Source organism: Mesorhizobium sp. M0317 (genome assembly GCF_040321555.1).
Lineage (GTDB): Bacteria > Pseudomonadota > Alphaproteobacteria > Rhizobiales > Rhizobiaceae > Mesorhizobium.
The window spans coordinates 57,043-114,713 of record NZ_JAMYRV010000004.1 but is presented as its reverse complement, the minus strand read 5'-3'; the positions used below and the strand labels follow the sequence as shown (position 1 = coordinate 114,713).

The 57,671-nt window shown below is 63.3% G+C and carries 51 protein-coding genes and 1 tRNA gene (2 of these 52 only partly in view); 27 read left to right on the top strand and 25 right to left on the bottom strand.

Annotated features, from left to right (window positions below):
* The 4 genes in view from NKI88_RS05855 to NKI88_RS05840 are tightly spaced (at most 19 nt apart) and all read left to right on the top strand, a layout consistent with a single transcriptional unit that may run on beyond the window.
* Positions 1-44, top strand: partial view of a microcin C ABC transporter permease YejB gene (locus NKI88_RS05855; protein WP_023688770.1) — the final stretch only. Its footprint begins 1,054 nt before the window's first position; the window shows 44 of its 1,098 coding nt (coding positions 1,055-1,098); its start codon lies beyond the left edge, outside the window; its stop codon occupies positions 42-44.
* Complete coding sequence (locus NKI88_RS05850; RefSeq protein ID WP_023682037.1) at positions 44-1,183, top strand: ABC transporter permease; 1,140 nt, start codon at positions 44-46, stop codon at positions 1,181-1,183. Before NKI88_RS05855 ends, NKI88_RS05850 begins: the two co-directional genes overlap by 1 nt.
* Positions 1,180-2,808, top strand: coding sequence for an ABC transporter ATP-binding protein (locus NKI88_RS05845; RefSeq protein WP_023708188.1), 1,629 nt, complete (start codon positions 1,180-1,182; stop codon positions 2,806-2,808). Before NKI88_RS05850 ends, NKI88_RS05845 begins: the two co-directional genes overlap by 4 nt.
* 19 nt (positions 2,809-2,827) lie before the next feature.
* Entirely contained in the window at positions 2,828-3,769 is a 942-nt protein-coding gene (locus tag NKI88_RS05840; protein WP_023682039.1) for a 2-hydroxyacid dehydrogenase, read from the top strand.
* A 12-nt stretch (positions 3,770-3,781) separates the two neighbouring features.
* On the opposite strand, the gene NKI88_RS05835 is transcribed toward NKI88_RS05840, so the two are convergent.
* Positions 3,782-4,141, bottom strand: coding sequence for a hypothetical protein (locus tag NKI88_RS05835; RefSeq protein WP_352654168.1), 360 nt, complete (start codon positions 4,139-4,141; stop codon positions 3,782-3,784).
* Positions 4,142-4,245: 104 nt separating this feature from the next.
* Positions 4,246-5,178, bottom strand: a complete 933-nt coding sequence (locus NKI88_RS05830) for a class I SAM-dependent DNA methyltransferase (RefSeq protein ID WP_352654166.1) — start codon at positions 5,176-5,178, stop codon at positions 4,246-4,248.
* A 105-nt stretch (positions 5,179-5,283) separates the two neighbouring features.
* Between NKI88_RS05830 and NKI88_RS05825 the strand changes: the two genes are divergently transcribed.
* Positions 5,284-6,294: a ligase-associated DNA damage response exonuclease gene (locus tag NKI88_RS05825; protein WP_352654248.1), complete on the top strand. Its 1,011-nt coding sequence runs from the start codon at positions 5,284-5,286 to the stop codon at positions 6,292-6,294.
* A gap of 245 nt (positions 6,295-6,539) precedes the next feature.
* Complete coding sequence (locus NKI88_RS05820) at positions 6,540-8,138, top strand: cisplatin damage response ATP-dependent DNA ligase (RefSeq protein WP_352654164.1); 1,599 nt, start codon at positions 6,540-6,542, stop codon at positions 8,136-8,138.
* A 7-nt stretch (positions 8,139-8,145) separates the two neighbouring features.
* Here the strand turns inward: NKI88_RS05820 and NKI88_RS05815 are convergent, their stop codons facing one another.
* Positions 8,146-9,387: a hypothetical protein gene (locus NKI88_RS05815; RefSeq protein WP_352654162.1), complete on the bottom strand. Its 1,242-nt coding sequence runs from the start codon at positions 9,385-9,387 to the stop codon at positions 8,146-8,148.
* Between the two features lie 352 nt (positions 9,388-9,739).
* On the opposite strand from NKI88_RS05815, the gene NKI88_RS05810 reads away from it, so the two are divergent.
* From NKI88_RS05810 to NKI88_RS05785, 6 genes are all read left to right on the top strand, one after another.
* A tRNA-Thr gene (locus tag NKI88_RS05810) sits at positions 9,740-9,815 on the top strand.
* A gap of 492 nt (positions 9,816-10,307) precedes the next feature.
* Positions 10,308-10,496 (top strand): hypothetical protein, encoded by a 189-nt coding sequence (locus tag NKI88_RS05805; protein WP_023682045.1) that lies wholly within the window; start codon positions 10,308-10,310, stop codon positions 10,494-10,496.
* Positions 10,496-11,677, top strand: coding sequence for an acyltransferase family protein (locus NKI88_RS05800; RefSeq protein WP_352654160.1), 1,182 nt, complete (start codon positions 10,496-10,498; stop codon positions 11,675-11,677). Before NKI88_RS05805 ends, NKI88_RS05800 begins: the two co-directional genes overlap by 1 nt.
* Positions 11,674-12,786 carry a glycosyltransferase family 2 protein gene (locus NKI88_RS05795; protein ID WP_352543455.1) on the top strand — a complete coding sequence of 371 codons (1,113 nt, stop codon included), beginning with the start codon at positions 11,674-11,676 and terminating at the stop codon, positions 12,784-12,786. Before NKI88_RS05800 ends, NKI88_RS05795 begins: the two co-directional genes overlap by 4 nt.
* Positions 12,783-13,829, top strand: a complete 1,047-nt coding sequence (locus tag NKI88_RS05790; RefSeq protein WP_023712595.1) for a glycosyltransferase family 2 protein — start codon at positions 12,783-12,785, stop codon at positions 13,827-13,829. Before NKI88_RS05795 ends, NKI88_RS05790 begins: the two co-directional genes overlap by 4 nt.
* Positions 13,829-15,625 (top strand): ABC transporter ATP-binding protein, encoded by a 1,797-nt coding sequence (locus tag NKI88_RS05785; protein WP_027049321.1) that lies wholly within the window; start codon positions 13,829-13,831, stop codon positions 15,623-15,625. The genes NKI88_RS05790 and NKI88_RS05785 overlap by 1 nt, the downstream gene beginning before the upstream one ends.
* 123 nt (positions 15,626-15,748) lie before the next feature.
* Here the strand turns inward: NKI88_RS05785 and NKI88_RS05780 are convergent, their stop codons facing one another.
* The 5 genes from NKI88_RS05780 to NKI88_RS05760 are packed head-to-tail and all read right to left on the bottom strand — an operon-like array spanning position 15,749 to position 20,988.
* Positions 15,749-16,579, bottom strand: a complete 831-nt coding sequence (locus NKI88_RS05780) for a dipeptide ABC transporter ATP-binding protein (RefSeq protein WP_023682050.1) — start codon at positions 16,577-16,579, stop codon at positions 15,749-15,751.
* A complete protein-coding gene (locus tag NKI88_RS05775) occupies positions 16,579-17,424 on the bottom strand; it encodes an ABC transporter ATP-binding protein (RefSeq protein ID WP_081839785.1) in 846 nt (281 codons plus the stop codon). Before NKI88_RS05775 ends, NKI88_RS05780 begins: the two co-directional genes overlap by 1 nt.
* The gene (locus tag NKI88_RS05770) at positions 17,424-18,308 is read right to left on the bottom strand and encodes an ABC transporter permease subunit (RefSeq protein ID WP_050485757.1); all 885 of its coding nucleotides are present in this window, start codon (positions 18,306-18,308) and stop codon (positions 17,424-17,426) included. Before NKI88_RS05770 ends, NKI88_RS05775 begins: the two co-directional genes overlap by 1 nt.
* A 26-nt stretch (positions 18,309-18,334) precedes the next feature.
* On the bottom strand, positions 18,335-19,342 hold the full coding sequence (locus NKI88_RS05765) for an ABC transporter permease subunit (RefSeq protein ID WP_352654157.1): 1,008 nt from the start codon (positions 19,340-19,342) through the stop codon (positions 18,335-18,337).
* Between the two features lie 47 nt (positions 19,343-19,389).
* Positions 19,390-20,988 carry an ABC transporter substrate-binding protein gene (locus tag NKI88_RS05760; RefSeq protein WP_023669491.1) on the bottom strand — a complete coding sequence of 533 codons (1,599 nt, stop codon included), beginning with the start codon at positions 20,986-20,988 and terminating at the stop codon, positions 19,390-19,392.
* A 475-nt stretch (positions 20,989-21,463) separates the two neighbouring features.
* On the opposite strand from NKI88_RS05760, the gene NKI88_RS05755 reads away from it, so the two are divergent.
* Together NKI88_RS05755 and NKI88_RS05750 are read left to right on the top strand one after the other, a co-directional pair.
* Positions 21,464-23,455, top strand: a complete 1,992-nt coding sequence (locus NKI88_RS05755; protein ID WP_352654155.1) for a long-chain fatty acid--CoA ligase — start codon at positions 21,464-21,466, stop codon at positions 23,453-23,455.
* 61 nt (positions 23,456-23,516) lie between these two features.
* Positions 23,517-24,191, top strand: a complete 675-nt coding sequence (locus tag NKI88_RS05750; RefSeq protein WP_352654153.1) for a class I SAM-dependent methyltransferase — start codon at positions 23,517-23,519, stop codon at positions 24,189-24,191.
* Positions 24,192-24,275: 84 nt separating this feature from the next.
* Here NKI88_RS05750 and NKI88_RS05745 read toward each other — a convergent pair whose 3' ends face one another.
* From NKI88_RS05745 to pgi, 3 genes are all read right to left on the bottom strand, one after another.
* Positions 24,276-24,497 carry a hypothetical protein gene (locus NKI88_RS05745; RefSeq protein ID WP_352654151.1) on the bottom strand — a complete coding sequence of 74 codons (222 nt, stop codon included), beginning with the start codon at positions 24,495-24,497 and terminating at the stop codon, positions 24,276-24,278.
* A gap of 70 nt (positions 24,498-24,567) precedes the next feature.
* On the bottom strand, positions 24,568-25,299 hold the full coding sequence (locus NKI88_RS05740) for an HAD family hydrolase (protein ID WP_352654149.1): 732 nt from the start codon (positions 25,297-25,299) through the stop codon (positions 24,568-24,570).
* Positions 25,296-26,939 carry a glucose-6-phosphate isomerase gene (pgi, locus tag NKI88_RS05735; RefSeq protein WP_502909431.1) on the bottom strand — a complete coding sequence of 548 codons (1,644 nt, stop codon included), beginning with the start codon at positions 26,937-26,939 and terminating at the stop codon, positions 25,296-25,298. The genes NKI88_RS05740 and pgi overlap by 4 nt, the downstream gene beginning before the upstream one ends.
* A 428-nt stretch (positions 26,940-27,367) precedes the next feature.
* On the opposite strand from pgi, the gene pdxR reads away from it, so the two are divergent.
* The gene (gene pdxR, locus NKI88_RS05730) at positions 27,368-28,861 is read left to right on the top strand and encodes a MocR-like pyridoxine biosynthesis transcription factor PdxR (protein ID WP_352654147.1); all 1,494 of its coding nucleotides are present in this window, start codon (positions 27,368-27,370) and stop codon (positions 28,859-28,861) included.
* A 207-nt stretch (positions 28,862-29,068) separates the two neighbouring features.
* On the top strand, positions 29,069-30,673 hold the full coding sequence (locus tag NKI88_RS05725) for a trimethylamine methyltransferase family protein (RefSeq protein WP_023731380.1): 1,605 nt from the start codon (positions 29,069-29,071) through the stop codon (positions 30,671-30,673).
* Positions 30,674-30,690: 17 nt separating this feature from the next.
* On the opposite strand, the gene NKI88_RS05720 is transcribed toward NKI88_RS05725, so the two are convergent.
* From NKI88_RS05720 to NKI88_RS05710, 3 genes are all read right to left on the bottom strand, one after another.
* Positions 30,691-31,089, bottom strand: coding sequence for a hypothetical protein (locus NKI88_RS05720; protein WP_023725813.1), 399 nt, complete (start codon positions 31,087-31,089; stop codon positions 30,691-30,693).
* Between the two features lie 74 nt (positions 31,090-31,163).
* Positions 31,164-32,645, bottom strand: coding sequence for a flavin monoamine oxidase family protein (locus NKI88_RS05715; protein WP_352654144.1), 1,482 nt, complete (start codon positions 32,643-32,645; stop codon positions 31,164-31,166).
* Between the two features lie 332 nt (positions 32,646-32,977).
* Positions 32,978-34,783, bottom strand: coding sequence for an IlvD/Edd family dehydratase (locus NKI88_RS05710; RefSeq protein WP_023688786.1), 1,806 nt, complete (start codon positions 34,781-34,783; stop codon positions 32,978-32,980).
* 143 nt (positions 34,784-34,926) lie between these two features.
* Here NKI88_RS05710 and NKI88_RS05705 point away from each other — a divergent pair, with 143 nt between their 5' ends.
* Positions 34,927-35,385 (top strand): SRPBCC family protein, encoded by a 459-nt coding sequence (locus NKI88_RS05705; protein WP_023826843.1) that lies wholly within the window; start codon positions 34,927-34,929, stop codon positions 35,383-35,385.
* 160 nt (positions 35,386-35,545) lie between these two features.
* Here the strand turns inward: NKI88_RS05705 and NKI88_RS05700 are convergent, their stop codons facing one another.
* The 3 genes from NKI88_RS05700 to NKI88_RS05690 all read right to left on the bottom strand — a co-directional run bounded on the left by NKI88_RS05700 (position 35,546) and on the right by NKI88_RS05690 (position 38,463).
* Complete coding sequence (locus NKI88_RS05700) at positions 35,546-36,736, bottom strand: Mrp/NBP35 family ATP-binding protein (protein WP_023692624.1); 1,191 nt, start codon at positions 36,734-36,736, stop codon at positions 35,546-35,548.
* Positions 36,737-36,813: 77 nt separating this feature from the next.
* Positions 36,814-37,818 carry an inorganic phosphate transporter gene (locus NKI88_RS05695; RefSeq protein WP_352654142.1) on the bottom strand — a complete coding sequence of 335 codons (1,005 nt, stop codon included), beginning with the start codon at positions 37,816-37,818 and terminating at the stop codon, positions 36,814-36,816.
* A gap of 3 nt (positions 37,819-37,821) precedes the next feature.
* Positions 37,822-38,463: a DUF47 family protein gene (locus tag NKI88_RS05690; RefSeq protein ID WP_352654140.1), complete on the bottom strand. Its 642-nt coding sequence runs from the start codon at positions 38,461-38,463 to the stop codon at positions 37,822-37,824.
* A 158-nt stretch (positions 38,464-38,621) separates the two neighbouring features.
* Between NKI88_RS05690 and NKI88_RS05685 the strand changes: the two genes are divergently transcribed.
* The 10 genes from NKI88_RS05685 to NKI88_RS05640 all read left to right on the top strand — a co-directional run bounded on the left by NKI88_RS05685 (position 38,622) and on the right by NKI88_RS05640 (position 49,239).
* Positions 38,622-39,521: a LysR family transcriptional regulator gene (locus NKI88_RS05685; protein ID WP_023673428.1), complete on the top strand. Its 900-nt coding sequence runs from the start codon at positions 38,622-38,624 to the stop codon at positions 39,519-39,521.
* 194 nt (positions 39,522-39,715) lie between these two features.
* Entirely contained in the window at positions 39,716-40,195 is a 480-nt protein-coding gene (locus tag NKI88_RS05680; RefSeq protein WP_023688791.1) for a formate dehydrogenase subunit gamma, read from the top strand.
* The gene (locus NKI88_RS05675; protein WP_352654137.1) at positions 40,192-41,748 is read left to right on the top strand and encodes a formate dehydrogenase beta subunit; all 1,557 of its coding nucleotides are present in this window, start codon (positions 40,192-40,194) and stop codon (positions 41,746-41,748) included. The genes NKI88_RS05680 and NKI88_RS05675 overlap by 4 nt, the downstream gene beginning before the upstream one ends.
* 10 nt (positions 41,749-41,758) lie before the next feature.
* A complete protein-coding gene (gene fdhF / locus NKI88_RS05670) occupies positions 41,759-44,671 on the top strand; it encodes a formate dehydrogenase subunit alpha (protein WP_352654135.1) in 2,913 nt (970 codons plus the stop codon).
* Positions 44,672-45,017: 346 nt separating this feature from the next.
* Entirely contained in the window at positions 45,018-45,848 is an 831-nt protein-coding gene (fdhD, locus tag NKI88_RS05665) for a formate dehydrogenase accessory sulfurtransferase FdhD (RefSeq protein ID WP_023749988.1), read from the top strand.
* Positions 45,838-46,152: a formate dehydrogenase subunit delta gene (locus tag NKI88_RS05660; RefSeq protein ID WP_023703522.1), complete on the top strand. Its 315-nt coding sequence runs from the start codon at positions 45,838-45,840 to the stop codon at positions 46,150-46,152. The genes fdhD and NKI88_RS05660 overlap by 11 nt, the downstream gene beginning before the upstream one ends.
* Positions 46,153-46,288: 136 nt before the next feature.
* Positions 46,289-47,842, top strand: coding sequence for an alpha/beta fold hydrolase (locus NKI88_RS05655; RefSeq protein WP_352654133.1), 1,554 nt, complete (start codon positions 46,289-46,291; stop codon positions 47,840-47,842).
* Between the two features lie 108 nt (positions 47,843-47,950).
* On the top strand, positions 47,951-48,430 hold the full coding sequence (locus NKI88_RS05650; protein WP_352654131.1) for a carboxymuconolactone decarboxylase family protein: 480 nt from the start codon (positions 47,951-47,953) through the stop codon (positions 48,428-48,430).
* Between the two features lie 76 nt (positions 48,431-48,506).
* Complete coding sequence (locus tag NKI88_RS05645; protein WP_023688799.1) at positions 48,507-48,869, top strand: nuclear transport factor 2 family protein; 363 nt, start codon at positions 48,507-48,509, stop codon at positions 48,867-48,869.
* Positions 48,870-48,924: 55 nt separating this feature from the next.
* Positions 48,925-49,239, top strand: a complete 315-nt coding sequence (locus NKI88_RS05640; RefSeq protein ID WP_286489065.1) for a hypothetical protein — start codon at positions 48,925-48,927, stop codon at positions 49,237-49,239.
* Between the two features lie 28 nt (positions 49,240-49,267).
* Here the strand turns inward: NKI88_RS05640 and NKI88_RS05635 are convergent, their stop codons facing one another.
* The 8 genes from NKI88_RS05635 to NKI88_RS05600 form a co-directional block, all read right to left on the bottom strand.
* Positions 49,268-49,966: a DUF3592 domain-containing protein gene (locus NKI88_RS05635; RefSeq protein WP_023819543.1), complete on the bottom strand. Its 699-nt coding sequence runs from the start codon at positions 49,964-49,966 to the stop codon at positions 49,268-49,270.
* A gap of 153 nt (positions 49,967-50,119) precedes the next feature.
* Positions 50,120-51,547, bottom strand: coding sequence for a gamma-aminobutyraldehyde dehydrogenase (locus NKI88_RS05630; protein WP_352654129.1), 1,428 nt, complete (start codon positions 51,545-51,547; stop codon positions 50,120-50,122).
* Positions 51,548-51,652: 105 nt separating this feature from the next.
* Positions 51,653-52,468, bottom strand: coding sequence for an ABC transporter permease (locus NKI88_RS05625; RefSeq protein WP_023673416.1), 816 nt, complete (start codon positions 52,466-52,468; stop codon positions 51,653-51,655).
* A complete protein-coding gene (locus NKI88_RS05620) occupies positions 52,458-53,423 on the bottom strand; it encodes an ABC transporter permease (protein WP_023685099.1) in 966 nt (321 codons plus the stop codon). Before NKI88_RS05620 ends, NKI88_RS05625 begins: the two co-directional genes overlap by 11 nt.
* A 220-nt stretch (positions 53,424-53,643) precedes the next feature.
* Entirely contained in the window at positions 53,644-54,642 is a 999-nt protein-coding gene (locus tag NKI88_RS05615) for an ABC transporter ATP-binding protein (RefSeq protein WP_023732490.1), read from the bottom strand.
* 206 nt (positions 54,643-54,848) lie between these two features.
* Entirely contained in the window at positions 54,849-56,003 is a 1,155-nt protein-coding gene (locus NKI88_RS05610; protein ID WP_352654126.1) for an ABC transporter substrate-binding protein, read from the bottom strand.
* A 210-nt stretch (positions 56,004-56,213) separates the two neighbouring features.
* Positions 56,214-57,125, bottom strand: a complete 912-nt coding sequence (locus NKI88_RS05605) for a LysR family transcriptional regulator (RefSeq protein WP_023673412.1) — start codon at positions 57,123-57,125, stop codon at positions 56,214-56,216.
* Positions 57,126-57,205: 80 nt separating this feature from the next.
* Positions 57,206-57,671, bottom strand: the 3' portion of a protein-coding gene (locus tag NKI88_RS05600) for a DedA family protein (RefSeq protein ID WP_023692634.1). 146 nt of this gene lie beyond the right edge of the window; only the last 466 of its 612 coding nucleotides appear in the window; its start codon lies beyond the right edge, outside the window; its stop codon occupies positions 57,206-57,208.

Here is a 57,671-nt window from a genome sequence, read left to right as displayed (position 1 = left end):
CATGGGTCGATCCGCGCATCGATTTCGAGCGGAGAGACGTCTGATGACGCAGGCTGCAGCCGAGATCACACCGACAAGGATCGCCCGCCCCTGGCTGTCGCCGCTCAACAAGCGGCGCTGGCAGAACTTCAAGGCCAACCGGCGCGGCTACTGGTCGTTGTGGATATTCCTCGCTCTGTTCGTGCTGTCGCTGTTTGCCGAACTGATCGCCAACGACAGGCCGATCGTCGCCTACTACAAAGGCGAGATCCTGTTCCCGGTGGCGGTCGCCTACCCCGAGGAAAAATTCGGCGGCTTCTACGCCGTCACCGACTATCGCGACCCGGTCATCCGCGACGAGATCAACGCCAATGGCTGGATGATCTGGCCGCCAATCCGCTATTCCTACCGCACCGTCAACAATGCGATCCCCGACGCCGCTCCCGCAAAACCGTCATGGGAATACGACGCGCAGAGGCGATGCAGCCAATATCCGCAAGGCGCTGCCGATCCTGACTGCATTGTCGGCAACTGGAACTGGCTGGGTACCGATGACCAGGCGCGCGACGTGCTGGCGCGCATCATCTACGGGTTTAGGATTTCCGTGCTGTTCGGGTTGATCCTGACTGCGGGTTCGTCGGTTATCGGCGTCGCCGCCGGCGCGCTGCAAGGGTATTTCGGCGGCTGGACCGACCTTCTCTTTCAACGCTTCATAGAAATCTGGTCGGCGATACCGCTGCTGTATCTGCTGCTGATCGTCGCCGCCATCCTGCCGCCGGGCTTCTTCATCCTGCTCGGGCTGATGCTGCTGTTCTCCTGGACGTCGCTTGTCAGCGTGGTGCGCGCCGAATTCCTGCGCGCACGCAACTTCGAATATGTCAACGCGGCCCGCGCGCTTGGTGTGTCCAACCGCACCATCATGCTGCGCCATCTTCTGCCTAATGCCATGGTGGCGACGCTGACCTTCATGCCTTTCCTGGTCAGCGCCTCGATCTCGACACTGACCTCGCTCGACTATCTCGGCTTCGGCCTGCCGCCCGGCACCGCGTCGCTCGGTGAACTGCTAAAACAGGCGCAGAGTAACCTCAATGCCCCCTGGCTCGGTATATCGGGCTTCATCGTCATCTCGCTGATGCTGTCGCTGTTGGTGTTCATCGGTGAAGCAACGCGCGATGCCTTCGACCCGCGCAAGGCGTTCCGATGAGCGAACTCCTGCTCTCCGTCCGCGATCTCAGCGTTGCCTTCACCCAAGGCGGCAACGAGTCGACCGCCGTCGACCACATCTCCTTCGACCTCGCCAAGGGCGAGACGGTGGCGCTTGTGGGCGAATCCGGTTCCGGCAAATCGGTCTCGGCGCTGTCGGTGCTGAAGCTTCTGCCCTACCCGACGGCCAGCCATCCCTCGGGCAAGATCCTGTTCCAGGGCGCCGACCTTTTGGCGATGAACGAAAAGCAGTTGCGCAGCGTGCGCGGCAACAAGATCACCATGATCTTCCAGGAGCCGATGACCTCGCTCAATCCGCTGCACACGATCGAGCAGCAGATCGTCGAGATCCTGGCGCTGCACCAGGGCATGGGCGACCGCCAGGCCAAGGCGCGCACGCTGGCGCTGCTCAACGAGGTCGGCATACGCGAACCGGAGAAGCGGCTCGACGCCTATCCGCACCAGCTGTCCGGCGGCCAACGCCAGCGCGTCATGATCGCCATGGCGCTGGCCAACGAGCCTGAACTGCTGATCGCCGACGAACCGACGACGGCGCTCGACGTCACTGTCCAGGCGCAGATCCTCGAATTGCTGGCGGGGCTGAAGAGCCGCAAGGGCATGTCAATGCTGTTCATCACCCATGATCTCGGCATTGTCAGAAAGATCGCCGACCGCGTCTGCGTGATGACCAAAGGCAAGATCGTCGAGACCGGGCCGACCAGGGACATCTTCGCCAACCCGCAGCACGCTTATACCAAGCACCTGCTCGCCGCCGAGCCGAAGGGCAAGCCGCCGGCCACCAACGACGCCGCCAAACCGGTTATGACCGGCAAGGACATCAAGGTTTGGTTCCCGATCAAAAAGGGTTTCTTTCGCACCACCGTCGACAATGTGAAGGCTGTTGACGGAATCGACGTCACCGTACGCGCCGGCCAGACGCTAGGCGTCGTCGGCGAATCCGGCTCCGGCAAGACGACGCTCGGGCTGGCGCTGGCGCGGATGATCTCATCGACCGGCACCATCCAGTTCAATGGCAGCGACATCAACCAGCTTTCCTTCAACGCCATGCGGCCGCTGCGCCGCGAGTTGCAGATCGTTTTCCAGGACCCATTCGGCTCGCTCAGCCCGCGCATGTCGGTCTCGGAGATCATCGAGGAAGGCTTGAAGATCCACGAGCCGAAGCTGTCGCCCGACCAACGCGACGACAAGGTCGTCGCCGTGCTGAAGGAGGTCGGGCTCGATCCGGCGACCAGGAACCGCTATCCGCATGAATTCTCCGGCGGCCAGCGCCAGCGCGTCGCCATTGCGCGCGCCATGGTGCTCAATCCACGCTTCGTCATGCTGGACGAACCGACCTCGGCGCTCGACATGAGCGTGCAGGCGCAAGTGGTCGACCTCTTACGCAATCTGCAGGCCAGGCACGACCTTGCCTATCTGTTCATCAGCCACGATCTGAAAGTCATTCGCGCCCTTGCCAATGACGTCATCGTCATGCGCAATGGCAAGATCGTCGAAGCCGGCCCTTCCGAACAGATTTTCGAGCGGCCGCAGACCGACTATACGAAGGCGCTGATCTCGGCCGCGTTCAAGATCGAGACGGCGCCGGTCGGTATCGTCAGCGAATAACAGGGAATACAATCCGCAAATGGAAAAAGGCAAAATCCTGCTTGCCGTCACCGGCTTTCATCCGCAGCGCTGGCGCGAGCTGCTGTCGGCCGAGCGCGAAGTGGTGCTGGAGCCGGACGGCGCTTCGGATCCGTCGATCACCTATGCGGTGGTGTGGAAGCAGAAGCCGAACCTCTTGAAATCGCTGCCCAATCTACGCGCAATCTTCTCGATCGGCGCCGGCGTCGACCATATCTTCGCCGATCCCGGCCTGCCCGATGTGCCGATCGTCAAAGTGGTAGCCGACAACCTCACCCAATACATGACCGAATATGTCGTCTGGCGGGTGCTCGACCATCATCGCCAGGGCATGCTCTATCGTGCCCAGCAGCCGAAGAAGACCTGGCACGAACCGCCGCAGCGGCCGGCCGGCGACATCTCGGTCGGCATTATGGGGCTCGGCAATCTCGGCCGCGCCGCGGCGTCGGTGCTGTTGTCGCTCGGCTTTGCCGTCAATGGCTGGTCGCGCAGCGACAAGGCCATGAAAGGCGTTGCGACCTATGCCGGAGAGGCCGGGCTGATCCCCTTCCTCAACGCCACCGACATACTGGTGGTGCTGCTGCCGCTGACGCCGGATACGCACGGCATCATCAATTACGGCGTGCTGAAGGAATTGCGCAAGCGCAACGGCCTCGGCGGCTCGGTGCTGATCAATGCCGGGCGCGGCCGGCTGCAGAAGGACGCCGACATATTGCGCGCGCTGGGCGACGGCACGCTGAAGGAGGCGAGCCTCGACGTGTTCGAGGTCGAGCCGCTGCCGAAGACCAGTCCGCTATGGAGTCACCCGAAAGTGTTCGTGACGCCGCACGCGGCGGCGACCTCCGACCCTGTCCACCTGGCGCCGAGCATGTTGCGGCAGATGGATGCCTTCGAGCGCGGCGAAAAGCTTGATAACGTGGTCGACCGCAAGGCGGGGTACTGAGGAAGTTCAGGTTCAGCTCGGCAGACTGAACTTCTTCTGCTTGTTGGGCTTGCCGCAGTCGCGGCGGACGATCGAGCGGTTCATGGCGTCGATCTTGCCACTTGCCAGATCAGTATCGCGCTTGCTTTTGGAGCGCATATCCGGCGTGAACGGGCCGAAGCCCATCGCCGGATTGGAGAAGCTCGGCTTGGCGTCCGTCGACAGATGGTATTGCTGCGCCAGTTCGTTGCGCTGCGCCAGCAACTGGTCGCAAGGCACGTTGTCATATTGCAGCGACGATTGCACGTCCTGGTCCTGCCGCTCCGACATCGAACCGCCCATGCAGCCGGTCATTGCCAGGCAAGACACCAAGACCATCATGTTCCAGCGCATGTGTTCCTCCTCAATGCCTGCCGAGGGCTTTTCTCGGCTTGTATCCTACCTGATGCCGCGCCAGCCGCAAAAATCCTATTCACGTTTTCGAACAAGACGAGACATCAACCCTTGGACGAGGGCACCGCCAGCGCGGCAAGCCCGCCGACCGGCTGGCGGCGATCCCAGCGGATGACGGTCGGCTGCATCGACAGCACCGACAGGCCGTTTGCGGCAAGCACCCGCTCGACATAGGCTTGAGAATGGGCGTAGCGACGAGACGGCTGCAGCGCAAAACCGGCGTCGCCGCCCGCCCCGCCCTTGGCTGGCGTTTCGACGGAAAAGGCAAACAGGCCATTGGTGGCCAGAATGCCGGCGACGGTCTTCACCACGCGATCGAGCGCGCCGACGTAGATGAACACGTCGGCCGCCGCCACCAGATCGGCTTTCGGCCCGGCATAGGCGAAATGCTGCAGATCGGCCTTGGCGAGCAGGTCGTAGACGCCCTTGGCGCGGGCCTTTTTCAGCATGGCGGCGGAGATATCGTAGCCCTCCAGCCGTTCGGCGACCGGCCGCAGTTTCTCGCCCATCAGACCGGTGCCGCAACCGAGATCGAGCGCCAGCGAAAAGCGGCCCGGTCTTGCCGCGCGAATGGCGCGATCGAGAAACTCCGGCAGCCGGTAGCCGAGCTTGTCGACCAGCGAGTCCTCGAAAGTCTCGGCATAGTGGTCGAACAGCGTCTCGACGAAGGCGCTGGGTGGCGCTGCGGCAGCCGGCGCCTTGCCGATCAGCTGCAGCTTCAGCGCAGCACCCAGGCGATCCGCCGGGTCCAGTTTCAGCACCGTCGCCCAGGCCTGCGTCGCCAGGTCGAGCAGCCCCGTTGCCTCCTGCATCTCGCCCAGGCGGAACCAGCCCGCCGCCCATTGCGGCGCCAGTTCCAGCGCGCCGAGCAGCAGCTCCGCCGCTGCCGCGTGCTCGCCCGAGCCGAAAAGCATCTCGGCATAGTCGGCGCGACGGTCGGCGATCAGGTCGCCGGACGAGATTTTCAGCGGTTGCATGGCGATGGCCCCGCCGGCTGATGCGGCCGGTGGCTGGCTGTAGGCCGAGTCAGCAGTCTCTTGCAACAGGCTTCCCGCGCTGGAATTAGCCACTATCTTGACTGGATGCGCGCCAGCGACCTGCTCCATCCCCGGCCTGAAGGCCTTTATTGCCCATGCGGCGATTTCTTCATCGACCCGGTGCGGCCAGTCGACCGGGCGTTGATCACGCATGGCCATTCCGACCATGCCCGATCCGGCCATCGTTCGGTGCTGGCGACGCAGCAGACGCTCGACATTATGGGGTTGCGTTATGGCGAGGATTTTGCCGGGACAACGCAAGCGGCCGTGCTTGGCGAAGCGATGGCGCTGAACGATGTCAGCGTCACCTTCCATCCGGCCGGCCATGTGCTGGGCTCGGCGCAGATCGCGGTCGAGCACAAGGGCAGGCGCATCGTCGCCTCCGGCGACTACAAGCGCCAGAAGGACGCGACCTGCGCACCGTTCGAACCGGTCCAATGCGACGTCTTCATCACCGAGGCGACCTTCGGCCTGCCGGTGTTTCACCATCCGCCCGACACGGAGGAGATCGCCCAGCTGCTCAAATCGGCGGCGCAGTTTCCCGAGCGATCGCATCTGGTCGGCGCCTATGCGCTGGGCAAGGCACAGCGGGTGATGCGGCTGCTGCGCGATGCCGGTTATGACAGGCCGATCTATATCCACGGCGCGCTGGCCAAGCTCAGCGAATATTACCAGAGCCAGGGCATCGACCTCGGCACGCTGGAGCCGGCAACCGTCGACAGCGGCGGCAAGCAGGATTTCACTGGGGCCATCGTTGTCGGCCCTCCATCGGCCTTCGCCGACCGCTGGGCGCGGCGCTTTCCCGACCCGATCTCATGCTTCGCCTCGGGCTGGATGCGCATCCGCCAGCGCGCCAAGCAAGGCGGCGTCGAACTGCCGCTGATCATTTCCGACCATGCCGACTGGGATGAACTGACCGCTACCGTCAAGGAGACGGGCGCCGGCGAAATCTGGGTGACGCACGGCCGCGAGGAAGCGCTGGTGCGCTGGTGCGAGCTGGAAGGCATCGCCGCCAGGCCACTGCACCTTGTGGGCTATGAGGACGAGGGCGATTGAATGGTGATTTTTGATCCAGAAATCGCCGGCGCGGCGATCCTTCCCACCCCCCTCTGGCCTGCCGGCCATCTCCCCCGCAAGGGGGGAGATCAGATGTCACCTCCGCTTTCGCCAATCGCCAACCTCGCAAGATGGGCGGCAAGATCAAGGCTGCCAATCTCCCCCCTTGCGGGGGAGATGTCCAGCAGGACAGAGGGGGGTGTGCCAGAGCGCAAACCTCTGCCGTCAACGCGGTCCTTGCATCCATGAACCGCTTCGCCGAACTCCTCGACCGCCTGGTGCTGACGCCGTCGCGCAATGGCAAGCTGACACTGCTCGTCGATTATTTCCGCAGCGTCGAGGACCCCGACCGCGGGCTGGCGCTGGCGGCTATCACCGGCGACCTCAACATTGCGGCGGTCAAGCCGGCGATGCTGCGCACGCTGGTCACCGAGCGCATGGATCCGGTGCTGTTCGGCTATTCCTACGACTATGTCGGCGACCTTGCCGAAACCGTCTCGCTGGTTTGGCCGCAAACGCCGGGACATATCCCCAACCGGGAGCCGACGCTTGGCGATGTCGTGGCGACGCTGCAGGCGGCGAGCCGCTCCGACGGACCCAAGGTGCTGGCCGGGCTGCTCGACAGCGCCGGCATTTCGGCGCGCTTTGCCATCATCAAGCTGGTCACCGGCGGCTTGCGCATCGGCGTTTCGGCGCGGCTGGCCAAACAGGCGCTGGCCGATTTCGGCAAGGTCGATGTCGCCGAGATCGAGGAGCTGTGGCACGGGCTGACGCCGCCCTATATCTCGCTGTTCGCGTGGCTGGAAGGCAAGGCCGAGAAGCCGAAGCGGACCGCACTTGCCCTGTTCAGTCCGGTGATGCTGTCGAACCCGGTCGGCGACGGCGACCTCGAAAAGCTCGATCCGGCCGACTATGCCGCGGAATGGAAATGGGACGGCATCCGCGTTCAGGCGGTGTGCGAGGGCGGCGTGCGCCGGCTCTATTCGCGCACCGGCGACGATGTGTCCGGCGCATTTCCCGATCTCGCCCAGGCAATGGATTTTTCCGCCGCGCTCGATGGTGAATTGCTGGTCGGCGAGCCGGTGGCGACCGGCACCTTTTCGGACCTGCAACAGCGGCTCAATCGCAAGAGCGTGGCCCCGAAGATACAGCAGCAATACCCGGCGTTCATGCGCTGCTACGATGCGCTGCAGATCAACGGCCAAGATTTGCGCGCGCTACCTTTCCGCGAGCGGCGGGCCCGTCTTGAGGCCTTCATCACAACGCTGGACCCGCACCGTTTCGATCTGTCGCCATTCGTCGAATTCCCGGATTGGCAAACGCTGGAGGAACTGCGCCGCGCGCCGCCGCACCCGATCATCGAAGGCGTGATGCTGAAGCGCTGGGATTCGCCCTATCTCGCGGGACGGCCGAAAGGCCCGTGGTTCAAGTGGAAGCGCGATCCGCACACGGTCGATGCTGTGCTGATGTATGCGCAGCGCGGCCATGGCAAGCGGTCAAGCTTTTATTCCGACTATACGTTCGGCGTCTGGTCGGGGCCGGAAGGCGCAGAGGAACTGGTGCCGGTCGGCAAGGCCTATTTCGGCTTCACCGACGAGGAGCTGAAGCAGATCGACAAATTTGTCCGCGACAACACGGTCGAGCGTTTCGGCCCGGTGCGCTCGGTGCGCGCCGACCGCAGCCAAGGCCTGGTGCTGGAGGTGGCGTTCGAAGGTCTCAACCGTTCGACTCGCCACAAATCCGGCGTTGCGATGCGATTTCCCCGCATCTCACGGCTGCGCTGGGACAAGCCGACCGCCGAAGCCGACCGCATCGAGACGCTGCAGGCGCTGCTGGATCGCTAGGCAGCGCTCACGGTTCGATCGAGACGCGGATCTCGTAGATGTCGACCGCCTTGCCCTGCTTGTCGAAGTCGGAGTTGATGGCGATGCTGCCGGCGGCGCCCGGGGGCTTGTCGGGGAATTTCACGTCGAACAGATATTCGTTACGCTGCTGGCCGACCGCATAGCGCTTGCGGCCGCAATCGCCGAGATCGCCGAAATTGCAGTCGACGGAGATCTGCGTGTCCTTGCCGTCCTCGGCGCGGGCGACGATGTCGAACACGGCATGTTTGCCGGCAAGCTTCTCCAGCACGCCCTGCCCGACATCGAAGCTGATGGCCGAGCCGGAAGCACCGGAGCGGATGCGCAGGAAGGAGCCGGTGTCGTCCTGCACGACATCGGCCTTGGCGTCGGACGGGGTCGCCACATGCGTTGGATCGGTGGGTGTAAACACGTTGATCCAGTCGCGCGTCTGTTCGGCGACACCAGGCTGCTGCGGCGCGCCAGGCTGCTGCGGCTCAGTTGTATCGGCAGGCGGCGTGAAGTCGTCATCGTCGACGGTCGGCGGCGCTTCGGGCGGCGCCGTGTCGAGCTGCGCCGGGGTCTTGAAGACCCCGGTCTGGACGGCGAAATAGAGGCCGATGCCGGCGGCGGCGAGCAACGTCACGCCAAAGAAGATCGCCGTCAGCGGCAGGCGGCGGCCCCTTATCCGCCTTTCATCGCGGTCAGGCGCCACTTCCGCCGCGGCCTCGGCCGGCGCGGAATCGGCCATATCGATCGCCGGGGCGCCGGGCAGCGTGGCGTCAGGCATGATGTCGGGGACGACCGGCAGCACGCGCGAACGCGGCGCGTCGGATGCCTCGGGCTGAACCGGTCCATCAACGACGATCGCCGGCGACGGTCCGGCCGCGACACCTGTCGGGGCATCGACCGCGGGCGCTTCGCCGGCGCCCTGTACGGCGTCTTGCGCCTGCGCAACGCGTTGCGTCAGCGCGGTATCTTGTGTCTGCGCAGCGCTCTGCGTCTGCGCAGCGCTCTGCGTCGGCGCGGCGACATCGGGGACCGCGGGCAGGAATTCGGATTCGATCTCGGCGATCTTTTCCTGCACCGCCTTGCGGCGCTTGATGGCGGCTTCCACCGTCACGCCGGGATTGGCCTGGAGCACGCGGTCGAGCGCCGCGAAAGCCGACCGATAGACCCTCTCGCGAAATGCCCGGTCCTCGGCGTTGCCTTTCTCGAAGGCGTTGCGGATCGCTTTTTCGATCGCGTCCAAGCGAATTTCCCCTGTCCGTTCGCTTACATTGCCATGATCGTTAGCCGCAGGCGACCAATCAATCAACGGGCGAGCGCCCGCATTCTGCCTTACAGGCCTGTTCAAGGCCCATTTCGATGCGTTTTGGCAATAAAATCAGTCCGTTTTGCCGCCTTGCCGGGCAGTTTGTGCGCAGTCCACCGCGACGTCTCCGCGTAGCCGAAAAAGCAAATGAGGCGGTGGCTCATTGCGCGCCAATGGAAAATGCCGGGACGAATTGCCGGATGCCGGCTCGAAATCGCGGTTGCCCATCTTGAATTAGCGGCCGGTTGAGTCTATCACCCAGCCGATCCTGGAACCTCGCGCTTCCCGGGCCGCTTTAGCTCAGTTGGTAGAGCACATCATTCGTAATGATGGGGTCAGGTGTTCGAGTCACCTAAGCGGCACCAGTTCTCCATCCGACGCAAGCGTGACGGCAGGTGCAAGGCTAATGCACGTCACTCCCTACGCCAACACCGGCACTTCCTGTCTGCCTCGTCGACATGCGCCATATGGCCGCCGCCACAGGATTGCGTCGTCAGACGCTTGACCATCGACTATGCTGCATCGCGCAAGATCGACAGCCTAGAGAACCCGACAATACAAGCATAATTTATAAGATACAAAACCACTATCTTGGAATAATCTTCGTCAATTTTGACCTATATCAGACACTCCGGATTATAGTTGTGTAATTAAACCGTGCCTTTTCTGACATGGTACTACTGCTCATGCAGCATTGCGGACGTGAAAAACCCTGATCGACGCAACGCACTCGCAAATCATACCCATTTTTAGCACTAACTCACACAAATATTACAGCTCGATAGATATTTTGTGTTGCACTGCACCATTGCCCGGTTGCACCATTTCTTGGGGGATTTGGTACTGGGAAGTGCGCCGTGGAGGATTCCGCCAAGTTGATCAGCTTGAATTTTTCGCTGGCCAGCACCGATTTCGAGGCTGCCCCGCGCACAAGGCGCGGGTTTGATGTTGTCGGCGCACTCTCGACGCTGGCAGGCCTCGACCTGAGGCCCGGAATGCAGGGCCGCTGGCTTCATCGGAGATTTCAGACCGGCGGAAATGGCTGATGGCGGTCGCGCGTGACAATCAGTTGGACGCTCTGCGCGCCATCGCTGTCACGATGGTTCTCTATTCCCATTTCCTTGCACCCAACGGGTCCTCCTTTTGGGGCCACATCGGGGTGCGGCTTTTTTTTGTGCTGAGCGGCTTCCTGATCACACGACTGCTGCTCGAAGCGCGCGCCGCGGCCGAATTCAAAGCCGGCCCTGCATTGAGTTCCTTCTACATCAGGCGCGCGCTGCGCATATTCCCGCCCTATTTCGCCGTGCTTGGGTTCGTCTGGCTGACCGATCTGGAGCAGTCCAGTGGATCGCTCGTCTGGCATGCGCTTTACCTGTCGAATTTTTGGTACGCGCTGCGCAACGAATGGACGCCCTGGCTACTCTGCCATTTCTGGAGCCTGAGCATCGAGGAGCAGTTCTATATCGCCTGGCCGCTGGTCGTGCTTCTCGCACCTCGCCGGCGGGTGGAAGCGATCACTATCGGCGTCATCCTGTTGTCGCTGGCCTATCGCTTCTACTGGCCGATCACCGCCACCCCGGCGCTAGCGCGCGACCTGCTGCCGCCAGCATCGATGGACGCGCTGGCGTTTGGTGCTTTGCTTGCCTGCCGGCGGACCAGAGGCGCCGGCCTGCCGCAATGGATGCGGCTAGGCTGGCCAGCCCTTGCGGCTGTCTTCCTGGCGATTGAGTGGCTTATCCCTGCGCCGGCCGATCCTATGCTGGAATGGGCCCGCTGGGCGTTACTGCAGATCCTGCCCCTGGTGCCGCTGGTGGCCGTTGTCGCCGCCTGTTCAGCCGGCCTTGGCGGCGTCCTCGGCAGGGTTTTCGAACTGCCACCGCTGCTGTCACTGGGCCGCATCAGCTACGGCGTCTATCTTTACCATCCGATCCTTCTGTCGCTCGCCGTCAAGTCACAGCCCTGGATCCCGCTCAATGTCTCGGAGCAGGGGCCAGGGCGTTTCCTGGTCGCGGGCGCCGCCACGATCGCCGTCGCTTCGATCTCGTGGACGACTTTCGAAAAGCCGCTCAACGGCCTCAAGCGCCGCTTCCCCTATGTAGCGCGCCGCCGCTCCCAGGCTCGCGCTGGCGATGCCGGCTGGCTCGGCAGGGCGGCGGACGCCTATCCCGGCGGATCCCCCGATGGCCGCGCCGCACTCGAACTCCGGCGAACGGATGCGCAGAGATGACCACCGCGCCGCTCGTCTCCGTCCTGCTGCCGGTCTACAATGCCGGGCCTTATCTCACCGCTGCGCTGGAGAGCATTCTGCGGCAAGACTACGATCGCCTGGAGGTCATCGCTATCGATGACGGATCGACTGACAACTCGCTCGAGATTCTCGAACGATACCGCCGGGCAGACAATCGCGTTTCTGTCATCTCGCGTGAGAACCGCGGCCTCGTCGCCACCCTCAATGAAGGGCTACGACTGGCCCAGGGCGAGCTTGTTGCGCGAATGGATGCGGACGATGTCGCCTATCCCCGGCGCCTCTCGCGCCAGGTCGCACTGTTCGAGCGGCGGCCCGATCTCGGCTTCTGCGGCGCCTGCGTCGATACCTTGCTTCACGGCCGTATCGCCAAAGGCAGGCTAGACCCGGTGTTCCGGCTCGGCCGGCTCGACATATTGTCGATGTTCTTTACGATATTCTTACATCCGACGGTGATCTATAACAGGAATGTCATTGGGAACAACGATCTCTATTACGATCCAAAATATAGGCATGCCGAGGATTTCGATCTCTTCAGACGGCTTGCCGGCCGTTTCCCGGCGACCATATTGCCCGATAGCCTGCTCGTCTATCGCATCCATGCGGGAAGCGTGACCATGCGGCATGCCAAGGAAATGCGCAGGACGCATTTGCGGATCGTGGCCGAAAATCTCGAGCGTGAGGGGCTTGCGGAAACCACAGCGGATCTGCGCGACATCGGCGAGGCCGTCTCTTTCGACACGGTTTCGCGCGCAGCCGATTTCATCCGTGCGCTCGAAGAGCGGATTTCCGAGCTGCCGACCGACACACGGCCAAGCTTCGAGGCAGGCGCGCTGAACCTGTTCTATTTCCTCTACCAACTCGTCGGCGACGAAGGAGAACCGCCGCTGACCCACGAATTGCTCACGCGGACGGCGAGATGGAATTTCATCCGGCGCCGCGAACAATATGCGCTGCGTCCCGGCGTCCGGGCGCCTTGGCTCAGCCTGCTCTCGATAAGGGCCGGAAAGCGGGCGGACGCGGTGGCGTACTTCTTCAAAACCACGCCGGCCGAAGCGGTGCTTGCGCGTTATCAGCGGGGACTGGTATGACCGACAGGCCCCACCCGCTCCTGCGCGATCACCAGTTTGCGAGTGCACCTGTCCCGACATCTCCCCGATCGGAGCGGCCGTCGCTCGAGGTCAGTTTCATCGTCTGCACGCGCGACCGCGCCGCTGTGCTGGAGGCTTGCATAGCCTCGATCCAGACCGCATGCCGGGTGCACGCCACCTTCGCGGCAGAGTTGGTGGTGGTCGATAATGGTTCACGGGACGGCACGTCAAAGCGGCTGGCCGCTATCGCCGAAACTTCCGACATCCCAGTCACAGCCGTCTCGGAGACTCGCCCCGGACTAGCCGCTGCCCGCAATGCCGGATTGGCGCGAGCGCGAGGCCGCGTGCTGGTCTTCGTCGACGACGACTGCAAGCTCGACCGCGACTATCTCCGCGACCTGGAGCGGCACTACCGGAGTGGCGAGAAGTGGCTGATCCGCGGCGGCCGGGTCGAGCTCGGTGATGCCCGGGACCTGCCCTTCACCATAAAGCTCCGCGAGGCAAGCGAGCGGCTGACCCCGGCGGTCCACCCCGGCGGCTTCGTGCTCGGCTGCAACATGACCATGCACCGCGACGTCGCGGCCCGCATCGGCTCGTTCGACGAACGCTTCGGCGCTGGCGGCCCGCTACGCTCGGCTGAAGATACTGATTATCTCGTGCGGGCGATGCTGCTCGGCATGCCGGTCGAGTATGTGCCCGACATGACGGTCTTGCATCATCACGGCCGGCGAGACCGCAAATCGATCGACAGGCTGCACCGCGACTATAGCCTCGGTAATGGTGCGCTGTGCCTGAAACATGTCCGCCACGCCCCTTGGCTGCTTCGCCATGTCTATTGGTCCGCGCGGGCCGCGTTCAGGGAACTGGCGGGCCGTCCTCGCTTTGACCGCGACCTCGATCTGTCGCACTGGCCTATTGTCGTTATGAATCTGGCAGGTGCCGCCAGATTTGCGCTGCTCGTCATGATGGGATGGCCAAAACGGCTGCCGCTGCGCCACGACCGAGAAGCCAGCGAAGCCAATGCGGAGGCCAGAGCGCGATAATGTCACTGATTCCGTCAGCCCTGCCAATGCTGCGCCGCGCGCTTGGTGGCAGGCTGTTGCGGCTCGTTCCCGTCGTGGTGGGGCTCGGGCTTGCGGGCGCCGCGCTGGAAGGCCTCGGCATCGGTCTCATCATTCCGCTGCTCGGCATCATTATGGGACGTGGCGAAACATCAGGCATGGCCGGTTTCTCCGCCCTCCTCCAGCAGGTTGGAGCGGACCTCGGCGAGCGCCAGCGGCTGATCGCCATTTCGGCCGCGATCCTCGGTTCGATCGTACTGAAAAATGTCTTTGCCTTCGCCAACACTCTGCTGACCAGCTACATCTACGGCAAGGCAGGTTATTCGATCCGTAGCGCACTGTCGGAGCAGTTGCTCAGGGTCGGCTACCCCTTTTTCCTGCAGCAAAGCCCCGGGCGGCTGCTCAACATCATCTCCAACGAATCCTGGCGAGCATCCGACGCTATCCAGGCCCTGCTCGGCGCGATCGTCAGTGCCTCGGCCGCCGTCATCCTGCTCGCCTTCCTCCTGCTCCTCTCTTGGCAGATGACGCTGCTGGTGACTCTAGGGCTGGCGCTTGTCCAGCTGGCGCACGGGGTTTTGTCGTCCAATCTGAAGGCGCCGAGCCGCAGCGTCGTCTCGCGCAACAGCGCACTGGCGTCGCAGATGCTGCATCTGGTGCATGCCGGGCGCCTGATTCGCATCTTCGGGCAGGAGAACCGCGAAAAGGCGGTCTTCGCCAAAGCGTCCGACGGGGTGCGGCGGGCGGCTTTCGTGCTTTCAATCCGCCAGGGCGTCTTGCCGCCACTGACCGAGGTATTGCACGCGATGCTGTTCCTGGCGGTGGTGATCGGAGCCTGGCTGGCGAATGTAAGCTTCCCGCTGACCGTCGCCTTCCTCATCCTGCTCTACCGACTGCAGCCGCATATGCGGGCCTTGCAGATGTCCTGGAGTCAGTTGCAAGGCATGAGCGGCTCGCTGGAGGAGGTACAATGGCTGCTCGATCCTTCCGACAAGCCCGAGGCGCCGCAGGGCAGCCTGCCGTTCGACGGCTTGCGCCAAGGGATCAGCTTCGATGATGTGAGCTTCGCCTATTCCGGTCCCCTGTCAGGCCCCGACGCGCGCGAGGCGGTGCTGCATAAGGCGGTGTTCGATATCCGCAGCGGCCGCTCGACGGCGCTGATCGGCCGCTCGGGCGCCGGCAAGACGACGATCGTCAATCTCCTGTGCCGCTTCGTCAAACCCGACAGCGGCAGGATCCTCGTCGATGGGGCACCGCTCGATGAAGTCGACCCAAGCCAGTGGCGGCGGAACATTGCCCTGGCCAGTCAGGAGCTGGAACTGGTCGATGGCACCATTTTTGAAAACATTATCTACGGCTACGACACGGCCTCGGCCAGCGACGCCATGCGCGCCGCAAGGCTGGCCGAGGCACATCAATTCATCGAGCACCTGCCGCAGGGTTACGCGACGCTGGTCGGATACCGGGGCATCAACCTGTCAGCCGGACAAAGGCAAAGGATCGCCCTGGCGCGGGCGCTGGTGCGCGATCCCGATATTCTCATCCTCGACGAAGCCACCAGTGCGGTGGATGGGTTGTCAGAAGCCGCTATTGTCGAGACGCTGAAGTCGCGGGCCGGCCGCCGCACCACCATTGTCATCAGTCATCATTACAGCACCATATCGTTCTGCGACGACGTGGTGATCTTGAGCCGCGGTCGGGTGAAAAAACAGGCCCCCTTCGCAACCCTGGCAATGCTCAGCATGGACGAGCTTTACCAGCACGGAGCGGGTGAGTGATGGGGCGCACCCCAACCTGCGACGCGGCTTGCGCCCGGCAGCTCGCAGATAGCGATCAATCCTGCCGGCAAACCACCGCCGCGACGCATTTCCGATTGTTCAAAAACAATTCTCGGTGAGAGGTCAGGCGGCCTTCTTCTTCGCCAACCGCGCCTTGATCGAGGCGACGTCGGCGCGCGGCGTCGCGGCGAACAGCGTTCTGGTGTAGTTGTGCTTGGGGTCGGCGAAGACCTCCTCGCGCGAGCCGTATTCGACGGCTTCGCCGAAATACATCACCATCACATCGTCGGCGATGTAGCGCACGACCGACAGATCGTGGCTGATGAAGACATAGGTCAGCTGGAATTCGTCCTGCAGGTCGGCGAGCAGGTTGAGCACCTGCGCCTGCACCGAAAGATCAAGCGCGGAGACCGGTTCGTCAAGCACCAGCAGGCTCGGGTTCAGCATCAGCGCGCGGGCAATGGCGATGCGCTGGCGCTGGCCGCCCGAGAACATGTGAGGATAGCGATTGTAGTGCTCGGTTCCGAGGCCGACTTTCTTCAGCATCCTCATGGCGAGGTCGCGCCGCTCTTCGGCCGGCTTGTCGGTGTTGATGAGCAGCGGCTCGCCAAGCACATCTCCGATCTTTTGGCGCGGATTGAGCGATCCGTAAGGGTTCTGGAAGACGATCTGCACCTTGCGGCGCATCTCCCTGGTCAGGCCGTTCCTTGCGATGTCGACCTTGTTGCCGTCGATGAACAGTTCGCCCGACGTTGCCGGATCGATCAGCGTGATGATACGCGCCAGCGTTGACTTGCCGCAGCCCGATTCACCGACGATGGCCAGCGTCTTGCCCTTGTCGACGCTGAACGAGACGCCCTTGACCGCATGCACGGTGCGCGCGCCGCGAAACAGGCCGCCGCCGACGTGATAGTCGCGCACGATGTCCTTGCCTTCGACGACCTTGATGCTCATCAGAAGCCCCCGGCAGCTGGTTCGAACAGCATGTCCGAGACGGTCGGCAGCCGGTCGCCGACGGCATTATCCGGCAGCGCCGACAAAAGTGCGCGGGTGTAATTGCTCTTCGGCGATTCAAACAGCGACAGCACGTCGGCCTCTTCCATCTTGCGGCCCTTGTACTGGACGATGACGCGGTCGGCCGTCTCGGCGACCACGCCCATATTGTGGGTGATCATGATCAGGCCCATGCCGTATTTGACCTGCAGCGACACGAGGAGGTCGAGGATCTGCTTCTGGATGGTGACGTCGAGCGCGGTGGTCGGCTCGTCGGCGATCAGAAGCTTCGGATTGCAGGCAATGGCGATGGCGATCATGACGCGCTGGCACTGGCCGCCCGACATCTGGTGCGGGAACGAGTTCAGCCGTTCGGCCGGCTCGGCAATGCCGACCTGCGTCAGCAATTCGATGGCGCGCTCGCGACGCTGGGCCTTGTCCATGCCCATATGGAAGCGCAGCACTTCCTCGATCTGGAAGCCGACGGTGAAGCACGGATTGAGACTGGCCATCGGCTCCTGGAAGATCATCGACATGTCCTTGCCGACGATCTTGCGCCGGTCGGCCGGGCTCATCTTCAGGAGATCGCGGCCGTTGAAGCTCATCTCGTCGGCAGTGACCGTCGCCGTCCACGGCAACAGCCCCATCACAGCCAACATCGACACCGACTTGCCGGAGCCGGATTCGCCGACGATGGCCAGCACTTCACGTTCGTTCACATGGAGCGAGACGCCATCGACCGCGCGGAACGGGCCGGATGCGGTCTGGAACTCGACGACGAGATTGCGGATGTCGAGCAGCGCCATTACGACCTCCTCAGCTTCGGATCGAGCGCATCGCGCAGACCGTCGCCGATCAGGTTGATGGCAAGCACGGTGATGAGGATGGCCAGACCGGGGAAGGTCACCACCCACCAGGCGCGCAGGATGAATTCACGCGCCGAGGCGAGCATGGTTCCCCATTCCGGTGTCGGCGGCTGGGCGCCAAGGCCGAGAAAGCCGAGAGCGGCCGCCTCCAGGATGGCGTTGGAGAAGGACAGCGTGCCCTGGACGATCAGCGGCGCCAGGCAGTTGGGCAGGATGGTGCGCAGCATAAGCCTTATATGGCCGGCGCCGGCGACCTTGGCGGCGACCACATATTCGCGGCTCTTTTCGGCCATGACGGCAGCGCGCACCAGACGGGCAAAGTGGGGTTGCAGGACAAGCGCGATGGCCAGCATGGCGTTGAACAGGCCGGGGCCGAGGATGGTGACCAGAACCAGCGCCAAGAGCAGCGACGGGAAGGACAGGATCAGATCCATGACCCGCATGATTGCCACGTCGACCCAGCCCCGGAAATAGCCGGCCAAAAGGCCGAGCGTGATGCCGCCGACAAGCGCCAGCGTGACCACGACGGCGCCGATGAGCAGCGAGAAACGCGCGCCATAGAGCAGGCGCGAGAGCATGTCGCGGCCGACCGCGTCGGTGCCAAGCAGATATTCCATGCTGCCGCCTGCCTGCCAGGCCGGCGGACGCAGGAAAGCTGTCTTGTCCTGGATGTCGGGCGCATAGGGTGCCAGCAGCGGTGCAAAGAGCGCGGCCAGCACCAAAAGGATGAAGACGAACAGGCCGATGACGGCGCCGCGGTTTACCGAGAAATAGTGCCAGAAGGTCCTGAAGCCGGTCAGACGGTCAGGGTTGCCGGCGGCCATCGGGGCGATTTCGGTCGACTGGCTCATCACGCCGCCCTGATGCGCGGGTTGATGACGGCATAAAGCACGTCGACGATCAGGTTCACGGCCATGACGATAAGGGCAATCAGCAGCAAGCCTGACTGCACGACGACATAGTCGCGCTTGGATATGGATTCGACCATCCACTTGCCGATGCCCGGCCAGGCGAAGATGGTTTCTGTGAGAATGGCGCCGGCGAGCAGGGTACTGACCTGCAGGCCGATGGTGGTGACCACCGGGATCAGCGCATTGCGTAGCGCATGCACGCCGATGACGCGGGACGACGACAGGCCCTTGGCGCGGGCGGTCCGCACATAGTCTTCGCCCAGCACTTCGAGCATGGCCGAGCGCGTCTGGCGCGCGATCACCGCCAGCGGGATGGTGCCGAGCACAATTGTCGGCAGCACCAGGTGACTCAATGCCGAGCGGAAAGCATCCCATTTGCCGTAGAGCAGGCTGTCGAGGGTCAGGAAGCCGGTGATCGGCTTGATAAAGAACTGAAGGCCGATGCGGCCTGAAACCGGGGTCCAGCCGAGATAGCCGGAGAAAAAGATGATCAGCAGCAGGCCCCACCAGAAAATCGGCATGGAATAGCCGACAAGGGCGGTGCCCATCAGCCCCTGGTCGAACCAGGAGCCGCGTTTGACCGCAGCAATGATGCCGGCCGGGATGGCCAGCACCATGGCGAAGATCATGGCGAAAACTGAGAGCTCGATGGTTGCCGGGAAGAGCGTCATGAAATCTTCGATGACCGGCCGCTTGGACGAAATCGACACGCCGAAATTGCCGGCCGCGGCATCGCTGACATAATGCGCGTATTGCTGCCAGATCGGCAAATTGTAGCCGAACTGTTCCTTCAGTTCCGCGTAACGCTCGGGCGACACGCCATGCTCGCCGGCCATGGCAAGAATGGGATCGCCGGGCAGCAGCCTGACGAAAGCGAAGGCGCAGATGGTGATGCCGATCAGCGTCGGCAGCACCAAGACGATTTTGTTTAGGAGATATCGGAGCATCTTGAAAAGCGGGCGGCGCCTGATTGCGCGCCGCCCGCCTAACAGTTCTATTCGGCCTTGTCGACGCCGTCGAAGCGATGAATGCCGAGCGGGTCCATCATGAAGCCGCTGACATTCTTGCGCACGACTGCGTAGACCTGGCTGTGTGCCATGAGGAAGGCCGGAGCCTGCTTCTGGAAGACAACCTGCGCCTCTTCATAGAGCTTGGTGCGTTCGGCCTGGTCGCTGGTCTTCTTGGCCTTCTGGATCAGATCCTCGAAGTCCTTGTCGCACCAGCTGGAGTAGTTCGACACGCCGATGGCCGAGCAGGCGAACAGCGTGGCGAAGAAATTGTCCGGATCGCCATTGTCACCGGTCCAGCCGATCTGGAAGGCGCCCGGGCGTTCCTTCTTCTTGCCTTCTTCGCGGTACTTCGTCCACTCGTAGCTGACGATCTCCGCCTTGACGCCGACCTTGGCCCAGTCAGCCTGGATCAGTTCGGCGGCGCGCTGGAAGTTCGGGTTGTAGGGACGGACGCGGTCGGAGGCCCAAAGCTGGATCTCCTTCAATCCGGCATCGGCCAGCACCTTCTTGGCTGCTTCCGGATCATAGGCGTCGGACTTCACGTCCTTGTTCCACGACCACATGGTCGGCGGGATCAGATTTACGGCCGGCGTGGCGCCGGCGTCCTGGAACAGCGACTTGATGAGCGATTCCCGATCGATCGCCTGGTTGAGCGCATGGCGCACTTCAGGCTTGTCGAGCGGCGGGATGGTGGTGTTGTAGCTCATATAGCCGATGTTGAGGCCAGCCTGATCCATCAGGGTCACGTCGGCGTTGGCCTTGATCGTGCCGATGTCGGCAGGATTCGGATAGGGCGCGATATCGCATTCGCCGGCGAGCACCTTCTGGATGCGGGCGGTGGCGTCAGGCGTGATCGCGAAGACGAGATCGTCGATCTTTTCCTTGCCCTTGAAGTAGTCCGGGTTGGCCGCATAGCGGATGACCGAATCCAGCTGGTAGTCGACGAACTGGAACGGACCTGTACCGACCGGCTTGGTCGAGAAGTCGGCCATCTTGCCGTCTTTTTCCAGCTGGTCGGCATATTCCTTCGACACGATCGAGGCGAAGTCCATGCCGAGATTGGCCAGCATCGGCGCGTTCGGCTCGGTCAGCGTCAGCTTCACGGTCAGGTCATCGACCTTTTCCCACTTGGCGACGTATTTCGGCATGTCCATGCCGGTGTAGTAGTCCCAGGTCAGGTTCGGCAGGTACTTCTCGCCGTTCCAGGGGTTTTCCTTGTTGAACTGGCGATCGAACGAAAAGACGACGTCGTCGGCATTGAAATCACGCGTCGGCTTGAAGAAATCCGTCGTCTGGAACTTCACGCCCGGATGCAGGTGGAAAGTATAGACCAGGCCGTCGTCCGAAATCTCCCATTTGTCGGCGAGACCGGGCACAACTTCGGTGCCGCCATGCTTGAACTCGACCAGGCGCGAATAGACGGTGCGCGACGAGGCGTCGAAGTCGTTGCCGCCCGTCGTGGTACCCGGGTCGAAGTTGGCCGGTGAGGCCTCCGAGCAATAGACCAGCGTCTTGGCATTGGCCACACCGCCGAGGACGCTTGCAGCCAGCAACGCGGCTGCAAAAGTCAGTTTCTTTTTCATTGAGCACTCCCTGATGTTCTTCCAAGCCCCTCTATAGGCTCGCGAAGCGCGCATATAAGCACCGTTTTTCCGGCTTTGGAACACCCTGTTTGCCTACCCCACCGTAAGCAGAAAATATTTCTCGGTCTTTGACGAATTGCAGAAACAAATAGCAAAATCTGCTAATCACGGGATTGTTAACGACCGCATTTTTTCATTGATCGCAGCAATCGTAAGCCAAAAATCCACAAGCCTGGGTTCGCCACCGAGATGACAGGACGGCATTGCCTGAGCTGGCATCGCGGGAAGGATTTCGACGGCAAATCTTTGCCGTCCTGCCGCTGGGGCAAGACTTGCACGGCCGCCGATAGTCGCAATAGATAGATGACACGCTGGATTTTCCGGGAATCCGCGACATCGCTGCAGCGGAGGACGCCTCACCACATCGAGGCGGCGCAGCAGGAGCAGGCAACAGAACGACCGAGGGAGGCTAGAGGTGGCGAAAGCAACAAAGACAACGGCCCCGGCGAAAGCAAAAGCGGCGAAAGCTTCAAAACCGGCCGCCGCTGCCGCCAAGTCGAAAGCGCCACCGGCCAAAGCCACTCCCGCCGTCAAGCCAACGGCAACCTCGACGCCGGCGAAGGCAAGCGCCAACCCGGCAGCGAAACCTGCGGTCAAGCGCGCGGCGAAGACAACACCCGCTGCAAAGCCCGCCCAGCCGCCAGCCGCCAAGGCAGCCGCGGCGAAGCCCGCCTCGAAGCCGTCGCCGGGCGCGGCCAAAAAACTGCCGAACACGCTGACGGCGCTTGCCGCGGGCTTGCCGGAAAAGCCATGGCTAAAAAGCTATTCGAAAGTCGTGCCGGCGGAGATCGGCGCCCTGCCCTACAGTTCGATCGGCGACTTCCTCGTCGGCGCCTGCAAGCAGTTTTCCGGCCAGCCGGCATACGTCTGCATGGGCAAGTCGATCTCCTATGCCGAACTCGAGCGGCAATCGGCCGCCTTCGGCGCTTATCTGCAATCGAAGGGCCTGCAGAAAGGCGCACGCGTGGCGCTGATGATGCCGAATGTGCTGCAATATCCGGTGGCGATGATGGCCGTGCTTCGCGCCGGCTATGTCGTGGTGAACATCAATCCGCTCTACACGCCACGCGAGCTCGAACACCAGCTCAGGGATTCCGGCGCGCAGGCGATCGTCATTCTGGAGAATTTCGCCAGCACCCTGGAGGCGGTGATTGCCAGGACGGCGGTCAAGCATGTGGTGGTCGCGGCGATGGGCGACATGCTCGGCGCCCTCAAGGGCACGATCGTCAACCTCGTCGTGCGCCGGGTGAAGAAGATGGTGCCGGCCTGGTCGCTGCCCGGCCATGTCAAGTTCAATGCGGCGGTGAAGGCCGGCGCCGGCATCGCCTTCAAACCGGCCAAGATGGAGGCCGGCGACATCGCCTTCCTGCAATATACCGGCGGAACCACTGGGATTTCCAAAGGTGCTGTGCTGCTGCACTCCAATGTGCTGTCCAATGTCGCGCAGAACACGCTATGGCTGCAGGACGCCTACGCGATCAAGCCGAAACCGGCGCATCTCAACTTCATCTGCGCGCTGCCGCTCTACCATATCTTCGCGCTGACGGTGAACGCGCTGATGGGCATGCAGCAGGGCGCCCAGAACGTGCTCGTTCCCAACCCGCGCGACATTCCCGGCTTCGTCAAGGAGCTGCAGAAATACCCGATGCACATTTTCCCAGGCCTCAACACGCTGTTCAACGCGCTGCTCAACAACGAGGATTTCCGCAAGCTCGACTTCAAGCCGCTGATCATGACGCTGGGTGGCGGCATGGCGGTGCAGAAGGGGGTTGCCGAGCGCTGGAAGGCGCTGACCGGCAATTCGATCACCGAGGGCTACGGGCTGTCGGAGACCTCGCCGGTAGCCACCGCCAACAAGTTCAGCGACAGCAATTTCACCGGCACGATCGGCCTGCCGCTGCCGTCGACCGAGATCGTCATCCGCGACGATGACGGCAACAATCTGCCGCTCGGCGAGGTCGGCGAGATCTGCATCCGCGGGCCACAAGTCATGGCCAGTTACTGGAACCGGCCGGACGAGACCGCCAAGGTGATGACCAAGGACGGCTTCTTCAAATCCGGCGACATGGGCTTCATGGACGAGCGCGGCTACACCAAGATCGTCGACCGCAAGAAGGACATGATCCTGGTCTCCGGCTTCAACGTCTATCCCAACGAACTCGAGGAAGTCGTCGCCCAGCATCCGGGCGTGCTCGAAGTGGCGGCGGTCGGCGTGCCGGACGAGCATTCGGGCGAAGTGCCGAAGCTGTTCGTGGTCAAGAAGGACCCGGCGCTGACCGTCGAGGCGCTGACCGCCTACTGCCGCGAGAACCTGACCGGCTACAAGCGGCCGAAATACATCGAGTTCAGGTCCGAGCTGCCGAAGACGCCGGTGGGCAAGATTTTGCGCCGGGCGCTGCGGGAATAATTTGAACGGCGAGCCTGGCGACGGCGGGATCGCGGACGATAGTAGGCGTCCCGACGCAGTAATGTTCATCAGGGCGAACCTGCGGCTTGCGCCCGTTCCCGCGCTCCCTGAAATCCAGCTCTATACGGCTCATCCCGGCAGCGGCCTGAGGCGGCTTGTCGAGTGGCGAGCTCATGGACCGGAAGACGGCAGCCAAACCGAGGAGCACGAAGCTGAGCCGCAGCCGCCCTACTGGGCCTATGCCTGGGCCGGCGGCGCCGTGCTGGCGCGCTATATACTCGACCATCCGCAAATCGTGGCCGGCCGCCGCGTGCTCGACCTCGGCGCCGGCTCGGGCCTCGTCGGCATCGCCGCCGCCAAGGCCGGCGCCAGCGCGGTGATCGCCGCCGAGATCGATCGCAACGGCATCGCCGCGGTCGGCATCAATGCCGCGGCCAACGGCGTCGAGATCACCGTCCTCGACACGGACATCACTACAGGTCCGCCACCGGCGGTCGACCTCGTGCTTGCCGGCGACGTGTTCTACGGCCGCGAGGTTGCTCTGCGGGTGATCCCGTTCCTCGACCGCTGCCTGGCAGCCGGCATCGAGGTGCTGGTCGGCGATCCCCGCCGCGCCGATCTGCCGCTGTCGCGGCTACGATTGCTCGCCGAATATCAGGTGCCGGATTTCGGCGACGCAAAGGGTGATGTGACCAAGCCGAGCGGTGTGTTTTGGTTCGAGCCGGAAGATTGCTAGCGCGACGCGGCAAAGCCCAGTCGCTCTGAATGGCCGGATTCTACTCATTGTGGACAAACCTCAAGGGGCAGAAAATAGATTGGATTAGCCGTTGATAGGAGAAGTCGAATGGCGTGGATTAAAGTTGTTCAACGTATCGGTTTCATAGTTTGCCCAAAGTGCGAAAATCGCGGCTTCGAGCTTCAGCCTGGCGAAGACATCGATAACGCAAGCGCCAAGATCAGGTGCGGCAAATGCGGGTACGTTTGCTCTGCTGATGAGTAGCCCACTGTGTCCGAAAACAAACCAGAAGCTCCATAGTTTCATGGGCTGCTTCCCCCAACTCGGCCATTGGCGGGGAAATCCCGAGCCGAATTGAGTTTGCCCCAGGCCCCCGTCAAACCGTCTCCTTGACCCGCGCCGACAGAAAGTCCGGCAGGTCGGCAACAGAATCGAGAACGACATCGGCGATCGAGGACAGCGATTCACGCGTGCCGGTGCCGGAGAGCACGCCGACCGCCAGGCCGCAGCCGCCGGCACGCGCCATCTCCAGGTCGTGGCGGTTGTCGCCGACCATGGCGATCTCTGACGGCCTCAGCCCGGTCAGGTCGCAAAAGGCGACGATCGTGTCCGGCGCCGGTTTCGGATTGGCGACCGCGTCATAGCCATAGGCGGCGGTGAACAGCTGCGCGACGCCGAGCGTGACCATGGTCTTTTCGGCACCGGCGGTCGAATCGTTGGTGGCGACGCCGAGCCGGTAGGCACGCTTGTGCAGAGCCGTCAGCGCCGCGACGATGCCGGGCAGGGCCACCGCCATCGATGAGCCTTGCACCGAGGTGATCTCGTTGAAGCGGGCGACGGCCAGCATCTGGTCCTCGTCGGACAGGCGCGGGAACCATAGTTCGACGACATCCATGTTGGTGCCCGAGGCGAAGATGGAATCCGGCTTGAAACGCTTGGCGACAAAATCGAAGCCCGCCGCTGAAAGCAGCCTGTCGGCTTTCCAGCGATCGCCCTCGGCAGCATCCATGGCCATGAAATCGGCGATGCCGAGCCAGGTCGCGTTGAAATCGACAAGCGTGCCGTCCTTGTCGAACAAGATGCCCTTGATGTCGGCCGGATTTTTCATTGCGCCCCCCGCAGTTGCTGGATGCGCGCCACCAGCCCGGCCGTCGATGCGTCGCGCTTGTCGGCGCTCTCCTTGGCTTCCACGACTGGCAACAGGCCGGTCGCCAGTTCCTTGCCGAGCTCGACGCCCCATTGGTCGAAGGAATTGATGTTGAACAGAGTGCCTTCGACGAAGACGCGGTGCTCGTAAAGCGCGATCAGGCGGCCGAAGGTGCGCGGGTCGAGCTTGCGGTAGAGGATCGTCACCGAGGGGCGGTTGCCGGAGAAGACACGGTGCGGGGCTATTCTGTCGACATCGGCCGGCTTCATGCCCTTGGCGAGCATCTGCGCGCGCGCCTCGTCCAGCGTGCGGCCCTTCATCAACGCTTCCGACTGCGCTAGGCAATTGGCAAGCAGCAGATCGTGCTGGTGCTTGAGATCAGGCTCATGGCCGACGGCAGCGGCAAGGAACTCGACCGGGATGAAATCGGTGCCCTGGTGCAGCAGCTGGAAGAAGGCGTGCTGGCCATTGGTGCCGGGCTCGCCCCAGACCAGCGGCCCAGTCGGCGTCGTCACCGGCGTGCCGTCGAGGGTGACGCCCTTGCCGTTCGATTCCATGTCGAGCTGCTGCAGATAGGCCGGCAACCTCGACAGGCGCTGGTCATAGGGGATGACCGCACGCGCAGGATAACCGCAGATCACGCGATGCCACCAGCCGACCAGCCCAAGCAGCGCAGGCAGGTTCTTCTGCAGGGGTGCGGTGCGAAAGTGCTCGTCCATCTCATGCGCGCCGTCGAGGAAGGCGCGGAAATTGCGCGGACCGATGGCGATCATCACCGGCAGGCCGATGGCGCCCCACAGCGAATAGCGGCCGCCGACCCAGTCCCAGAAGCCGAACACGCGATCCGCTTCGATGCCGAACTTGGAAACCAGGTCGAGCGCGGTCGAGACGGCGGCGAAATGCTTGCCGACAGCTTCCTTGCCGAGCGCCTTCTGCACCCATTCGCGCGCCGTCTCGGCATTGGTCATCGTCTCGACCGTGGTGAAGGTCTTCGAGGCGATGATGAACAGGGTGGTTTCGGCCGACAGGCCCTTCAGCGTGTCGTGGATATGGGCGCCGTCGATGTTGGAGACGTAGTGCGCGCGCGGGCCGTCGTGATAGGGCGCCAGCGCCAGCGTCGCCATGGCCGGGCCGAGATCGGAGCCGCCAATGCCGATATTGACGATGTCGGTAATCTTCTTGCCGGTGGCGCCGGCGGCCTTGCCGGAACGAATGGCATCGGCAAAAGCGCCCATGGCGTCGAGCACGGACAGCACATCCGCCTTGACGTCCTGGCCATCGACCGTGACGCCCTTGCCCGAGAGGTTGCGCAGCGCCGTGTGCAGCAGCGCCCGGTCCTCGGTGATGTTGATCTTCATGCCGGAAAACATTGCGGCGCGGCGCCCTTCGAGATCGGCGGCGGCGGCGAGCTTCTCGAGCAGTTCCATCGTGCCCTGGTCGACCGCGCATTTCGACCAGTCGAGCAAAAGGTCGCCGTCGCTGGCCGAAAATGTCTCGAAGCGCTTGGGGTCGGCGGCAAAAGCCTCGCGCATCGTGCCCGATGCTGCCGCGCGCGCAGCACGCAAGGCGACAAGCTGTTTGTCGAAGGAGGAATGATCCACTGCCGGCTCCTGATCGTTTTTTCACGACATCTTATCAGACCGGATGTTTCCGGCGCGTGTCGTCGCGCTGATCTTATTGAGCCGAATTCCGCATGTTTCAATGCGTGGGGATGACGCAGTGCAGCATAGTGCGACGTGATGGAGCTACGACGCTGCGCGTCGCGCTGGATGATGTGATGGGAGTAGCGACGACGCTTCGCATCGCGCTGGGGATAATGAGGCGCGACGACGCTGCGCATCGCGCGGGCGTCCGCGCTGCGGGATGACGCAAGCGTCACCCGGGGATGCGACGACGCTGCGCGTCGCGCATAGATCACTGGCATAAATCCCAGCGATCAGAAAAATTGATTGGCGCAACCCCTTGTGCCACGGTTACCTTCCGCTGGTCCAGCCAAGCAAAAAAGACTGGCCATCGAGGAACACCTTCCATGCCACAGCGTAACGACACGGCCATATGGTCCGGCCTGTTCCGGATTTCGGCGGAATCGGGCCAGACCCTGCAGGCGCAGATCCGTCAGGCGATCGTCGCCGCCATTCTCGACCGGCAGATCGCCGCTTCGATGCCGCTTCCGTCCTGCCGCATCCTGGCTGAAAAACTCGGCGTCGCGCGCGGCACTGTGGTGCTGGCCTTCCAGCAATTGGTCGACCAAGGTTTCCTGGTGGCGCGCGAACGGCGCGGCCATTTCGTCAATCCGGATGTGCTGGCCACCCCCGCCAAGCCGCACCAGAAGGCGCCGGACCAGCAGAACGAGATCGATTGGAAGGCACGCCGGCAGATCGCCGCCAGCGACATGCCGCCGCCGGCCAAGCACGATAACTGGATCAAGTCGTCCTACCCCTTCGTCTACGGCCAGTTCGACCCGGCGCTGTTCCCGACAGCCGAATGGCGTGAGTGCAACCGCATGGCGCTGGCCGTGCTCGAAATCCGCAACTGGGCCTCCGACATGGTCGATCGCGACGATCCGCTCTTGATCGAGCAGATCCAGGCGCGGCTGTTGCCGCGGCGCGGCATCTTCGCCAATCCGGACGAGATCATCGTCACGCTCGGCGCCCAGAACGCGCTATATATGCTGGCGACACTGCTGATGACAAAGGGCTCCAAGGTCGCGATGGAAGACCCGGGATACCCCGACGCGCGCTCGATCTTCCGCCTGGCAGGCGCCGAGATCCAGCCGGTTCCGGTCGATCAGTCCGGCATCGTCACCTCGTCCATTCCCAACCATTCCGGCTTTGTCTTCGTCACCCCCAGCCACCACTGCCCGACCATGGTGCCGCTGTCTGCGGAGCGGCGGCAGGACCTTCTGGCGCGCGCCAACCGCCACAACCAGATCATCATCGAGGACGGCTATGACAGCCAGCTTCTCGACGAGGCGCCGCAGCAGGCGCTGAAGAGCCTCGATCGCTCGGGTCGCGTCGTCTATGTCGGCTCGATGTCGAAGACGCTGGCTCCGGGCCTGCGGCTTGGCTACATCGTCGCTTCGGCTGGACTAATCTCCGAGCTCAGGGCGCTGCGCCGCTTCATGCTCAGGCACCCGCCGGCCAACAACCAGCGCGCGGTCGCGCTGTTCCTGTCGCTCGGCCATCACGAGGCGCTGGTGCGGCGGCTGTCGTCGGCCTTCGACGAGCGGCGCAAGCGTCTGGTCCATGCGATTTCCGCATTCCTGCCGGAATGGCGCTCGACCGATTCGGCCGGCGGCACATCGCTCTGGCTGGAAGGCCCGCGCGGCACCGATTCACGTGGACTGGCCGAGGCCGCGGCCTCGCGCAGCGTCATCATCGAGCCGGGCGACCGCTTCTTCGATCGCACCGAAAAGCCGTCGCGTTTCATGCGCTTGGGCATTTCCTCGATCGCACTGCAGCACATCGAGCCGGGTATTCGCGAGCTCGCGACCGCGGCCGGACGCAGGCCCGCTGCAGCCTGATTTGCCTGTGCCGGAGCTTTGAACAGCCCCGGCCCTTGGCATGATCACCAACATTCTGCATTAGCTCTCTGGCATACTCGGCTGCGTTGACTGGCCCATAGGCTGGGCCAATGGCAACGGCATAGTCGGCTGACAGAGGGACGAAGCAAGCCGACGGTGGACCAATCATCGCGTCGTGTTTCGCAAACTAAAGGTGGAGTGCCCCCCATGTCAGTGGCTGTTGAGAAGCAGGATGCGGCTCCTAAGGATGCATCAGCCGACCAGCGTTCGCGCCGATCCGGCGGGCGCGAAGCGCGCCGCGCCATGCGGGCCGCACCGCTTGCCGACGATATCCGGCCGGTGCGCGCCGGCCTCGAAGGCGGCAGCTACGGGCCGCTCAACCAGAACGAACAGGAGCGCATCCATGAAGCGGTGCTGACGCTACTGGAGACCGTCGGCTTCGCCAATGCCATTCCCTCCTGCATCGAGGCGCTGACCGGGGTCGGCGCCGTCTATGGCGATGACGGCCGCGTCCGTTTCCCACGCGGGCTTGTGATGGACACGATCAGACGAGCCGCGCGGAATTTTACGCTGCACGGCCAGGACCCCAGGCATGACATGCTGATCCAGGGCAAGCGCGTGCATTACGGCACGGCGGGTGCGGCGGTGCATCTGGTCGATGTCGAAAAGCGCGAATACCGCGAGTCGCTGGTGCAGGACATTTACGACGCCGCCCGCCTCGTCGAAGGGCTCGACAACATCCATTTCTTCCAGCGGCCCATGGTGCCGCGCGACATTCCCGATCCGCTCGAAATGGACTTCAACACGCTCTACGCCTGCGTGATGGGGACGTCGAAGCATGTCGGCACCTCCTTCACGGTGCGCGAGAACGTGCAGCCGGCGCTGGACATGCTTTATGCGATCGCCGGCGGCGAGGAGAATTTCCGCGCCCGGCCGTTCGTGTCGAACTCCAACTGCTTCGTCGTGCCGCCGATGAAGTTTGCCGAGGACGCCTGCGGCGTGCTCGAAGCCTGCGTCGAAGGCGGCATTCCGATCCTGCTTCTATCGGCCGGCCAGGCCGGCGCCACCGCTCCGGCGGCAATTGCCGGCGCTGTGGTGCAAGCGGTGGCCGAAGTGCTGGTCGGCCTCATCTACGTCAACGCCATCAAGCCCGGGCATCCGGCGATCTTCGGCACCTGGCCGTTCGTATCCGACCTCAGGACCGGCGCCATGTCGGGCGGCTCGGCCGAGCAGGCAGTGTTGACTTCGGCCTGTGCGCAGATGGCGCAGTTCTACGATCTGCCGGGCGGTTCGGCCGCCGGCATGACGGATTCGAAACTGCCCGACATCCAGTCCGGCTATGAAAAGGGCATCACCGATGTGATGGCCGGTCTTGCCGGCCTCAACTTGGTCTATGAATCGGCGGGTATGCATGCCTCGCTGCTCGGCTTTTGCCTGGAGAGCCTGATCATCGACAATGACATGCTGGGCCACTGCCTGCGCTGCGTGCGCGGCATCGAAGTGACCGACGAAGCGCTGTCGATCGACACCATCACCGAAGTCTGCATGAATGGCCCAGGCCACTATCTCGGCAACGAGCAGACGCTGCGCCTGATGCAGACGGAGTATTTCTATCCTGCCGTCGGCGACCGCTTTTCGCCCAAGGAATGGAACGAGAAGGGCCGGCCCGACATCTTGCAGCGGGCGATCATCGAAAAGAAGCGCGTGCTGGCCGAGCGCTTCCCGCGCCATGTGCCGAAGCTGCTCGACGACAAATTGCGTGCCCGCTTCGGCGAGATGATCAAGCTGCCACGCAGCGGCATGGGCGGGTAAGCTTCACCTTACGAAGGTCAGTCCGCACTTAACCCAAAGCGCTCGACCACTTCGGCGCTGATCAGCTTGCCATGCAGCGCCATCAACACGATCTGGGCATCCAGGCTGTCGCCGGTTTCAAGCGCAGCCTCGATGCGGCGCTCAGCGTCCAGCCGCCGCTCCGGCCCATTGGCCTGCTCGAAGGTTTGTGGGCCCGCGATGCAATAGCCAAACAGCTGCGCCACGGACCGGTAGGCGTCCGGCGGCGGCTCGTCCGGCCAATAATCCTTCATCAAATTGACGATGGTGAGCTTTACCCCCTCAGGGACAAGCGCCGGATGCAGATCGGCGCCGCGCAGCGCGGTGTCGAGTTCCCGCAAATCGCCGGAGCGGCCGAACATGCCGAGGAAACCGATTGAAGAGCGCCGTTTAGTCACGTTGATACTTTCCGTCCGATAGCCGACCACTCATATGGGAATGTAGGATCGTTTTTCATCGCATTTGCGGAGTCTCAGGCAAGCCAGGCGTCGAGCCCGAATTCCCGCTGCAACAGGTCTTCCGCACTTTCCAGCGCGCCCTCGATCCAGCCGTGATTGTTGGACCACGCTTCGCCACAGACATGAATGCCCGGAGCGAGCGTATGGCTCGCCAGTTTTATACCGGAGATATCTATGCCACGGTCCCATACATGCGACGCGCCGCCATAGGCCGGCGCACCCCAATCCTGCGCAAACCCGCCGATGGGTTTCGAGATGGCGCCGTGTTTGCCATGGACTTCGACCATCTGGCCGTGAAAGGCCTCCAGCGCGGAATGTCCCTCGGCCAAAACCGCAAAACCGTGGCGCCGAGCGAGCTCAGGCAGCAGTGAGCGCCAGAATACCATGTGCCTGCCATCGCAATAGGCCATGGCGACGCTCCGCCGAATCGTCGCGTCGCGCGCGTCCGCTTTTGTGAACTGCCATATCTGGCGAGCCGGCAGATCGGTCACGCTGTGGCCGGCCGCGATGCCGTTTCGAGCCCACCACGGGCTGGCATAGCAGGCGGCCAGCGTGAGCATCGGCCAGGGTTCCGGTGCCGGCAGATCGCTGGGCTGCTCGATGCCGGACTTTTCCAGCAGGGTCCGCAGGGGGCGGACCGGTAACGCCAGCACGACCTTGCGCGCCTCGACCGTCCCGCCCTGCCCCTCGACAGACAAGACCATCCCTTGCGCCGAGCGGGCGATGGCGGTCACGTTGTGATCGAGATGGACGGCGCCGCCGCTGACAGCGATCCGCCCGGCCATTCGCTCCGCAACCGGCTGGAACCCGCCATCGGGGGAACAATAGGAGCGGCCGCCGCTCAGCTCGCCGAGCGCAAGCCTGAACGTCTCGGCGGCGTTGGGTCCACGCAGGAGCAACGAATAGCCCACCGCGTCCTCGGCAAAAGCCATTTCCTCCGGGGTCAAGACCGTTGCCAGCACATCCCAAGTCGCCCAATCCGCCAGCTTGCGGCCGCGATAAGCGAAGCCTGCGGCGCCGTTCCATTCGGCGCTGCCGAAGGCCTCCGAACCCGGCAGGATCAGTGCTGCCGCCTTTCGCAACAGGCGGGACGGGCCTTTTTCCTGCAGCCGACGCGTCACGTCATAGGCAAACAGGCGGCGCGGCGCAAAGCGCGATATAGCGGCGTAGGGCAGGCTCCTACCGCGCAGATGGAGCCGGTTGGCGCCGGTGACGACGTCCATACCCGACAGCTTTACATCCAGCGTCGCCATGAGTTTTTTGAGCAGCCGATGTTGCGGCATCAGCATCATCGCGCCGAGATCGATGCCGAAGTTCGGCTCTCCGGGAAATGAGACCGTGGAGGCCCGACCGCCGACGCGACCGGCGGATTCGAAAACAGCGATCCTTGCGGGCTTTTCACTTTGGGACAAGCGCCACGCCAGGAAGAGACCGGCCATGCCCGCGCCGACAATAGCAATGTCGACCGGGGCAATGTCGATCGGGCTAGGCGGCAAGGATACGCCCGTGGCGGAAAACCATCATCATGGACGACTCTCTGGACCCCTCTTGATTTCGTGTCAAAAAACCCGAAACTGACGAGGACTGCAATGTCATACTGACAGGTGGGATCAGTTGGCGTGCGAGCAGTGATCTAAAACGGGCAACGGGTCCTATGAAGAAACAGTATCACACACCAGTCATCCGCAAGGCAGGACGACTCTCCGGCATCACAGCCATCGCCGCTTCGTCCGGCCCGCCTCCACCCTGAGGCCGCCACCCAAACAAGCTTACGCCAAGGCTTTCATGCCGGCCCGATCAGGCCGGCATTTGCATATCAAGCGGGTGCTTAGTGATTGTCCCTTGGCACGCCGCTGGTATGGGCGACGTCCTGGTATTTCACCGCCGGCTTCAGCACCATGCCCTCCGAGAACTGGTCGACCATGGAGCGCTGGATCTCCTGCCATGGCGTCTGATGCTTGGGATAATGATAGCCGCCATCGACCTGCAGTTCGGCACGGCGGCGCGTGATTTCCTCGTCGGTGACGAGGATGTTGGCAGTGCCTTTGCGTAAATCGATGCGCACACGGTCGCCGGTCTTGAGCAGCGCCAGGCCGCCGCCAATGGCGGCCTCCGGCGAAGCGTTGAGGATAGACGGCGAGCCGGATGTGCCCGACTGGCGGCCATCGCCGATGCAGGCCAGCGCGTGAATGCCCTTCTTGATGAGATAGGCGGGCGGCTGCATGTTGACGACCTCGGCGCCGCCGGGATAGCCGATCGGGCCGGCGCCGCGCATGAACAGGATGGTGTGCTCGTCGATGCCTTGCGCCGGATCGTCGATGCGGGCGTGGTAGTCCTCGGGACCATCGAAGACCATGGCGTTGCCCTCGAAGGCTTCCGGGTCGTTCGGGTTGGAGAGATAGCGTTCGCGGAATTCCGGCGAGATGCCGCTCATCTTCATGATTGCGGAATCGAACAGATTGCCGCTGAGATTGATGAAGCCGGCATTGGCCTTCAGCGGCTCGGCGACGGTGCGGATGACGTCGGTGTTCTCGTTGGCGACATCCTTGCAATTGTCGCCGATCGATTTCCCGTTGACGGTCATCGCTTCGGGATAAGGCAGCAGCTTGGCCTTCATCAGTTCGGCCACCACAGCCGGCACGCCGCCGGCATGGTGATAGTCTTCGCCGAGATATTCGCCCGATGGCTGCAGATTGACGATGAGCGGCACATGGAGGCCGACCGTCTGCCAGTCGTCATTGGTGAGCGGCACGCCGAGATGACGGGCAATCGCGTTGAGGTGGATCGGGGCATTGGTCGAGCCGCCAATCGCCGAATTGACGACAATGGCGTTCTCGAAGGCCTTGCGCGTCATGATGTCGGACGGCTTCAGATCCTCATGCACCATCTCGACGATGCGCTTGCCGGTCTCATAGGAGATCTGGCCGCGCTCGCGGTAGGGTGCGGGAATGGCGGCCGAACCCGGCAATTGCATGCCGAGCGCCTCTGCCAGCGAGTTCATCGTGGTGGCGGTGCCCATGGTGTTGCAATAGCCGGTCGACGGCGCCGATGAGGCGACGATGTCCATGAACTCGTCATAGTCAATCTCGCCGGCGGAGAGCCGCTGGCGCGATTCCCAGACGATGGTGCCGGATCCCGTGCGCTTGCCTTTGTGCCAGCCATTGAGCATCGGTCCGACCGAAAGCGCTATGGCCGGAATATTGACGGTGGCCGCCGCCATCAGCAGCGCCGGCGTGGTTTTGTCGCAGCCGATGGTCAGCACGACGCCGTCGAGCGGATAGCCGTAAAGCACTTCGACCAGGCCGAGATAGGCAAGGTTGCGGTCGAGTGCCGCGGTCGGGCGCTTGCCGGTCTCCTGGATCGGATGGCACGGGAATTCGAAGGGGATGCCGCCCATCGAGACGATGCCTTCGCGCACGCGCTTGGCCAGTTCGATATGGTGGCGGTTGCACGGCGACAGATCCGAGCCGGTCTGGGCGATGCCGATCAGCGGCTTGCCCGACATCAACTCGGCCCGCGTCAGGCCGTAGTTCAGGTAGCGCTCGAGGTAGAGCGCGGTCATGCCTGGATTGTCGGGATTGTCGAACCACTCCTGCGAGCGAAATTTCTTCTTTCCGGTGGGGGCGCCTGCCATCATGGTCTCCGTATTTGTAAGACAAATCGATATGGCAACGCGCGGAAGCAGGCAAGAGGGCGCACCGTCGCAACCCGACTTTGGTGCGATAGACACAGACCAGACCGTGCGTTAGGCCTTCGAAGTCTGTCCGGGAGGTGTCGATGGCTTTGGTGATCGAAGGCGAGGAACGCATTGCCGCCCCCCTGCAGAAAGTGTGGGACGCGCTGAACGATCCGAAGGTTTTGCAGGCGACCATTCCCGGCTGCCAGCACCTGGAGATGAAATCGCCGACCCAAATGGCGGCGACGGTGGTGTTGAAGATCGGACCGATCAAGGCGACATTCAACGGCGAGGTGACGTTGAAGAACCTGAAGCCGCCGCACTCCTACACCATCCAGGGCGAGGGCAAGGGCGGTATTGCCGGCTTCGCGAAGGGTGGCGCCGACGTGACGCTGACGGCGGACGGGCCGGATGCGACGGTCCTCAAATACGCGGCCAAGGCCGAAGTCGGCGGCAAGATCGCCCAACTCGGCAGCCGGCTGATCGAATCGACTTCGAAGAAGCTGGCCGGGCAGTTTTTTTCAAGTTTTGGCGAGAAGGTGGGCTCCCCTCCCCCTTGAGGGGAGGGTGCCTCGTGAAGCGAGGCGGGTGGGGTCGCCTCAACTGCCTCAACGTGAGTTGAGCTGCCTCGACTTGTAAAGAAATAGCGTCGAGCGTGTCACCGCGGACCCCACCCGGCCCTTCGGGCCACCCTCCCCTCAAGGGGAAGGGATATCCGAGCTACTCGAACACGATGTTCGGCACCGCCGCTTCGGCCGCGCCGCGTTCTTCGTTGACCCGGTCCCAGACCTTCGAAGCAATGCCGCGATAGATCTTCGCCTCGGCGCTGTCTGGCTTCGACGCCACCACGGGCGAGCCTTCATCAGAACTTTCGCGAATGCCCATTTCCAGCGGCACTTCGCCGAGGAAGGTCACGCCGAGTCGCTCGGCCTCGCGCCGCGCCCCGCCATGGCCAAAGATGTCGTAGCGCTTGCCGGTATCGGGGGCTATGAAATAGCTCATGTTCTCGACGATGCCGAGCAGCGGCACGTCGACCTTCTTGAACATATTCAATCCCTTGCGGGCGTCGATCAGCGCCAGGTCCTGCGGCGTCGAGACGATGACGGCGCCGGCCAGCGGCACCTGCTGGGCCATAGTCAGCTGCGCGTCGCCGGTGCCGGGCGGCATGTCGACGACGAGCACGTCGAGGCGGCCCCATTCGACCTCGCGCAGCATCTGCGTCAGCGCCGACATCACCATCGGACCGCGCCAGATCATCGGCGTCTCCTCGTCGACGAGGAAGCCCATCGACATCACCTTAAGGCCGTAATTCTCCATCGGTTTCAGGATCTTGCCGTCGACGGTCTGCGGCCGGCCATGGATGTTGAGCAGCCTGGGCATGGACGGGCCATAAATATCGGCATCGAGCACGCCGACACGCAAACCGTTGGCGGCGAGGCCAAGCGCGATGTTGACGGCGGTGGTCGACTTGCCGACGCCGCCCTTGCCGGACGCCACCGCGATGATCGCCTCGATGCCGGGCACGCCGCGCTTGCCCGACCTTTCCGAGGCCGGGGCGTGCGGGGCTGGAGAGTGTGGAGCTGGGCGCGGCGCGGCTGGCGCAGCCGGGGGTGCGGGCCTGGGCGCGGGACGCGACGCAACCGGAGCCTCCATGCCGCCGCCCTTCTTCTCCGCCGTCAGCGCGACGACGGCGCCGGCGACACCAGGGATCGCCTTGACGACACGCTCGGCTGCGGCGCGCAGCGGCTCCATCTCCTGTGCGCGGGCGGCGGGAACGGTGATCGAGAAAAACACTTTCGAATCGGCGATGAAAATCTCCGAAACCATGCCGAGGTCGACGATGTTGCCGGTGAAGTCCGGCCCGTTGACCGTCTTCAGACGCTCGGTGACGATTTCCTTGGTGACGGACATGCATTGTTCCCTAGGCGTTTGGCTGCGGCTCAGATAGTGCAGATTGGCAGCGACTCCAAGCACCACCGGTGTCCGCCTCACCCTGCCAGGCCAACCGCTAGGTAGGTGAGCGCCGAAATTGCAGCCGTGGCCGGCAAGGTGACGATCCAGGCGATGACGATGTTGCCGGCAATGCCCCAGCGCACGGCCGAGACGCGACGGGCAGCGCCGACACCGATGATGGCCCCGGTGATCGTATGGGTGGTCGACACGGGGACGCCAAGCCAGGTGGCGGCAAACAGGGTGATGGCGCCGCCGGTCTCGGCGCAGAAGCCCTGCATCGGGTTCAACCGGGTGATCTTCGAGCCCATCGTGTGGACGATGCGCCAGCCGCCGAACAAAGTGCCGAGCGCCAGTGCTGTCTGACAGGTGAGTACGACCCACAGCGGCACGTAGAACGTCCCGCCGAGCATACCTTGCGAATAGAGCAGCACGGCGATGATGCCCATGGTTTTCTGGGCGTCGTTGCCGCCGTGCCCTAGCGAATAAAGCGAGGCCGAAAAGAACTGCATGACGCGGAAGGTGCTGTCGACGGCGAACGGTGTCTGGTGCACGAACAGCCAGGAAACGGCCAGGATCAGGACCAGCGCCAGAACAAACCCTGTCGCCGGCGACACGACGATTGCGGCGACCGTCTTGCCAAGCCCGGTCCAGACGATGGCGCCGGGCCCAGCCTTTGCAACGCCGGCGCCGACGAGCCCGCCGATCAGGGCATGCGAACTGCTGGACGGGATGCCGGCAATCCAGGTGACGATGTTCCAGACGATGGCGCCAACGAGCGCCGAGAAGATCACCGCCGGCGTGACGATGCTGACGTCGACGATACCTTTTCCCACAGTTTCAGCCACGTGAAGGCCGAAGAACATGAAGGCGATGAAATTGAAGAAAGCCGCCCACAAGACCGCATACTGCGGTCTCAGCACGCGGGTGGAGACGATGGTGGCGATGGAGTTCGCTGCATCGTGCAGGCCGTTGAGAAAATCGAAAAACAGCGCGACGGCGACAAGGCCGATCAGCACGGGAAAGGCGATGGTGGCTTCCATTGCCTAAACGTTCTCGATGACGATGCCGCTGATCTCGTTGGCGACGTCCTCAAAGCGGTCGACCACCTTCTCCAGCTGGCCGTAGATCTCCGAGCCGATCAGGTAGGCCATCGGATCGCTGCGGCCATGCCGCTTGAACAGGTCCTTCAATCCCTGCTCATGCAGATCGTCGGCGCGGCTTTCGACGCGCATCACCTCTTCGGCGATGGCGTTGAGGCGTACCGTTTGCGTGCCGACCTTGCTGAGCAGCGGGATCGCTTCGGCAACCAGCTTGGAGGCGGCAACGATGACGCCACCCATCTCCTGCATCAGCGGGTCGAATTCCTTCTTTTCGAACAGCTTCACCGTCTTGACGGTCTTGTGCATCATGTCGATGGCGTCATCCATCGACTGGATCAGGTCCTTGATGTCGCCGCGATCGAAGGGCGTGATGAAGGAACGCCGCACCGCCAGCAGCACTTCGGCCGTGATATGATCGGCCTGGTCCTCGAGATCGATGATCTTCTGGCACCAACGATCGATGTCCTTGCCCTGCAGGAGCTGCTCCAGCGCCTCGGCGCCGCCGACCACGGTGCGGGAATGCCGTTCAAAGAGGTCGAAGAAGCGATCTTCGCGCGGCAAAAGCTTGCGGAACCAGCCCAGCATGTCCGATCTCCTCGTATTCCATCCAACCACATAGCGCCGTGTTCGGCCGGGGGAAACAGCCAGCCGGCCCAAAGATGTGGATGCATGGCCAATTGCGGGTAGAGCTTGCGGCGAAAGGCAATTTCCCCGACCTTGCGCGAAACGAACGGACGGATGGTATGATCGACAAGCTCGAATTCTTCATCGCGCTGGCCAAGGAGGAGCATTTCGGCCGGGCGGCGGAAGCGTGCGGCGTCACGCAGCCGACCTTGTCGGCCGGGATCAAGCAGCTGGAGGGCCAGCTCGGCGTCATGCTGGTCAATCGCGGTTCGCGCTTTCAGGGGCTGACGCCGGAAGGCAAGCAGGTGCTGGTGTGGGCGCGTCGCATCGTCGGCGATTCCAGGACCATGCGCGAAGAGATGCGGGCGGCGCGACATGGCCTGTCCGGGCGTATCCGTATTGCCGCCATCCCGACCGCCCTCGCCATGGTGGCGCGGCTTACGACGCCATTTCGCGAGAAGCATCCGGGCGTCACCTTCTCTATCCTGTCGCGCACCTCGATCGAGGTGTTGTCGCTGCTCGGCAATTTCGACGCCGATGCCGGCATCACCTATCTCGACAACGAGCCTCTCGGACGGGTGACCAGCGTGCCGCTCTATGACGAGCGCTACCAGCTGATCACGGCGGTCGGAAATCCCTATTCGGATCGCGACAAAGTGACATGGGCCGAAATCAGCCAGCTGCCGCTCTGCTTGTTGACGCCGGACATGCAGAACCGCCGCATCATCGACCAGCATCTGGCCGAGGCCGGCGTGCAGGTGCGGCCGACACTGGAATCCAACTCGATGATCGTGCTGTTCTCCCACATACGGACAGGCAAATGGTCGTCGATCATGCCGCTCAACCTGGCGGAAACATTCGGTTTTTCCGAGCCGATCCGGGCCATTCCGATCGTCGAACCGGATGCCAGCCACACGGTCGGGCTGGTCGCCGCGCCGCGCGAACCGCACACGCCGCTGGTGCAGGCGCTGCTGGACGAGGCGATGGCGCTGGCAGACGATTTCCGCGCCAATCGCTGAGCTAGTCATAACTGGTCAATCGGCGCGATAGAAATTTTCTATCGTGCAACGAAACCGCTTTATTGATTTCATAGGTTTTCTCTGATTTCTTAAGCACTTAGCGATTAAGCGGCGTAGGCATGTCGTTGTTCCAAAACCGCTTCATGCTTTTGGACGATTATATGCATCGATCGCTACGATAGGGAGGGCGCTGCGTGACGATGCAGCCTGCAAGTACCGAGATACAGTCGCGCACGGCGGCGATCATCCAGGAGTTGAAGGGCCTCGAAGGCCCCCTGCTGCCGATCCTGCACGAGATCCAGGAAGAATTTGGCCACGTGCCGCAGGACGCCGTGCCCGTCATCGCCGATGGGCTGAACCTGTCGAGGGCCGAAGTGCATGGCGTCGTGACCTTCTATCATGATTTCCGTGCCCGGCCGGCTGGCCGGCATGTGCTCAAGCTCTGCCAGGCGGAAGCCTGCCAGTCGATGGGTTCGGATGCGATCGCCGCAAAGGTCAAGCAGTTGTTGGGCATCGATTTCCATGAGACCACCCGCGACGGATCGGTTACACTTGAGCCTGTCTATTGCCTCGGGCTGTGCGCCTGTTCACCGTCGGCGATGCTGGATGGTGAGGTGATCGGGCGGCTCGATGACGAGAAGATCGAAGAGATCGTCGGGGAGGTACGCTCATGATCCCGCGCATCTACATTCCAGGTGACTCCGGCGCGCTGGCGCTCGGCGCCGAAAAGGTCGCCAAGGCTGTTCGTGCGGAACTGGCTGAACGGGGCGTCGAGGCCAAGATCGTCCGCAACGGCTCGCGCGGCGCCTATTTCCTCGAACCGATGGTCGAGGTCGCGACCGAAAAGGGCCGCGTCGCTTACGGGCCGGTCAAGCCATCGGACGTCAAGAGCCTGTTCGACAGCGGCTTTCTCACCGGCGGGCATCACAAGCGCTGGCTGGGCGCGCCCGACAAAATCCCGTTCCTGGCCAAGCAGACGCGCCTGACCTTTGCGCGTTGCGGCATCAACGACCCGCTATCGCTCGATGCCTACAAGTCACTGGGCGGGCTCAAGGGCCTGCAGAACGCGGTGGCCATGGCGCCGCTCGACATCGTCAAACAGGTCACGGAATCGGGCTTGCGCGGCCGAGGCGGCGCCGGCTTCCCGACCGGCATCAAGTGGAAGACGGTGCTCGATACGACATCTGACCGCAAATACATCGTCTGCAATGCCGACGAGGGCGACAGCGCCACCTTTGCCGACCGCATGATCATGGAGGGCGACCCCTTCGTGCTCATCGAAGGCATGACGATTGCCGGCATCGCCACCGGCGCGACCAAGGGGTTCGTCTATATCCGCTCGGAATATCCGCATGCGGTGGCTGTCATGAACAAGGCTGTCGAGGTCGCCCGCAAGGCAGGCGTGCTCGGCGTCAGCGTGCTGGGTTCGCCCAACGCCTTCGACATGGAAATCCGCGTCGGCGCCGGCGCCTATGTCTGCGGCGAGGAAACTTCGCTGCTGAACAGCCTTGAAGGCAAGCGCGGCGTGGTGCGAGCCAAGCCACCGCTGCCGGCAATCCAGGGTCTGTTCGGCAAGCCGACGGTGATCAACAACGTCATCAGCCTGGCCTCCGTGCCCATCATCATGGACAAGAGTGCTGCCTTCTACAAGGATTTCGGCATGGGCCGCTCGCGCGGCACGATCCCGATACAGATCGCCGGCAACGTCAAGTTCGGCGGCCTGTTCGAGGCGGCGTTCGGCATGACGCTGGGCGAGATCGTCGACGATATCGGCGGCGGTACGGCCACAGGTCGCCCGGTGAAGGCGGTGCAGGTCGGCGGCCCGCTCGGCGCCTATTTCCCGCGCGGCCTGTTCGACACGCCGTTCGACTACGAAGAGTTCGCGAAGCGCGACGGGCTGATCGGCCATGCCGGCATCACCGTGTTCGACGACACGGCCGACATGCTGAAGCAGGCGCGCTTTGCCATGGAGTTCTGCGCCATCGAAAGCTGCGGCAAGTGCACGCCCTGCCGCATCGGCTCGATACGCGGGGTGGAGACCATCGACCGGCTTGCCGCCGGCATCGAGCCGGAGAAGAACCTGGCACTGGTCACCGATCTCTGCAACACGATGAAGTTCGGATCGCTCTGCGCGCTGGGCGGCTTCACGCCCTATCCGGTGATGAGCTCGATCACCCATTTCCCCGAAGATTTCAAGCCCGCGCCGGCGCGCGTGGCTGCTGAATAGGTGCTGGCAGATGAATATCAAGGCCGACTTCCCGACACTCATCGAAGAACTCGATTACGGAACCCCGGAATCGAAGGCGCAAAAGCAGGTTACGCTGATCGTCGACGGCCGCAGCATCAGCGTGCCGGAGGGTACGTCGATCATGCGCGCGGCGATGGAAGGCGGGGTCGAGATCCCAAAACTCTGTGCCACGGACATGCTGGACTCGTTCGGCTCCTGCCGCGTCTGCCTGGTCGAGATCGACGGGCGCGGCGGCACGCCGGCATCCTGCACGACGCCCGTCGGCGAAGGCATGGTGGTGCGCACGCAATCCGAGCGGCTCGACGCCATCCGCCGCGGTGTCATGGAGCTTTACGTCTCCGACCACCCGACCGGCTGGAACGAGAAGGCCGGTACCGGGGCCAGCGAGTTCGACGTTGTGGCGAAGTCTGTCGGCCTGACCGAGAACCGCTTCGGCATCGAGGGCCGCAACCACGTCAAGCAGGAAAACGGCGTCGCGCCCGGCCATGGCTCGCTGGCGGTCGACTACATCGCCCGCGATGAGTCCAACCCCTATTTCACCTATGATCCGGCGCAATGTATCGTGTGCTCGCGCTGCGTGCGGGCCTGCGAAGAGGTGCAAGGCACCTTCGCGCTGACGATCGAGGGCCGCGGTTTCGAATCGCGCATGGTCGCCGGCATGCACGAGGATTTTATCGCCTCCGAATGCGTATCCTGCGGCGCCTGCGTGCAGGCCTGTCCGACCGATGCGCTGCGTGAAAAGACCGTGCTTGAGAAAGGCATGCCCGAGCGTTCCGCTGTCACCACCTGCGCCTATTGCGGCGTCGGCTGCTCGTTCAAGGCAGAAGTGAAGGACGACGAAGTCATTCGCATGATGCCCTACAAGGACGGCAAGGCGAACCACGGCCACTCCTGCGTGAAGGGCCGTTTCGCCTATGGCTATGCCACCCACAAGGACCGCATCCTGTCGCCTATGATCCGGGAAAAGGTCAGCGATCCCTGGCGCGAAGTGAGTTGGGAAGAGGCCATCGCCCATACGGCCAAGGAATTCCGCCGTATCCAGTATCAATACGGCCGCACCTCGATCGGCGGTATCACGTCCTCGCGCTGCACGAATGAAGAGACCTATCTGGTGCAGAAGCTGGTGCGCCAAGGCTTCCGCAACAACAATGTCGACACCTGCGCTCGCGTCTGCCACTCGCCGACCGGCTACGGCCTCGGCCAGACCTATGGCACCTCGGCCGGCACGCAGGATTTCGATTCCGTCGACTTCACCGATGTCGCCGTCATCATCGGCGCCAATCCGGCTTCCGCCCACCCGGTGTTCGCCTCGCGGCTGAAGAAGCGGCTGCGCCAGGGCGCCAAGCTGATCGTGCTCGATCCGCGCCGCACCGAAATGGTCAAGTCGGCGCATATCGAGGCCGACTATCACCTGCCGCTGAAGCCGGGCACCAACGTGGCGGTGCTGACGGCGCTGGCGCATGTCATCGTTACCGAAGGGCTTTTCGACGAAGCCTTCATCCGCGATCGCTGCGACTGGGCGGAGTTCCAGGATTGGGCTTCTTTCGTCGCCTTGCCGGAAAACAGCCCCGAAATGGTGGGCAAGCTGTCCGGCGTCGATCCCGAACTGATCCGAGGTGCTGCACGGCTCTATGCCAAGGGCGGCAATGGCGCGATTTATTACGGCCTCGGCGTCACCGAACACAGCCAGGGTTCGACCACGGTTATGGCTATCGCCAACCTTGCCATGGCGACCGGCAATATCGGCCGTCCCGGCGTCGGGGTGAACCCGCTGCGCGGCCAGAACAACGTGCAGGGTTCCTGCGACATGGGCTCGTTCCCGCATGAACTGCCGGGCTACCGCCACATCTCCGGCGAGGCGGTGCGCGACATCTATGAGACGTTGTGGGGGGTGAAGCTCGACGACGAACCAGGCCTGCGCATCCCCAACATGCTCGATGCCGCCGTCGACGGCTCCTTCAAGGGCATCTACATCCAGGGCGAGGACATCCTGCAGTCCGACCCTGATACCAAGCATGTCGCGGCTGGCCTGGCGGCGATGGAATGCGTCGTCGTGCACGACCTGTTCCTCAACGAGACAGCGAACTACGCGCATGTCTTCCTGCCGGGCTCGACCTTCCTGGAAAAGGACGGCACCTTCACAAATGCCGAGCGCCGCATCAACATGGTGCGCAAGGTGCTGGAGCCGAAGGCGCGCTATGCCGACTGGGAAGCGACACAGGAGCTTGCCCGCGCGATCGGGCTGGATTGGAACTACCAGCATCCCTCCGAAATCATGGACGAGATCGCCAAAACGACGCCAAGCTTCGCCGGCGTCTCCTTCGATCTGCTCGACCGTGTCGGATCGGTGCAATGGCCCTGCAACGAGAAGGCGCCGCTCGGCACGCCGATCATGCATATCGGCGGCTTCGTGCGTGGCAAGGGCAAGTTCATCCGCACTGAATATGTGGCGACCGACGAGCGGACCGGGCCGCGTTTCCCGTTGCTGCTGACCACCGGTCGCATCCTCAGCCAGTACAATGTCGGTGCGCAGACAAGGCGCACCGAAAACGTCATGTGGCACTCGGAGGACCGGCTGGAGATCCATCCGCACGACGCCGAGAACCGCGGCCTGCGCGATGGCGACTGGGTGCGGCTGACCAGCCGTTCGGGTGAGACGACGCTGCGTGCGCTGATCACCGACCGGGTGTCGCCAGGTGTGGTCTACACAACGTTCCACCATCCCGACACGCAGGCCAACGTCATCACCACCGACTTCTCCGACTGGGCGACCAACTGCCCGGAGTACAAGGTGACCGCGGTGCAGGTCGGCGCCTCCAACGGGCCTTCGGACTGGCAGCGCGACTATAACGAGCAGGCCGAGCAGAGCCGCCGCATCGCAAAGCTGGAAGCGGCGGAGTAGTCTTGCCACGGCGTTCGACAATGAGAGCTTCAATCTTGACGGTTGGTCGACCCCCACTCCGTCAGGAAGGAGAGCTTAAGCCGCATGGCGCCTTTCCTCTCCCTCCGGAGGGGGGAGAGGTGGCGCCGCGAAGCGGCGACGGAGTGGGGGAAGCCGGCCCCGCAACACGCAGCCGTCGAAAGTCGCGCACAACCCAAAGAGCAGGCAAACCGGCCTATCTGGCGAGCAGTCGCCCCCCACTCCGTCAAGCTTCGCCTGACACCTCTCCCCCAATCGACGGGGGAGAGGAAAGGCGCGAGCCTCCACAGCTAGTGCTAAGGACGAACAGGGCAGAGGGGCGCGCCTCGTGACCCGAAAACGCCAAGCCACCACCCAAATCTCTCGCCTTGCCCACCGCGCCAGCGGCACTGCGGTGGCCAACCGCATGGTGCCGGAGGAGACGCCGGTGGCGTTCTCCTTTGCCGGCACCACCCATGCGGTGATGATGGCGAGCCCGGCCGACTTCGAGGATTTCGCGCTCGGCTTCTCGCTGACCGAAGGCATCATAGCCTTGCCTGACGAAATCGATGCGATCGAGGTCGAGGACCATGGCGCCGGCATCGATATCCAGATCCGGCTGAAGGACCAGGCCAATACGCGCTTCGAGGCGCGGCGGCGGCGGCTCGCCGGCCCGGTCGGCTGCGGGCTGTGCGGCATCGAATCCATCGAGGAAGCGATGCGCTCGGTCGATAAGGTTAGTGCGTCCAAGCTTACGCTTGAAGCCGACGACATCACCCGTTCGGTAAAACTTTTATCCAAGGTGCAGCCTCTGCATTCAGAAACCGGCGCCGTGCATGCAGCGGGCTTCTACATTCCCGGCAAAGGCATCGTCATGGCGCGCGAGGATGTCGGCCGGCACAATGCGCTGGACAAACTGGCCGGCGCGCTGGCCAAGGCCGGCATTGACGGTGCATCGGGCGCGGTGGTGGTGACATCACGCGTCTCGGTGGAGATGGTGCAGAAAACGGGGGCGATCGGCTCCGCCTTCATCATCGCCGTGTCGGCGCCGACAGCCCTTGCCATCCGCACCGCCGAAGAGGCCGGCATGACGCTGGTGGCGCTGGTGCGCGGCGACGATTTCGATGTTTTCACCCACCCTAAACGGGTGGTCTTGGGAGTTGCCCAGCATGTCGCATGACGAAGAACACATCACGAGCACCGGGGAAAAGCTGGTGCGCATGGCCAACCAGATCGCCGCCTTCTTCCATTCAAGGCCCCGCGAGGAAGGTGTGGCGGGCGTGGCCGAGCACATCAACAAGTTCTGGGAGCCCAGGATGCGCCGGCAGTTCTTCGAGATGCTGGACAGCGGCGGCGAAGGTTTTGACGAACTCGTCGTCGTGGCCTCGGCCAGGATCAAGCGGCCGAAGACCGAGGAGCAGGCCGATGTGAGCATCGGCTACGTCCAACCCACGGGTGCAGAGAGCGTCGCTCCCCAGAAATAGCCTGCCCCAGAAATGGCGGGCGAACACGGCTCGCGCCGCGGGCTATATTCCTGTCTTCTAAAGTTTGGCTGCCGCATCCGGCAGGCGTCTGCTATGGTCGACGATCAGAAATCGTCTGGCCGGGCGGGATAGCAACGTGAGGCCGATCGAGACGCGATATGCCCTCAGCGGCGACGTGCGGATCGCCTATCAGGTGGTCGGCCAGGGATCGTTCGACCTGGTTTTCGTGCCCGGCTTCATTTCCAATCTCGACCTGCATTGGGAAGACGAGGGCTACGCCAGGCTCTTGAAACGGCTCTCGGCGTTCTCGCGGCTGATCCTGTTCGACAAGCGCGGCACCGGCCTGTCCGACCGCGTCGACCCACGCCACCTGCCCAGCCTCGAAACCCGCATGGACGATGTGCGCGCGGTGATGGATGCCACCGGCAGCGGCCGCGCGGCCTTGCTCGGCGCTTCGGAAGGCGCGCCGATGGCAATGTTGTTTGCCGCCACCTATCCGGAACGGACACGAGCGCTGGCGCTCTATGGCGGTTATGCGCATTTCCACAAATGGGTGATGTCGCCGGAGCGCCTCGAGGCCTTCATCGCGACGGCCGGCACGGAATGGGGCACGGGCGCCACACTGCCCAACTTCGCTCCCGGCCGGGTAGATGATGCGCATTTCACCCAGTGGTGGGCCCGCTTCGAGCGGCTGTCGGCCAGTCCGACGGCAGCGGCAGCCCTTGCCCGGATGAATGCCGGAATCGATGTGCGCGGCGTGCTTTCGGCGATCGGCGCACCGACACTGCTCATTCATCGCCGCAACGACGCGCGGGTCGACCCGGACGCCAGCCGCTTCCTGGCGAAAGAGATCGCCAATGCGCGACTGGTCGAGGTCCCCGGGCGCGACCACCCGATCTGGACCGGCGATGTCGACCGGGTGGCCGACCTGATCGAGGAATTCCTGACCGGCGAGCGTGCCGTGGCCGAAGCGGAGCGCGTGCTTGCCGCTCTTCTGGCGACACGCATCTACGACACGGCGCGGGTTGGCGACCGCATGTGGAGCGAACGTAGCGAGCGCTTCCAGGAGAGCTGGCGGCAGCTGGTCGGCCGTCATGGCGGACGCGTCGCTGGCATCCGTGGCGAATTGATGATCTCGCGCTTCGACGGGCCGGCGCGGGCCATACGCTGCGCGGCGGCACTGCGCGATGCGGCGCAACATATGGGCATTGCAAGCGCCCAGGGCGCCCATGTCGGTGAGGTCGAAACGCGCGGGCCGCCGGTGGGGCTGATGGCACGGGTGACGATGCAGATCGCCGCCCATGCCGGGCGCGGCGACATTCTGGCGTCGCGGCTGGCCGCCGATCTGGCGGCGGGGTCCGGCCTGCATTTCATCGATGCCGGGCGTGTCACGGTGGATGAGTTGGACGAGCCGCTGGCGCTGGTCCAGGCGACGTCGGAACAGCACCTGGAGCCGGCCTGCCGCCCCAAGGCGAAACCCGCCGAGCCGGCTCAACTGACGGCGCGCGAAAGCGAGGTGGTGATCCTGATCGCCGACGGCAAGAGCAATGCCGCGATCGCCGCCGAGTTGAGGCTCAGCGAGCATACGGTCAAGCGTCATGTCGCCAACATATTGCTGAAGCTCGATTTGCCGTCACGGGCAGCGGCAGCGGCATTTTCCGCCAGGCAGGCTGGCCCGGACGGGCCATAGGGACCATGGCGCTTTCGGGCGAAGCGGCCAGGAGTATCCGAGCGTACCAATTCTCTCCATGCAGGCCAGGCGGATGTCGCCAGAAAGGCACTGCGGACGGAGGATGCAATGCTGAAGTCAAACAGGTCGATCAAATCGCTGGTGATAGCGGCAGGCGTTGGAGTGCTGTTCACGATCGCTCCCGCCCAGGCCGAGGATGCCTCGGCGGCCGCTGCCTACAAGGACATCGAGGCGACGCTCGGCTCGGTGCCGGACATGTTCAAGACGCTGCCGGATGTCGCGGTTGCCGGCGCCTGGGCCGAGATCAAGGGTGTGCAGCTCAACCCCAAGACCGCGCTCGACGGCAAGACCAAGGAACTGCTGGGGCTGGCCGTCGCCTCGCAGATCCCCTGCCAGTACTGCATTTATTTCCACACCGAGGCCGCCAAGCTCAATGGCGCGACCGATGAGGAGATCAAGGAAGCGATCGCGATGGCGGCCATCGTGCGCCACTGGTCGACGATGCTCAACGGCAGCCAGGTCGATTTCGCGACCTTCAAACAACAGACCGGCGGCGTGTTCGCAGCCGTCAAAGCCAAGTCGCAGTGAAAGAAAATGCCGGGCGGTGCGCCGGGCATTGCTTGTGATCATTCAACCGCCCGATCAACGGGCCATGGAGGAGAAGATGCTGACCAAGACGCAGAGCGTGGACGGCGCGGCGATCAAGAAAGCGATCGAAGGACGGGACGGCAGGATGCTCGCTAGCTTCTATGCCGACGACGCACTGGTGCGGGTGATCGACCGCAACAATCCGCCGAGCAAGCCGCGCGAGATCCGCGGCCGGGCGGCGATCAGCACCTTCTGGGACGACATCTGCAGCCGGGCGATGACCCACAAGGTCGACACCACCATCGCCGATGGCGACAATCTCGCCTTCACCCAGGCCTGCGCCTATCCGGACGGAACGAAAGTGTTCTGCGCGGCGATGCTGGAGCTGAAGAATGGGCGGATTGCACGACAGACCGTCGTGCAGGCCTGGGACGAGTAGTTCCACCGCGGAAAGATCAACCGCGGTTTGGGCCGCAAAACTGGAGGAGACAAAAATGTTCAGCGCCAGATGGCAGATCGACGCCAAGTTCGGGCACAAGCAGACCGTGCTCGACCTGTTGAAGAAATGGGAACGCGAGATCGGCTCTCAGGTCGGCATTGCCGATCTCGAGTTCCAGATCATGACCGGTTCGATCGGAGCTCGGGAAGCGACGGTCGAATCGCATCATCAGGTCGAAAGCCTTGCCCAGCTGGAGGGTTTCTTCGCCAGGATCGGCAAGATCGACGCCCACGCTAAATGGGGCAAGGAGATGGAGCCCTACGTCGTTTCAGGCACCAGCCTTTGGAACATCTATCGCATCGTGGAGTAGCGGTGGCGGGTGCATCGGTTTTCGGCCATCAGTTGCGGCGGCCGAAACTCGTCCGCTGCCCCGAGAACCGCCCTTCCCTGGCCAATCCGGCAGCCGCGACACGTGCTGGCTGATTGGGCAATGTGGCCTGCTTGGCCAGGGCCGCCGCTATCAAGGCGTCGGCCTGGCGCGCGCGCTGGTCCGCGCCGGCATCTCCGGCAGGGTTGCCCGCCACGGCGGAGGTCGACATCCGCCGGCGGGGTTTGAAAGCAAGATAGAGAAGCAACGCGCCGAGCAGTCCAGCCCCAATGACGATCGTCAAACGCGTGCCGGTCATGCCGGTGCGTTCGATCTGGGTGGGGTTGGCGGGGTTCTGGACGACGGTGAGCTTGTCGCCGACCTGCGGTTCGCGGGCACCGTTCTTGTTCAGCTCCATCGTGGCCTCGACGGCGTCGGCGCCGGTGCCGACGCGCAAGGTGCCGGTGAATTTCTGGGTCACCTTCCACTCTTTGTCAGCATGAACCGTCTTGAACGCATCCACCAGTTCGCACGGGATCGTGGCGGTGCTGACGGTCTTGTAGACAATCTTGTGGGCGGTCGATTCCATGTCGCATTCGACATTGACCGCGAGGATTTCAGCAGGCGCCTCGGGCCAGCCGCTCTTCTTGATCATGTCCTTGCCGCCGAACACAGCGATCAGCAGACAGAAGCCGCCAATGAGTACCAGCTTGATCTTGGTCGTGTTCATGCGCAAACCCCTCGCCGCGCGGTTTCCCGGCAAGAGGCTGCTCGTTCAGGTTGAATATTCAGTAAATCGTGAACTCCCGGCGTACCGCAAAAGTAACTCTCGCTTAATGTACAGAAAACGGGTTGGCGAATATTTTAGAGATATTGGCGGCCTCTACCCATGCGCCACCATCACATGACGAACGGCGGTATAATCCTCCAGCGCATAGAGAGACATGTCCTTGCCGTAGCCAGACTGCTTCAGCCCGCCATGCGGCATCTCGTTGGTCAGCATGAAATGGGTGTTGATCCAGGTGCAGCCATATTGCAGACGGGCGGCCGTCGCCATGGCGCGCGAGACGTTCTTGGTCCACACCGAGGATGCCAGGCCGTAGTCGCTGTCATTGGCCCAGTTCACAGCTTCATCGACTTCGGAGAAGCGGGTGATGGAGACGACCGGACCGAACACTTCGCGGCGCACGATCTCGTCTTCCTGCAGCGCGCCGGCAACCACCGTCGGCTGGTAATAGAAGCCGGAGCCTTCGCCCGGCTTGCCGCCGGTGGTGATCTCGATGTGCTTGAGTTCCGAAGCGCGCTCGACGAAGCTCGACACGCGATCGCGCTGGCGGCGCGAGATCAGCGGGCCGATCTCGTTTTCGGTGTCGTCGGGCTGGTTGTATTTGATGGTCGAGACGGCAGATGAGAGATCGGCGACGAGCTTGTCGTAGATCTTCTTGCCGGCATAGATGCGGCAGGCGGCTGTACAATCCTGCCCGGCATTGTAGTAGCCGAAAGCGCGCAGGCCGTTGACCACGCCGCCGAGGTCGGCGTCGTCGAAAACGATGACCGGCGCCTTGCCGCCGAGTTCCAGATGCGTGCGCTTGACCGACTTGGCGGCGGCCTGCAGCACCTTCTTGCCCGTGGCGACGTCGCCGGTGATCGAAATCATGTTGACCTTGGCGTGATTAATCAGCGTGTTGCCGACGCTGTCGCCGCGGCCGAGCACGACATTGACGACGCCCTCGGGCAGAACCTCGGCCAGGATCCTGGCCAGCTTCAGCGCCGTCAGCGGCGTCTGCTCCGACGGCTTGAAGACGACGGTGTTGCCGCCGGCAATGGCCGGCGCCAGCTTCCAGGCCATCATCATCAGTGGATAGTTCCACGGCGCGATGGAAGCGACGATGCCGATCGGGTCGCGCCGCACCATCGAGGTGTGGCCGGGAATGTATTCGCCGGCGACCACGCCCGGCATCGAACGCACAGCGCCGGCAAAGAAACGATAGCAGTCGACGATCGCCGGGATCTCGTCATTGAGCACGGCGTTGATCGGCTTGCCGCAATTCAGCGCCTCGAGCGCCGCGAACTCCCGCGCGTTGGCCTCGATGCGGTCGGCGATCTTGAGGAGATAGCCGGAGCGCTGCGCCGGCGTTGTGCGTGACCACAAGACGAATGCTCGCCCGGCGGCAGTAACAGCCGCCTCGATCTGCGCCTGGCTTGCTTCAGGCAGGTTGAGAATGGTCGCCCCGGTCTTTGGATTCAGAATCGGCTCCTCGGTCTCGGTGCCGTTCTCGAACTTCGAGCCGATCAGCATCTGGGTGTCCATGCAGGTTCTCCTCGGTCAGGAGCGAGTAGCGAATAGCGAGTAGCGAATAGGGCTGGTCGTGCAATCTCCCCTATTCGCTATTCGCTACTCCCTATTCGCTGTTCTTCATTTGCCCGAACCGGCGATCTGGTCGCCGTCGCGGGTCAGGTAATAGGCGGCAAGGATGGGCAGCAGCGTCACCAGCACCACGACCATGGCGACGACATTGGTGACCGGACGCTGGCGTGGGCGGATCAGCTCTTCCAGCATCCAGATCGGCACGGTCTGCTGCTGGCCGGCGGTGAAGGTGGTGACGATGACCTCGTCGAAGGAGAGCGCGAAGGCGAGCATCCCCCCGGCAAGCAGAGCGGTGGCGATGTTGGGCAGCACGACGTGCCGGAAGGTCTGGAAGCCGTCGGCGCCGAGATCCATCGAGGCCTCGATCATTGAGCCGGAAGTGCGGCGGAAACGGGCGACCGCATTGTTGTAGACGACGACAACGCAGAAGGTGGCGTGGCCGAGCACGATCGTCCAGAACGAGAACGGGATGTCGGCTAGCGAGAAGGCCGAGCGCAACGCGATGCCGGTGATGATGCCGGGCAGCGCGATCGGCAGGATGACGAGCAGCGAGATCGTCTCGCGGCCGAAGAATTTCGTCCGTGACACGGCGGCGGCGCACAGCGTGCCCAGTATCAAGGCAATCGCGGTCGAGATGGCGGCGACACGGACCGAAAGCGACAGCGCCTGCCAGACATCCGGCCGGTTCCAGGTGACGGCGAACCATTGTGTGGTCAGCCCCGGCGGCGGCCAGACGAAGCTCTTCTCTTCCGTGGTGAAGGCGTAGACGAAGATTAACAAGATCGGCAGATGCAGGAACAGCAGGCCGCAGGCGGCAGCGATCTTGAGGCCGAGCGGAGCGGATTGCGAACCGTCAGAGCGCATCGAAGGCCCCCATGCGCTTGGCGCCCCAGAGATAGAAACCCATGATGACGATGGGCACGACGGTGAAGGCAGCGGCGAGCGGGATGTTGCCGGCTGTGCCTTGCTGCGAATAGACGGCCTGCCCGATGAACAGCCGCGATGTGCCGATGATCTGTGGGATGATGTAGTCGCCCAGCGTCAGCGAGAAGGTGAAGATCGAGCCGGCGACGATGCCGGGCAGCGCCAGCGGGAACAGCACGTTGCGGAAGGTCTGGCCCGGCGATGCGCCGAGATCGGAGGACGCCTCGACCAGATTGCCGGGCACGCGCTCCAATGCCGCCTGCACCGGCAGGATCATGAACGGCAGCCAGACATAGACGAAAGCGATGAAGGTGCCGGTGGCGGAGACCGACAAAGAGTTGCCGCCGACGACCGGCAGCGACAGCCAGCCATCGAGCACCCAGAGCAGATGCAATTTGGCGAGCAGCCAGGTCAAAATGCCTTCCTTGGCGAGGATCAGCTTCCAGGCGTAGATCTTGACGAGGTAACTCGACCATAGCGGCAGCATGATTCCGAGATAAAACAGCGCCTTCCACCGGCCGCGGGCATAGCGCGCCGCGTAATAGGCAATGGGGAAGGCGATGACGGCGGAGGCCAGCGTGACCAGAACCGCCATCGTCACCGTGCGCAGTATGATGTCGAGATTGGCGGGCTGGAAGAGGTCGCCATAGGTCTTCAGCGTGAATTCGTGGTTGATGAGGCCGGAGAACTCGTCGATCGAAAAAAAGCTCTGCGCCAGAAGTGCGAACAACGAGCCGATATAGACAACGCCGAGCCATAGAACCGGCGGCAGCAGCATGAGGAACAGCAGCAGTTGCGGCTTGCGCCAGAAAAGGTCCGACAGTGCGCCGCGCATGCCACCGCTGCCGGGCAGGATGGCGGGGGCGGAGGTTGAGTTGAGCGCGGCGATGGTCATCGGGCGACCGCGTGCTGAAGGAACCCTGAGAAGCCGCGTTCCTTCACACCCCCCTCTGTCCTGCCGGACATCTCCCCCTCAAGGGGGGAGATCAGCAGTTTCGCTGCCTCGCCAAATCCCCAACGTTGAAGATTGGCGAAACCGGGAGGAACAGCCAATCTCCCCGCTTGAGGGGGAGATGTCCGGCAGGACAGAGGGGGGTGCTTGGCGCAAACCTCAATCATGCCGGCTCGTCCATCAAATGCAAATGCTCGCGGTTGAACGTCAGCACCACCGCTTCGCCTTCCGCCGGCAGCTTTGTCCCGGCCGGCACGATGGCGTGCAGCCTCAACCCGTCGGCGTCGAGCGCCAGCTTGGTCGTAGCGCCGAGATAGTTGGTTCCAACCAGGCGCGCGGCGACGCCCTCGCCTTTGGCGGCGCGGCCGATGCGGATGGATTCGGGACGCAGGCTGCCCCAGCGGTGCTGGCCGGAATAGCGCTGGACGAAGTCCGGCGGCAGTACGTTGGAGGAGCCGACGAAATCGGCGACGAAGCGGGTCTTCGGCCGCTGGTAGATGTCTTCCGGCGTGCCGATCTGCATGATCTTGCCGTCATTGAAGACGGCGACGCGGTCGGCCATCGACAGCGCTTCGCCCTGGTCGTGGGTGACGAAGACGAAGGTGATGCCGAGCGCCTTCTGCAGCGACTTCAGCTCTTCCTGCATGTTCTCGCGCAGTTTGAGATCGAGCGCGCCGAGCGGCTCGTCGAGCAGAAGCACCTTGGGCTGGTTGACCAGCGCACGGGCCAGCGCCACGCGCTGGCGCTGGCCGCCGGAGAGCTGGCCGGGACGGCGGGCGCCATAGCCTGGAAGCCGCACCAATGACAGCGCCTCTTCCGCCGCCTTCTGCCGCTGCGGCTTGGCGATGCCCTTGACCATCAGCCCGTAGGCGACATTGTCCAGCACGTTCAAATGCGGGAACAGCGCGTAGTCCTGGAACACCGTGTTGACGTTGCGGCGATAGGGCGGCACGCCCTCGGCGCGGTCGCCGAAGATCGAGATCGAGCCCGAGGTCGGCTGCTCGAAGCCGGCGATGAGGCGCAGGCAGGTCGTCTTGCCGGACCCCGACGGACCGAGCATGGCGAAGAACTCGCCCGGCACGATATCGAGATCGACCGCATCGACGGCGCGCACGCTGCCGAAATGGCGAGAGACTTTCTGGAAGGAAACGGCCGATGTCATGGGCTGTCCGTCTGTTGCCGGTTTGTGTTCGTCGAAATAGCTCTTGCCGCCACCAATCAGGCCAGCGGGCACGCCACTTCACCTCCCCCTCGATGGGGGAGGTCGCGGCGAAGCCGCGGGTGGGGTGACTAGCACCGGACGTCAGCGTTGCCCCCACCCCGACGCTGCGCGTCGACCCTCCCCACAAGGGGGAGGGTTAAGGGAGCTCACCGCCCGCCGATGACGCCGATATAGTCGGACACCCAGCGGTAGTAGGGCACGCACTGGTCGTTCTGGGTGGCGCACTTCGAGACCGGCGTCTTCCAGAACTTGATCTTGTCGAAGTTCTCGTAGCCGTTGGTCTTGCAGCCTTCCTCGCCGAGCAGCTCGTTGCCCTTGCAGGCAGCGGGCACCACGGGGAGCGAGCCGAACCAGGCCGAGACATCGCCTTGCACCTTGGGCGACAGCGAATGCTCAAGCCACATATAGGCGCAGTTGGGATGCGCGGCGTCGGCCTCCATCATGGTGGTGTCGGCCCAGCCGGTGACGCCTTCTTCCGGCACGGTCGAGGCGACCGGCTTCTTGGCGGCAACCAGCGTGTTGACCTGGTAAGGCCACGAACCGGAAGCGACGACGCCTTCGTTCTGGAAGTCGTCGACCTGGATGGCGGCGTCATGCCAGTAGCGGCCGACCAGCGTCCGCTGAACACGCAGCAGCTCGAGCGCTGCCTTGTACTGGTCTTCGTTCAGTTCGTACGGGTCCTTGATGCCGAGTTCCGGCTTGTGGAACATCAAATAGTTGGCGGCGTCGGCGATGTGGATCGGGCCGTCATAGGCCTGGACGCGGCCCTTGTTGGACTTGCCGTCCGGCAGGTTCATTTCCTCGAAGACGACGTTCCAGCTCTTGGGCGCTTCCTTGAAGACATCGGTGTTGTACATCAGGATGTTCGGGCCCCACTGATAGGGAACGCCGTAATGCACCTTGTCGACGGTGAACCAGGGCGCATCCTTCAGACGGTCGTCTACCGCCTTCCAGCTCGGGATGAGATCGGTGTTGATCGGCTGCACGCGCTTGCCGGCAACGAGGCGCAGCGATGCGTCACCCGAAGCGGTGACTAGATCGAACCCACCCTCATTCATCAGCGAGACCATCTCGTCGGAGGTGTTCGCGGTCTTGACGTTGACCTTGCAGCCGCTCTCCTTCTCGAAGGAGGTCACCCAGTCATAGCCCTTGTCGGTTTCGCCGCGCTCGATGTAGCCCGGCCAGGCAACGATGCTGACCTCGCCTTCGCCGTTGCCGAGCTCCTTGACCTGGGCGACGGCCTGACCGGAAAAGGTCAGCGCGACCGTCAAGGCCGTGCACGTCTTCAGAAATGAGTACATCGTCAATCTCCCATTTTGGCGCCTGACTGCGAAGCGAGTCGCCGCCGCAGTCAGCCGCAGGCTGAAAAGCGTCAGTTCATCCGATGGCACGTTGCCGCTCTGATGGCGGCTTTCGTCCCCGACATGAAAAGTGCTCGGAAAATTCCGGTTTCGCAAATTCATTTATCAGAAACGCGATATCGGTTTTTCCGATAGATACCACGCACCCTATCAACGCTGCTGGCGTACCATACGCTGCGACTGGGCAAGGCCGATGAAGTCGCGCGACGCCTGCGGCAGACCGGAGCCGCGGCGCCAGACCATGCCGACCTGGACGACCGGCAGGGAACCCGAAATGTCGCGCGATTCGATGCGGTCGCCTTCCAGCGACCACGGCCGGTAGACTAGGTCGGGCAGCAACGCCACGCCCGCACCTGTGGCGACGAGGCTGCGAACGGCTTCGACCGAGCGGGTGCGAAAGGCGACATGCGGCCTGGCGCCGATCGCCGCCAGAAGCTTGCCGGTGTTCTCCTCGATCTCGTCGACGGTCAGCATGATCAGCGGCTCGCCGGCAATGTCGCCTATGCCGATAATGTCGGCGCTGGCCAGCTTGTGGCCGAGCGGGACCCACAGCCGGTAGGCCGAGACCTCGAGGATTTCCGACTGCAGAGCGGTGCGGTCGCGCAAATTGGAGGTGACCATGACGGCAATGTCGAGCTTGCCGCCGATCAGCAGATGTTCGAGATAGTCGCCATTGTCCTCGATGGCCGAGACATCGACGCCGGGATAGGCGCGGCGGTAGCGCGCCAGCAGATCGGACAGCACATAGCCCGCGACCAGCGAGGTGACGCCGAGCTGCAGCCGCCCGCCGGCCACCACCTGGTCGTCGGAAAAAGCGCGGCGCGCGTCGGAGACGTCGGCCAGGATCTTGGTCGCATGGCGCAGGAACTGGTGGCCTTTGTGGGTAATGTTGAGGCCACGCGGATGGCGCTCGAACAATTCGACGCCGAGATCGCTCTCCAGCTCCTTGATCGCCTCGGTGACCGAGGATTGCGAGATGGAGAGGTTTTGTGCGGCGCCCGACACCGTGCCTTGCTCGGCGACGGCAATGAAGAACTGCAGCTGGCGGATGGTGAAAGCCATGGCCGGACTAAACACCGGCGCGCCGGGGAAGGAAAGCCGAAGGCGGAGCTTATACCCATACGGCTTGAGGCGCCTCCTGGTCAGCCGAACCCGAGGCGCCGCCGGCAGGCAGGACCGTAGCGAAGCGCGAGCATGAACGCCGTCTCCAGCGCCAGGACGATGACGATGATGCGAAAGCCGATGGCATAGGAATCCCGGCCGCTGCCGCGCATAAGGTAGCCGGTGACGAGGAAGCCGGTGTTCCATAGCGTGGCGCCGAGCAGCGTCGCCGCCGCGAAGGGCAAGAGTGGAAGACGGAGCGCGCCGGCCGCGATCGGCAGATAGTTGCGAACCGTCGGGATGAACTGCGCCAGCAAGGAGACCCGGACATGATGGCGGCGGTAGGCCTGACCAAGCTTGCTGTAGGTCGCATAGCGCAAGCAGACATATTTGCCGAAACGCTCGACCAGCCTGTCGGCACGATCCAATCCAATCCTACGGCCCACACTATACCAGACAAGGCAGCCTGTGATGGCGGACAGCGTCGTCACCAGAAGCAGGATCGCC

Excerpts from the sequence above, each read along its gene's own strand:
- NKI88_RS05820 (WP_352654164.1), top strand. The coding sequence starts at position 6,540 with ATGAACCGCTTCGCCGAACTCCTCGACCGCCTGGTGCTGACGCCGTCG.
- NKI88_RS05780 (WP_023682050.1), bottom strand. The coding sequence starts at position 16,579 with ATGAGCATCAAGGTCGTCGAAGGCAAGGACATCGTGCGCGACTATCAC.
- NKI88_RS05695 (WP_352654142.1), bottom strand. The coding sequence starts at position 37,818 with ATGGAAGCCACCATCGCCTTTCCCGTGCTGATCGGCCTTGTCGCCGTC.
- NKI88_RS05785 (WP_027049321.1), top strand. The coding sequence starts at position 13,829 with ATGTCACTGATTCCGTCAGCCCTGCCAATGCTGCGCCGCGCGCTTGGT.
- NKI88_RS05795 (WP_352543455.1), top strand. The coding sequence starts at position 11,674 with ATGACCACCGCGCCGCTCGTCTCCGTCCTGCTGCCGGTCTACAATGCC.
- NKI88_RS05605 (WP_023673412.1), bottom strand. The coding sequence starts at position 57,125 with ATGGCTTTCACCATCCGCCAGCTGCAGTTCTTCATTGCCGTCGCCGAG.
- NKI88_RS05650 (WP_352654131.1), top strand. The coding sequence starts at position 47,951 with ATGCTGAAGTCAAACAGGTCGATCAAATCGCTGGTGATAGCGGCAGGC.
- NKI88_RS05620 (WP_023685099.1), bottom strand. The coding sequence starts at position 53,423 with ATGACCATCGCCGCGCTCAACTCAACCTCCGCCCCCGCCATCCTGCCC.
- NKI88_RS05765 (WP_352654157.1), bottom strand. The coding sequence starts at position 19,342 with ATGCTCCGATATCTCCTAAACAAAATCGTCTTGGTGCTGCCGACGCTG.
- NKI88_RS05610 (WP_352654126.1), bottom strand. The coding sequence starts at position 56,003 with ATGTACTCATTTCTGAAGACGTGCACGGCCTTGACGGTCGCGCTGACC.
- NKI88_RS05710 (WP_023688786.1), bottom strand. The coding sequence starts at position 34,783 with ATGGCAGGCGCCCCCACCGGAAAGAAGAAATTTCGCTCGCAGGAGTGG.
- NKI88_RS05750 (WP_352654153.1), top strand. The coding sequence starts at position 23,517 with ATGTTCATCAGGGCGAACCTGCGGCTTGCGCCCGTTCCCGCGCTCCCT.
- NKI88_RS05825 (WP_352654248.1), top strand. The coding sequence starts at position 5,284 with ATGCGCGCCAGCGACCTGCTCCATCCCCGGCCTGAAGGCCTTTATTGC.
- NKI88_RS05645 (WP_023688799.1), top strand. The coding sequence starts at position 48,507 with ATGCTGACCAAGACGCAGAGCGTGGACGGCGCGGCGATCAAGAAAGCG.
- NKI88_RS05725 (WP_023731380.1), top strand. The coding sequence starts at position 29,069 with ATGTCAGTGGCTGTTGAGAAGCAGGATGCGGCTCCTAAGGATGCATCA.
- pdxR (WP_352654147.1), top strand. The coding sequence starts at position 27,368 with ATGCCACAGCGTAACGACACGGCCATATGGTCCGGCCTGTTCCGGATT.
- NKI88_RS05760 (WP_023669491.1), bottom strand. The coding sequence starts at position 20,988 with ATGAAAAAGAAACTGACTTTTGCAGCCGCGTTGCTGGCTGCAAGCGTC.
- NKI88_RS05690 (WP_352654140.1), bottom strand. The coding sequence starts at position 38,463 with ATGCTGGGCTGGTTCCGCAAGCTTTTGCCGCGCGAAGATCGCTTCTTC.
- NKI88_RS05770 (WP_050485757.1), bottom strand. The coding sequence starts at position 18,308 with ATGGCCGCCGGCAACCCTGACCGTCTGACCGGCTTCAGGACCTTCTGG.
- NKI88_RS05705 (WP_023826843.1), top strand. The coding sequence starts at position 34,927 with ATGGCTTTGGTGATCGAAGGCGAGGAACGCATTGCCGCCCCCCTGCAG.
- NKI88_RS05685 (WP_023673428.1), top strand. The coding sequence starts at position 38,622 with ATGATCGACAAGCTCGAATTCTTCATCGCGCTGGCCAAGGAGGAGCAT.
- NKI88_RS05790 (WP_023712595.1), top strand. The coding sequence starts at position 12,783 with ATGACCGACAGGCCCCACCCGCTCCTGCGCGATCACCAGTTTGCGAGT.
- NKI88_RS05840 (WP_023682039.1), top strand. The coding sequence starts at position 2,828 with ATGGAAAAAGGCAAAATCCTGCTTGCCGTCACCGGCTTTCATCCGCAG.
- NKI88_RS05615 (WP_023732490.1), bottom strand. The coding sequence starts at position 54,642 with ATGACATCGGCCGTTTCCTTCCAGAAAGTCTCTCGCCATTTCGGCAGC.
- NKI88_RS05830 (WP_352654166.1), bottom strand. The coding sequence starts at position 5,178 with ATGCAACCGCTGAAAATCTCGTCCGGCGACCTGATCGCCGACCGTCGC.
- NKI88_RS05835 (WP_352654168.1), bottom strand. The coding sequence starts at position 4,141 with ATGCGCTGGAACATGATGGTCTTGGTGTCTTGCCTGGCAATGACCGGC.
- NKI88_RS05845 (WP_023708188.1), top strand. The coding sequence starts at position 1,180 with ATGAGCGAACTCCTGCTCTCCGTCCGCGATCTCAGCGTTGCCTTCACC.
- NKI88_RS05740 (WP_352654149.1), bottom strand. The coding sequence starts at position 25,299 with ATGAAAAATCCGGCCGACATCAAGGGCATCTTGTTCGACAAGGACGGC.
- NKI88_RS05635 (WP_023819543.1), bottom strand. The coding sequence starts at position 49,966 with ATGAACACGACCAAGATCAAGCTGGTACTCATTGGCGGCTTCTGTCTG.
- NKI88_RS05675 (WP_352654137.1), top strand. The coding sequence starts at position 40,192 with ATGATCCCGCGCATCTACATTCCAGGTGACTCCGGCGCGCTGGCGCTC.
- NKI88_RS05660 (WP_023703522.1), top strand. The coding sequence starts at position 45,838 with ATGTCGCATGACGAAGAACACATCACGAGCACCGGGGAAAAGCTGGTG.
- fdhF (WP_352654135.1), top strand. The coding sequence starts at position 41,759 with ATGAATATCAAGGCCGACTTCCCGACACTCATCGAAGAACTCGATTAC.
- NKI88_RS05800 (WP_352654160.1), top strand. The coding sequence starts at position 10,496 with ATGGCGGTCGCGCGTGACAATCAGTTGGACGCTCTGCGCGCCATCGCT.
- NKI88_RS05640 (WP_286489065.1), top strand. The coding sequence starts at position 48,925 with ATGTTCAGCGCCAGATGGCAGATCGACGCCAAGTTCGGGCACAAGCAG.
- NKI88_RS05630 (WP_352654129.1), bottom strand. The coding sequence starts at position 51,547 with ATGGACACCCAGATGCTGATCGGCTCGAAGTTCGAGAACGGCACCGAG.
- NKI88_RS05625 (WP_023673416.1), bottom strand. The coding sequence starts at position 52,468 with ATGCGCTCTGACGGTTCGCAATCCGCTCCGCTCGGCCTCAAGATCGCT.
- NKI88_RS05775 (WP_081839785.1), bottom strand. The coding sequence starts at position 17,424 with ATGGCGCTGCTCGACATCCGCAATCTCGTCGTCGAGTTCCAGACCGCA.
- NKI88_RS05700 (WP_023692624.1), bottom strand. The coding sequence starts at position 36,736 with ATGTCCGTCACCAAGGAAATCGTCACCGAGCGTCTGAAGACGGTCAAC.
- NKI88_RS05850 (WP_023682037.1), top strand. The coding sequence starts at position 44 with ATGACGCAGGCTGCAGCCGAGATCACACCGACAAGGATCGCCCGCCCC.
- NKI88_RS05745 (WP_352654151.1), bottom strand. The coding sequence starts at position 24,497 with ATGAAACTATGGAGCTTCTGGTTTGTTTTCGGACACAGTGGGCTACTC.